The organism is Streptomyces polygonati (genome assembly GCF_042650325.1).
In the GTDB taxonomy this organism is placed as follows: Bacteria; Actinomycetota; Actinomycetes; order Streptomycetales; family Streptomycetaceae; genus Actinacidiphila; species Actinacidiphila polygonati.
Map to the genome: position 1 here is coordinate 1 of NZ_JBHSBB010000028.1, position 57,671 is coordinate 57,671.

Sequence of the window (57,671 nt, forward strand, 5' to 3'; positions counted from 1 at the left end):
GTCTACAACCACACCGCCGAGGGCAACCACATGGGGCCCACGCTGTCCTTCCGCGGGATCGACAACGCCTCGTACTACCGGCTGGTCGACGACGACCAGGCGCACTACTTCGACACCACCGGCACCGGCAACAGCCTGCTGATGCGGCACCCGCACGTCCTCCAGCTGATCATGGACAGCCTGCGCTACTGGGTCACCGAGATGCACGTGGACGGCTTCCGCTTCGACCTGGCCGCCACCCTGGCCCGCCAGTTCCACGAGGTCGACCGCCTGTCGGCGTTCTTCGATCTCGTCCAGCAGGACCCCGTCGTCTCCCGCGTCAAACTCATCGCCGAACCCTGGGACGTCGGCGACGGCGGCTACCAGGTCGGCAACTTCCCCCCGCTGTGGAGCGAATGGAACGGCAAGTACCGCGACAGCGTGCGGGACTTCTGGCGGGCCGAGGACGGCGCCCTGCCGGAATTCGCGTCCCGGCTGACCGGCTCGTCCGATCTGTACGAAGGTGATTTCCGCCGCCCCCGGGCCGGCGTCAACTTCGTGACCGCGCACGACGGTTTCACCCTGCGCGACCTGGTGTCGTACAACGACAAGCACAATGACGCCAACGGTGAGGACAACCGCGACGGGGAGAGCCACAACCGGTCGTGGAACTGCGGCGCCGAGGGCGAGAGCGACGACCCGGCCGTGCTGGCCCTGCGCGCCCGCCAGCAGCGCAACCTGCTCACCACCCTGCTCGTCTCCCAGGGCGTCCCGATGATCTCCCACGGCGACGAACTCGGCCGCACCCAGCACGGCAACAACAACGCCTACTGCCAGGACAACGAAACCTCCTGGACCGACTGGAACCTCACCCCCCAGCAGCACGAACTCATCGACTTCACCACCCGCCTCATCACCCTGCGCCGCGAACACCCCGTCTTCCGCCGCCGCCGCTTCCTGCGCGGCCACGACGGGAGCGCGGCGCCGGGCACCGCCGACCTCACCTGGCTGCGCCCGGACGGCGGCGAGATGGGCGACGACGACTGGGGGCGCCGTGACGCGCACGCGGTGGCCTTCCATCTCAACGGCGACGCGATCTCCGAGCCGGACGCGCACGGCGGCCGCATCGTGGACGACTCGTTCCTGATCCTGCTCAACGCGCACTGGGAGCCGCTGGCCTTCACCCTGCCCGCCGCGGGCTACGGGGAGAGCTGGCGGACCGTGCTGGACACGGCGGCGGAAGCCGGCACTCCGAACGGCGGCCGGGCCGGGCACACCGCCGGTGACACCGTCGAGGTGGCGGCGCGGGCGACCGTACTGCTGATCAGGGAGCCGAAGCCGGAGTCAGGGGGCCGCTGACGGCGGTCAGCGGCGGCTGTCGCGGGGCAGCGGCGCCGAGGTGTCGAGGAAGAAGGCGTCGATCCGCTGCACGGCCAGCAGGAAGTCGTCCAGGTTCACCGGCTTGGTGACATAGGCGTTGGCGTGCTTCTGATAGGCGTCGGTGATGTCGTCCGGCGCCGCGGAGGTGGTGAGCACGACCAGCGGAATGGAGCCCAGTTCCTCGTCGTCCCGCAGCACGGCGAGCAACTCCCGGCCGTTCATCCGGGGCATGTTCAGGTCCAGCACGATCAGGTCGGGGCGCTCCGCCCCGGGATCCCGCAGGTGGTCCAGCGCCGCCAGGCCGTCCTCCACATGGGTGAGCGACCGGGCCATGCCGCCCTCGCTCAGCGCGTCCTCGATGAGCAGCGCGTCGGCGGAGTCGTCCTCCACCAGCAGGACGCTGAAGGTACGGGACGGGTTGAGGGCGTTCATCGGGTGGCTCCTGGTCTCCGTGGACACGGTTCCCCGGACGCGCGTGCGGGCGCGACGCGGAGAGGGGCGTACCCCGAATCCTAGGGATTCCTCCGCCCGGTCGACAACAGCCGTTGTCAGCCGGGCGGCCGCCCGGCGGCCGGGCATGCCCGGCCGCCGGGTCGGGACAGCCGGCTAGAACGCGCCGACGGCGAGCAGGATGCCGCACACCGCCAGGGTCGCGCCGACCACCGCGTTGAACACGGTCGTCATACGGTGGGGGCCGGCGCCGCCGCCGTGCGCCTCGGTCGCGGCCAGCCGGCCCCGCGGGTACTGGCCGCGGGCCACCCGGCCGCTGAACAGCACGAAGAACGCGCCCCACAGCGCCAGCAGCACACCCAGGGTCGTCCGCATCGGGCCTCCTTCTGTCAGGGCCCGCCGGCGCCCCGAGGAAGGCGGGGCGCCGGCGGGCTGCATCGGTTCGCCTTGCCCGAGGCGGCCACGGCAAACAGGGTGTCAGGAGGCGTCGGTGCGCGGGAAGACGTACTCGTCCAGCACGATGCCCAGAGCCACGGCGAAGGGGATGGCGACCAGACCGCCGATGATGCCGAGCAGTGAGCCGCCGGCCAGCACGGCGACCACGGTCACGACCGGATGGACGTTCACCGCGAACTTCATGGCGCGCGGCATGATCAGATAGTCCTCGGCGATCCGGAAGCCGATGTAGAAGACCGCGGTGGCCACCGCCACCGGCAGCGACGCCACCAGCGCCACCAGGCTGACCACCACTCCCCCGATGGTCGAGCCGATCACCGGCACCATGTCCATCAGCGCCACGAAGAAGCCCAGCGCGGCCGGGTACGGCACCCCGATCACCTCGCACCAGATGAAGGTGGCCAGGCCGGCGATCGCCGAGGTCGCGATGTTGCCGAGCATGAAGCGCCCGACACGGCTGAGGATCTCCTCGGAGACCTGCTCCACCCGGGGCCGGCGGGTGCCGGGCACGAAGCGGTAGCCGAAGGTCTTGATCGCGGGCAGCGCGGCCATCACGTACAAGGTGACGGTGATCACGATCACGGTCGAGGTGACGGCGCTGATCACCAGCTGGCCCGCGCCGAACACCCCGCCGGCCACGGAGGCGCCGCTGGAACCGAGTTGGGCCTGCGCCTTCTCGATGACGTGGTAGTGGTCCTCGAGCCGCCCCAGCGTGGAGTGGTGGTCGTGCAGCTGCACCCGCCAGCGCGGCACCGCGTCGGTCAGCGCGGTGACGGCCGCGGTGACCGGCGGGATGACCAGCGCGAGGAATCCGGCGAGCAGCCCGGCGAAGCCGGCCACCACCACGGCCACCGACCAGCCCCGGCGCAGCCCGAGCCGGCACAGCAGGCCCACCACCGGCTCCAGGCTGACCGCGATGAAGACGGCGAGCAGCAGCAGCGTCAGCAGCGCGCTGATCTGCAGCACGGTGTGCACCAGCATCCAGGCCAGTACCGCGCCGAGCCCGAGGCCGAAGCCGACCCGGAACCAGGAGGAGCGCTGGGTCGACGGCAGCGCGAGCGGCCGCCGCACCCAGCGCCGGGCCGGCTGCGCGGCGCCGGCCGGGTCCGCGCCGGGAGCGGGCGCGGGACCCGGCGCGGGATCCGGCGCGGGGCTCACCGCGTCCGCGGTGGACGGTGGCGCTGTGTCGGCCGGTGTCTCGGACATGGCGGTTTCTCCCTCGCGACGGTGGTCCCTGCGGGCCGGTTCGCGATGCGGCGCCGATCGGGCCGCGCGCCGCCGGCACGGCGTCGCATCGCGTCTACCCGCACCAACGGTGATGATTCGGGCCACGTCACTGGGTACCGCCGGTCGGCCGATACCCTCTGGGTGTATCCCCGCGACTGCCGGTGGCAGCACGTGTTGGGCGACGGTTCATGCCCGGATCATGCCCGGATCACCCAGATTTTCCTGTCGCCGGGCACAACCTTGATGAGCGATCGGCGGTCCAACGGATGTCAGGGGGAGGGGGACCGGTGACACCCATCGCTTCGGTCGCACACAGGCCCGGGCCGGGCCGGCGCGGACCGGCTGTCGCCGTGCCCGTACTGGTCGGCTTGGTCCTGCTGCTCGGCGCGTTGCTGGCGCCCAGGGCGGCTCACGCGGCGCCGCCCGAACAGCCGAACTGGATCTATGAGTTCTCCGGCTTCACCGCCACACCCGCGGCGACCGACTACGACCACCGCTCGGTGGCGCTGACCGGTCTGCTGCTGCGCCACCGGGCCCCGGACGGCCCGAGTGTGCCCGCGCCCGGGGAGACGGTGGACCTCGCGCAGTCCGCGGCCGGCGCGCCGTCGTCGGACACCTCCCCCGATGCCGGCTCCGGTACGTCCCCCGGTCCGGGCTCCGGTGCTTCCTCCGCTCCGTCCGCGCCCGATGACACGGTGTCCGGTCCGGCGGCCGGCGGCGCCCCGCTGGCCACCGTGACCACCGACGCCGCGGGCCGCTTCTGGCTGCAGAACGCGGTGGTGGACCAGCGGGCGGACCAGGACGGCGCCGCCGTGCCCGGTCCGTACACCGTCGTGATCCGCGCGGTCCATCACACCGCCGGCGATCCGGCGGCGGACGGGACCGAACCGGCCGGCGGCGAGACCGAGGCGCGGGTGGCGGTGACCGCCACGCCGAGCGTCGCCCGGCTGACGGTGGACTACCGGCTGGGCCCGGTGTCGGCCGCCGGGCGGAGGGTGACCGCCCTCGGCTCCTACCGGCGGGACAGCGGGCAGGGACCGCGGCCGCTCGCGGGCGCGGCCGTACGGGTGGAGTACCAGTCCCTGACCAGCGGTCAGCCGCTGGTCGAGAAGGCCGTCACCGGCTCGGACGGGCGTTTCTCCGTCACCTTCACGGCGAGCGCGGCCGGCACGGTGAGCACCGCGGTGGACGCCGCGCCCGACCCGTATCTCGATCCCGCGGCGGCGGACGGACTCAGCCGGCCGGTCGACGTGCCGCGGCCGCGGACCCCCTCGGCCGCGCCGCCGAGTCCGAGCGCCACCCTCATCCGGCTCGATCCCGTCCCGCTCGCCCATGTGGCCGCCCCGACCCGTACACCGACCCTTTTCCCCGCGTCCGGTCCCGCCCGCCCGACAGCTGCCGCGAAGCCCGTACAACCGGCGGACATGCCCAATAGGCTGGCCGTGACGGGCGGCGGAGCCTCCCGCGTGGCCTTCCTGACCGGGGGCAGCACCCTGCTCGCGGCGGGCCTGGTGCTGATGGTCGCGCGGCGGCGGATGAGGCCCGCGCGATGAGATGACCGGCGGCGCGCGACCTGGCCGCCGGTGGGGCGGCGGGGAGTCGCCGCCGATCGGGGCGGTGCACGGATGGGGGACGAGATGAGACCGCTGCAGGCGGGCGATCCGACGTCGGTCGGACAGGGGCGTTACCGCCTGGTCGGGCGGCTCGGCGAGGGCGGGATGGGCGTGGTGTACTTCGGCCGCTCACTGTCCGGGCGGGCCGTCGCGGTCAAGGTGGTGCGCCCCGAGCTGAGCACCGAGCCCGGCTTCCGCCGCCGCTTCGCCGACGAGGTGGCCGCGGCCCGCAGGGTCGGCGGTTTCCATACGGCGCCGGTGGTGGACGCCGATCCGGACGGGCGGCCGGCCTGGCTGGTCACGGCGTTCGTCCCGGGACCCACCCTGCAGTCGGTGCTGGTGAACGTGGGAGCGCTGCCGGTCGGCACGCTCACCGTGCTCGCGGCCGGGCTCGCCGAGGCGCTGGAGGCGATCCACCGGGTCGGGGTGATGCACCGCGATCTGAAGCCGGCCAACATCATCGTGGCCGAGGACGGTCCGCGGGTCATCGACTTCGGTATCGCCCGGGCGCTGGACGGCACCGCGCTGACCCAGACCGGGCTGCAGATCGGCACCCCCGGCTATCTCGCGCCCGAGCAGCTCACCGGCGGCGCGGTCACGCCCGCGGTGGACATGTTCGCGCTGGGTGTGGTGCTCAGCCAGGCGGCGGGCGCGTTCCCGTTCGGCGACGGTCCTTCGGCGGCCCGGCACTACCGGGTCGTGCACCAGGAGCCCGATCTGGGCGGGGTCCCGGCCGAGCTGCGGCCCCTGATCGCCGCGTGCCTGGCCAAGGACCCGGCCGACCGGCCGACCCCGGCGGACTTCCTGTCCCGGCTGACGGTTCACCAGCTGCCGGAGGGCGCGTGGCTTCCGGCCGAGGCGACGGCGATGCTGGCGCGGACCGAGCCGCCGCCCTCGAACACCGCCGACACCTACCAGGCGGCCGCGGCCGCCGCGGGCGCCGCCGCCCCGGCGCCGGCCGGCCCCGACGACCCGGCCGCCCCGGCCGAGGACGGCCCACCGGCCGCGGCTCCCCCCACTCCCCTGGCTCCCCGGACTCCCCCGGAGCGACCGGCTCCCCCCGCCGCCCCGGACCACCCGGCCACCGTCAAGGCCGCGTCCCTGCCGGCTTCGGCGTATCAGGCCCCGCCGGAGTCACCGGCGGCGGGCGCTCCCATCGGCGCTCCCCCCGGCCCCCCGGCCGGCTCCTCCTATCCGGCCACCGCCCGGGTGACGGCGAGTCCGGACCCGGGTGGCGCGTTCGGGCCGCCGGCCGGGTCGTACGGCTCCGACGGCGCCGCGGCGGGGCGGGGCCGGCGGCGGACGCTGCTGATCGTGGCCGCCGCGCTCGTGGTCGCCGCCGCGGCCGGGCTGGTGATGGCGCGGCCCTGGTCGGGCGGACCGGGCGGCTCCGGCCAGGCCGCCGGACCGGCCTCCTCCCCGTCCGCCAAGGGCTCGGCGGCCGGCGCCCCGGCCGCGGCGGCCCTGCCGGCCCAGCCGCTGCTGATCCGTGAGGACACCGCGCCGGGCTGGCCGTCGAAATGCCACGGGGTGATCGCCGTGCGCGACCCGGGCCGGGACGATCCGCGCCGGATCATCAGCGGCGGCAGCTGCGACATCCTTCCGGTGTGGGCGCCGGACCGCGCCACCTTCGCCTTCACCCGGAGCGGGCCGTCCAGCTCCGTCTGGGTCGCCGACGCGGACGGCTCGAACGCGCACCGGGTCGCGGCGATCTCCGGTGGGAAGGTGGCCTGGTCGCCGGACGGCACCCGGCTGGCGGTGACCCGGATCAAGGACGGCGTGCTGCAGATCTACACGGTGAACGTCTCCGACGGCTCCGCCCGGCAGCTCACCACCGGCACCGGGGCGGTCCAGGACCCGGAGTGGTCGCCGGACGGGCAGCAGCTGGCGGTGTGCATCCAGGCGCAGCCGGGCCTGTGGCAGATCAATCTGCTGAAGGTCTCCGATCCCACCGCCGCGCCCCGGCAGATCACCCACGGCACGCAGCGGGCGCTGGACCCGGTGTGGTCGCCGGACGGCAGCCGGCTGGCGTACACCTACGGCAAACCACTGGTCGGCAGTCAGGGCGACATTCACCTGATCGGGGCGGACGGCACCGGAGATCACCCGCTCGCCGCCAGCGCCGAGGAGGAGATGGACCCCACCTGGTCGCCGGACGGGAAATGGGTGGCCTATGTCCGCGGCGAGATCGCGACCCCCGCGGTGTGGGCGATCCGGGCCGATGGGACGGGGGCGCGTCGGCTCACCACCGGAGCGCTGCCCGAGGGTCATCCTTCCTGGAGTTGACAGGAGAAAACAGCCGCGTAACCTTTCGCGCCCTTCCTGGCAATAAGGAATTCACACGCCGTCCGGTTTCGAAGTCCCTGATCGCGGCTAACCCGCTGCTCAAGGGGGTTCCGTAAATTTCCCGCCAGCGCGGGACGGCGATGGGTGCGCTTTATGAGCGAACTGCGTGTGCTGTCGGTCTACGAAGGCTTCTTTTCCGGTGGAGCCCGTATTCTGCACAGCGATGTGATTCTCGGTCTGCACGGCGGTGCGCAGGAACACGCGGTACTGAGCATGCGGGGAGAAGTGCACCGGGAGGCGACCCGGCAGCGGATGGAGGACGACGCCTGTTACCGGGGTCTGACCGGAGCCAGCGTCCCGGTCACGGCGCTGCGCCGCGGTCCGGGCGAGGACACCGACGCGTTCAGCGCGGACGAGCTGGCCGCCACCGCCCGGGCGACCGCCGCCGCGGACGTGGTGCTGTCGCTGAAGGAGCAGCCGCTGGCGCTGCTCAACCAGGCCGGGCTGCCGCTGCGGCCGGTGGTGGTGTGCCTGCACCGCTCCGACCCGGAGAACCAGGGCCCGGCGCTGGACTCGCTGCGGGCGGCGGTCGAGGCGGGCCGGGTGCGGGCCGGTGTGTGCTGCGCGGAGTCGACCCGGGCGGCGTACGCGGCGGCCGGGATCCCGGCCGAACTGCTGCACGTGGTCCCCAACGGGGTCGACCTGCTCCGCTTCCGCCCCGATCCGGTACGCCGGGCCCGGTGGCGGGCGTCGCTGGGCGTCATGCCGGAAGCGCCGCTGGTGGTCTTCGCGGCGCGGTACGCCGAGATGAAGAACGTGCCGCTGTTCCTGCGGGCGGCGCGGCGGTTCCTGCGGCAGGAACCGCGCGGGCACGTGCTGATGTGCGGCGCGGGCATGACCGGCGACAATCCGGAGCTGCGGGCGGACATCGACGCCGCGCTCGGCGACGAGCCGTGGCTGGCCGAGCGGATGTCGCTGCTCGGGGTGCGCTGCGACATGGAGTCGCTGTACGCCGCCGCCGACGTCGTCTCGCTCACCTCGTCGTCCGGCGAGGCGGCGCCGCTGTGCCTGATCGAGGGCATGATGTGCGGCGCCGTGCCGGTGAGCACCGACATCGGTGACACCGCGTCCCTGGTCGCCGGGCACGGACTGATCACCCCGCCGGACCCGGTGGTGATCGCGGCGGCCTGGACCGAGGCGGCGGCGCGTGCCGCCGACTTCGCCCCGGCTCTGGAGCTCAGCCGCGAGCGCTTCAGCCGCACCCGGATGATCGCCGCCTACGGCACGCTGATCGAACAGGTCCACCACGGCCTGGCACCGGTCGCCCCGGCCGCGGTGCAGGAGCCGTTCTAGCCCGGGGCTCCGCGCCCGCCGCCCGGTGACCGGTCACCGGGCGGCGACGGGGGCCGGCCGCTGCCCGCTCGTACGCCGTCAGGCGGGTCCGTACAGCTCGCGGTAGGCGGGGAAACTGCCGCCCGGGCCGCTGACGCCGTCGGCCGCCAGGACGGCGTGCACGATGGCGCGGGCCAGGGTGTCGGCGCCCGCCGCCAGGATCTCGTTCACCGCGGCGTCGTCGGTGCCCTCCGGGTCCGGCGGGCGCCGGCCGGTGGCCAGCGCGAAGACGGTGTCGCCGTCGGACAGCAGGTGGGCCGGCCGTATCGCGCGGGCCAGACCGTCGTGGGCGGCGCCCGCCAGCCGCTGCGCCCTGGCCCGGCTCAGCGTCGCGTCGGTGGCCACCACGGCAAGGGTGGTGTTGAACGGCGCCGGCTGCCGCACGGCGGCCAGCCGGTCCCGCGCCCGGGCCACCACGGCGGCCGGCCGCGCGCCGCCGGCCGGCCCGAACTCGGCGCTCCACGCGGCTCCGGCGCCCCACAGCGCGCCCGTATCGGGGTCGACGACGGAGCCGGACGCGTTGACGACCGCCAGCGCGGCCACCGCCGTTCCGGACGGCAGCAGCCAACTGGCCGTACCCACACCGCCCTTGAGGCCACCGGCCACCGCGCCCGTACCGGCGCCGACACAGCCCTGCGGCACCGGGGCCCCCTCCGGGGTCGCGTCGGCGGCGGCCACCGCCGCGCGGCCGAGGTCCGGGCCCGGGCGGGCGTCCCAGCGCCCGCCGCGGCCGAGGTCGAAGAGCGCGGCGGCGGGCACCACCGGCACCACCCGGCCGGGGCCGCCGACCGGGAAGCCGCGGCCGTGCTCCTCCAGCCAGGCCACCACCCCTGAGGCGGCGTCGAGTCCGAAGGCGCTGCCGCCGGTGAGCACGACCGCCTCGATCCGCTGCACCAGATTGCGCGGGTCGAGCGCGTCGGTCTCCCGGGTGCCGGGCCCGCCGCCGCGTACGTCCACGGCGGTGACGGCGCCGCCCTCCGGCGCCAGCACCACGGTGACCCCGGTCAGCCAGCCGTCGCCCCGGCGGCCGGCGTGGCCGACCCGCAGTCCGCCGACATCGGTGAGCGCGTTCGCCGGGCCCGGCCGTCCCGCTTCGGTCATCCGCTCCGCCTCCTCGCGCCGGCCCGCGCCTGCCGCCGCCGGCCGCCTCCAGCTTCACACCCGGGGCGGCGACCGGCACCGCGGGGGGTGTCCGGGGGGCGACGCCTCGTCAGGGCCGCAGCAGCGAGCGGGCGGCGGCGTCCTCGCCGGCCTCCAGCAGATTGGCGGCGGCGCCGACGATCAGCGGATCGGGGGTGCCGACGATCTCCGGGTCCTTGTCCGCGTAGTCGAAGCGGTCCAGCACGCTGCGCATGGCCTCCACCCGGGCGCGCTTCTTGTCGTTGCTCTTGACCACCGTCCACGGGGCGTGCTCGGTGTCGGTCTCCTGGAACATCGACACCTTGGCCTCGGTGTAGCGGTCCCACAGGTCGAGGGAGGCCAGGTCCATCGGGCTGAGCTTCCACTGCCGCACCGGGTCCACCTGGCGGATGGTGAAGCGGGTGCGCTGCTCGTTGCGGGAGACCGAGAACCAGAACTTCACCAGGTGGATGCCGTCGTCCACCAGCATCCGCTCGAAGGCGGGTGCCTGCCGCATGAAGCGGTGGTACTCGTCGTCGGAGCAGAAGCCCATCACCCGCTCCACACCGGCCCGGTTGTACCAGGACCGGTCGAAGAGCACGATCTCGCCCGCCGTCGGCAGCTGCGAGACGTACCGCTGGAAGTACCACTCGCCGCTCTCGCGCTCGCTGGGCTTCTCCAGGGCGATCACCCGGGCGCCGCGCGGGTTGAGGTGCTCTATGAAGCGCTTGATGGTGCCGCCCTTGCCGGCCGCGTCCCGTCCCTCGAAGACGATGACCAGGCGCTGGCCGGTCTCCTTGACCCAGCGCTGCAGCTTGAGCAGCTCGATCTGCTGCAGCCGCTTGTGGTGCTCGTACTCGGGCCGCTCCATCCGCTCGTCGTAGGGGTAGTTCTCCCGCCAGGTGTCGACGACGCTGCCGTCGGGACGGATCAGCACCGGGTCGTCCTGGTCGCTGTAATCCACCGTCATGCCCTCGAGGAGCCGCATTTCATTGCTGGAGACACTGGTGCTCATAGTGCTGCCGGTCCGCCTTCCGCCGTCGCGCTAGTGGAACTGGGGGATGATCAGGTACAGCCCGTACAGCACCACGCATGCGCACACCAGGAAGCATGCGCCCGCGCTGACCTGCTGGAACGTACCATTGCCGCCTTCGGCGCGTACCGACTCCCTCTCGTCCAGGGCGCGCACCCCCAGGGCGAACAGGACGACCACCCCGACAGTGGCGCCGATGCTCACCACGGCGACCTCGGCCAGGGATCCCCAGTCGATGCTCATGTCCGCTCTCCCTGTCTCTTCCGGTTGTCTTCTGCTCAGGCTTCGGCCCCGGCACGCCTGGCCGGGTCGATCGAGGCGTGCGGGACGCTGTTGACGTTCTCGGAGTGCACCGGGTTGCGGCGGGACAGGGCGACGATCACCACGGCGACGGCCAGCGCGGCCAGCGCGATCAGTACGGTGCCCAGAGTGCCGCCGTGCACCACCGCGCCGGCCGCGAGCGCGCCGACCACCGCGGCGGCGGGCAGCGTGACCAGCCAGGCCAGGGCCATCCGGCCCGCGGTGCCCCAGCGGACCTCGGCGAGCTTGCGGCCGACCCCGGCGCCGAGGATGCCGCCGGAGCAGACCTGGGTGGTGGACAGCGCGAAGCCGAGGTTGGCCGAGGTCAGGATCACCGCGGTGGCGGCGGACTCGGCGGCGAAGCCCTGCGGCGACTCGATGTCCACCAGGCCCTTGCCCATGGTGCGGATGATCCGCCAGCCGCCGATGTACGTACCGGTGGCGATGGCCAGGCCGGCGGTGAGGATCACCCACAGCGGCGGGCCCGCGTTCTTGCCCAGGGCGCCGCAGGAGATCAGCGCCAGGGTGATGACGCCCATCGTCTTCTGCGCGTCGTTGGTGCCGTGGGCCAGCGAGACCAGCGACGCCGAGGCGACCTGCCCGCTGCGGAAGCCCCTGGAGACGGTGTCCTTCTTGGCCCGCTGGGTGAGCCGGTAGGCGAGGTAGGTGGCGCCGAGCGCGGCCAGGCCGGCCACGATCGGCGAGGCGACCGCCGGGATCAGGATCTTCTCGACCACCTTGTCGAAGTGCACTCCGCTGCGCCCGGCGCCCACCCACACGGCGCCGATCAGCCCGCCGAACAGCGCGTGCGAGGAGCTGGAGGGCAGGCCCAGCAGCCAGGTCATCAGATTCCACAGGATGGCGCCGATCAGCCCGGCGAAGATCATGCCGGGGGTGACGAGCGCGTCGTTGACGATGCCGCCCGAGATCGTTTTCGCCACCTCGGTGGACAGAAAGGCGCCGACCAGGTTCAGCGCCCCGCTGATCAGTACCGCGACCTTGGGCCGCAGCGCACCGGTCGCGATGGAGGTGGCCATCGCGTTGGCCGTGTCATGGAAACCGTTCGTGAAGTCGAAGGCCAGAGCCGTGACGATGACCATTGCCACAAGGAAGGTGATGTGGTCCATGTCACCAGGTAATCAGGGGCGGGCATACGAACAGGGAAGGACACGTGAAGGGGGGGTACACGATGAACATGGGGCGCGCGAAGAACGGTGGCGGGCCCGGCGCGGCGGACCGGGGCCCCGGGACGGGGCCGGGGGCGTGCGCGGCCCACCGGGAGCGGTAGCCGGGCTCGCCGTACGGCGAAGGACCCGTCGGCGGCCGCCGGACGGGGGTGCGCCAGGCGTGCCCGGTGCGGTCGGCCGCGCACCGCGGCCTCGTGCACGGTGACGCCGGGGCCGGGCAGGCCGGTGCGGCGGGCGTGGCCGCCGGTGGACCGGAACGGCTCGGTAGCTCCGGACGCCGGGCCACCAGCGCGTCCAGCCTGTCGAGTCATCCGATGTCAGGGCCGCCCAAAGGCCCAACTGGCCGTGAACCGTGGCCGAAAGGCGGCAGTCATCCGAACTCTGTCCGTTGGCCAAAGGATTGGCCTGACGGATCGGGGGCACTACAGTCCTGGCCGTCCCCTGCCGTCACCGCACAGGGCACGCGCTTCACGCTCCTCATCCCCCACACCAGGAGTCCCCTATGCCACATCATCCGTTCTCCCCGGCCGGCCGCAGGGCGCTGGGCCTGCTCGGCGCCGCTCTCGCGGCCGGGCTCTTCGCCCCGCTGCCCGCCATGGCCGCCACCGGCGCGCCGCACGGCGCGTCCGCCGCCGCGAGCACGCCCGCCGCCGCTCCCACCGACGGCTGGAGCGGCAGCTGGTCGGTGTCCCCGCAGAGCGGCGGGCCCTCGTACAGCAACCAGACCCTGCGCCAGATCGTGCACACCAGCATCGGCGGCAGCTCGGCGCGGCTGCGGATCTCCAACGCCTTCGGCTCCGCGGCGCTGACCGTCCGGGATGTGCATGTGGCGCAGCGCACCTCCGGCTCGTCGGTGTCGACCGGCACCGACCGTGCCGTGACCTTCGGCGGGCAGTCCTCGGTGACCGTCGCCGCCGGGGCGGTCGCGGTCAGCGACAACGTGTCGTTCACGGTGGCCGCGCAGTCCGATGTCGCGGTCAGCTTCTATCTGCCGAACGCCACCGGTTCGGCGACCTACCACCAGCAGGGCACCCAGACCAACTACGTGGCCGGCGGCGATGTCAGCGCCAACGCCACTCTCAATGGGGCCTCCACCAACGGCAGTTACTCCTTCCTCACCAACCTGGACGTGCAGAATCCGGCGGCCCAGGGCTCGGTGGTCACCCTCGGCGCGTCGATCACCGACGGGGTCGCCTCCTCCCAGGACTCCAACAAGCGCTGGCCCAACGACCTGGCCCGCCGGCTGTCGGACAGCGGCCGTACGATCGGCGTGCTCAACCAGGGCATCAGCGGCAACAAGCTGCTCAGCGACGGCGCCGGCCAGAGCGCCCTCAACCGCTTCGACCGCGATGTGGTCGGTCAGCCCGGAGTGCGCTGGGTGATCTTCTCCGACGACCCGATCAACGACCTCGGCGCGGGCAGCGGTGCGCCGACCGGCGCCCAACTGATCAGCGGGCTCCAGCAGTTGATCTCCCGGGCACACCAGGCGGGGCTGTCCTTCCTGTGCTCGACGCTCACCCCCTTCCAGGGCTCCGGCGGCTGGACACAGGCCGGCGAGACGGCCAGGGCCTCGATCAACTCCTTCATCCGCGGCTCGGGCAGCGGCTGCGACGGTGTGGTGGACCAGGACACCGCGACCCACGACCCGGCCAACCCGACCCGCTATCTGCCGGCGTACGACGCCGGTGACCACCTGCACCCGAACGAGGCGGGTCTGCAGGCCATCGCCAACGCGGTCGACCTCAATCTGTTCGGCGCCTCCACCCAGCCGTCCGGGGGCTTCGTCGCGCTGCGCGCGCACGCCAACGGCAAGTGGGTCACCGCGCCCAACGGCGGCTCGTCCGCGCTGATCGCCAGCGGGGACGCGATCGGCACGGCTCAGCAGTTCGACGAGATCAACCAGGGCAACGGCCTGATCGCACTGCGCTCGCACGCCAACAGCCTGATCGTCACCGCCGAGAACGCCGGCGCCGCGCCGCTGATCGCCAACCGGACCGCGGCCGGCTCCTGGGAGACCTTCCAGCTCCTCCAGAACCCCGACGGGAGCTTCAGTCTCAAGGCGCAGATCAACGGCAAGTATGTGACGGCGGAGAACGCGGGCGCCGCCTCCCTGATCGCCAACCGCGACGCGGTCGGCCCGTGGGAGGAGTTCGACATCGCTACGTCCTAGGCGGTGTGACCTCCCCGGGCGCCGCTGCCGGTCCCGCCCCGCCGACGACCGGCAGCACGATCCGGGAGGGGCGGTCCGGGTCGTGGAAGACGGTACGGACCGCCCGCGGCGAGGCGTTCTCCCACCGGGGGTGACCGGCCGCCGCCACCTGGAGCCGCAGCCGGTGCCCCGGGCCGAAGACATGGGCGGTCGACCACAGGTCGATCACCATCTCGGCCGGGCCCGGCCCGGCGGTGCGGACGATGCCGTCGGTGAGGTTGACGGAGGTGCCGTCCGGCGCCACATCGCACAACCGGGCCACCCAGTCGGCCGGACCGGCGCTGGCGGCCGCGACGAGGGCGACGCGGACCCGGCCGACGACCTCCAGAGGCTCGGCCAGCGGGGGGCCGGTCCAGACCAGCACGTCCGGACGGGCCTCGACCGCCCGCTGGTCGAAGGGGCCGGCCGGGTACGCGGCGGTGAGCAGCAGCGCGCCGCCGCGTACCGGCGCGGGGTCCGCCGGGTCGTGGCGGAAGGCGTCGGGGGCCTCGTCCGCTTCCGGCGGCCAGAGCGACAAAGCGCCGTCGCGGCGCAGGAACCACGGCGTCGGGACCGCCTCGGGCGGCCAACTGTCGAGCCGTCGCCATGTATTGGCACCCGTGACGAACACCAGCGCCGACGACCCGGCGACCGCCTCCGCCGCCGGTCCGCTCCCCAACACGGCGTCCAGCCAGTCCAGTCGCAGGTCCAGCAGCGAGCGGCCGCCGTCGATCGCGGCCTGGCCGGCGCCCGGGCCGAAGTCGCGGGCGCCGACACGGGCGGTCTGCTCCTCGTGCGACCAGGGACCGACCACGAGGGCGGCCGGATGCCCGCTCGCCCGGGCCCGTATGTGCTGGTCGAGGCTGCCCTGCAGGAAGGCGTCGTACCAGCCCGCCACGGTGAAGGTGGGCAACCCGGGCTGTCGTGAGCCGTCGAAGGCGGGGCGGACTGCGGGTCCACCGGAGCGTCCGGGCAGGGGGAGTTCGCGCAGCATCGGCGGGTCCCAGGCGGCGAGCGGCGCCTGCACCGCATGGAGGGCGGCGACGGCGTCCGCCCACTCCCCCAGCGCCCGGCGGCGTTCGCGCGGCGCCGCGGCGTGGCGCCGGCGGAGGACCTCGTAGCCGAGGCCGAGGGTCCACTGGGCGAGCAGGCCGCGTTCGGGTACGCCGCCGCGGGCCAGCAGACCGTCCTCGGGCTCCGACCAGGTGAACTCCGGCATCAGCGCCACGAGTTCGGGCGGTCTCGCGGCGGCGGCCGCCCACTGGGCATGCCCCAGGTAGCTGGGGCCGTACATCGCGACCCGGCCGTCCGCGCCAGGCAGGGCGGCGGCCCAGCGGACCGTGTCGTAGCCGTCGTCGTACTCGTTGACCAGCGGTTCCCAGTCGCCGTCCGAGGCGAAGCGGCCCCGGGTGTCCTGGATGACGACGAGGTAGCCGCGGCGGGCGGCGGCCGAGGGGGCGAGCCGGGCGAGGATGCCGGGGTCCTGCTTGCCGTACGGGCCGCGGGCGAGCAGCACCGGCCAGGGACCGCTGCCGGTGGGCGGGCGGTGGATGTCGGCGCGCAGTACCGTCCCGTCGCGCATGACGGCCTCGCCGTCGAGCCGTACGTCCATGGGAGCTTCCTCGCCGGTCCGGGAAAGCCCCCGCCGCGGACAAGACGGCGGGGGCAGTCGATATGACGGTACGTCAGTTCGCTCGGGCGGGCCGGTCAGCTGACGCTGAGGTCGTCCACGTAACCCCGGTAACCGCCGGTTCCACCCGGGTGGTCGTAGCCGACGAGGATGCGGGCGATCTGCTTGTTGGCGCTCTTCGTGGCCAGGTTGACGGTGACGTGGTTCCAGGTGTCGAGCGTCAAGTGGCCGCACTGGTGGGCCGGATGGACCTGGTTGCCGTTCTGGTCCACGGCCCCGGAGTCCCGCAGCGTGCTGTTGTCGGTGAAGACCATGTCCACCGCCGCGCAGCTGCTCTCGGTCGAACCGGCCGGCACCCAGGGGGTGGTGGCGTTGGACTGCGGGTAGATCCAGTAACTCAGGGTCTTGGCGGTGCCGATGTTCAGCGGTGATGCGCTGAGGTCGAAGACCTTCAGATAGGCGTGGGCGCCGGTGCCCGAGGCCGAGCCGGAGTACATCAGCGCGCTGCTGCCGGTGTGCGAGGTCTCGCCGGTCCGCGGGCCCGCCTGCGGACCGGTCGAGTCGGAGTTGATACCGGTGACACCCACGCTGTTGCCGCCCGCGGTGTCCACGGTGTCGGTCCAGCTCGGCGCCGGGTCGCCCGACTCGAAGCCGGAACTGAAACTGGTGCTGGTTCCGCCGGTGCCGCCGGTGCCGGTACCGAGCGGCTGCGCCAGCTGGGTCTGCACGGTGGCGTAGGACGTCCCGGGCTGGGCCAGGGTGATCGTCTCGCCGACCGACGTGGCCAGGGTGATCTTCGCGCCGGAGACGGTGCCGGCGTCGGCGCCGTTGCGGTACACCTGCACGCTCTTGCCCGGCCAGGGGTTGGTGACCACCAGGTTGCCCCCGCTCTGGCTGACCGCCCGTACGTACTGCACCGTGTTGCCGGCGATGCTGCTGGAGACGAGGAAGTCGCCCGCCGCCATCAGGTCGCCGAACTTCGCGTCGGAGTTGGCCGGCCAGTCGGCGAAGACCTTGACGTCCTTCTGGAAGGACTGGAGCAGCATCTCGTCGAGACCGGAGGTGATGACGTTGAGGTTCTCGATGCCGCCGCCGTTGTGGTGGATGCCGAGGTTGTTGAAGCTGTCGCTGACCGCCTCGGTGTGCATGTTGCTGAGGATGGTGGCGGGGTTGTAGCCGACCCGGGCCGCCGCCGGGTAGAAGGTGGCCGGCGCGTTGTCGGTGTGCCAGCGGGCGAGTTGGTCGATGGTGTTGCGGGCGGTCTGCAGCGTGGTGGCGTCGCTGTCGAGGCCCACCTGGTTGCCGGGGTAGACCGCCTGGATGGCGATGTCGTTGCTGTCGTTGACCCAGTCGGCGCCGACCGAGGTCTCCCGGAAGACGGTCTGGTTGTTGCGGCTCATGGTGGGCAGCGGCGCCAGATGCGCGTCGATGTCCTGCCAGGTCGCGCGGCTGCCGGAGTCCTGGTTGAGCGCGGTGCTCATGTCGGTCAGGCCCTGGAAGAGCAGATGCACCAGGCCGAGCGAGAGGATGCTGTTGGTCTGCGGGTAGGCGTTGTCCTCCTGCGGCGCGTCATTGGTGATGTTGTACGTGCCGGAGGAGTCCTTGGTCAGGTAGTTCTGCCAGAACAGCCCGACCTGCTTCAGATACGGGTACACGGTGGCCGCGTACGTCGTGTCCCGGGTCTGCTGGAACCGCATGATCATGTCGCTGGCCAGATTGACCGCGTTGGACTTCTGGTTGTGCAGATTGGTGTCGGCGCTGGTCGCCTTGGGCGAGATGCCGACCGGGTAGAGCACGCCCTGGAGGCCGTTGGACTGGGCGAGTTGCTGGCCGCGGGTCATCCAGTCCAGCACCGGCTGGTCGTAGGCGGCCATCTGGTCGATGTGGTTGGTGGTCAGCGCGGCGTAGAACGGCGCCTCGTAGTTGTAGTTGGTGTGGTAGTCGCCGTTCCAGTTCATGTTGCCGGTGATCCAGTTGCCCCACAGCCCCGGCGCGTACTCACCGCCGCGCGAGATGCAGGCCAGCAGATAGAGGGAGCCGTACCAGCTCTTCTCCACCGACTTGTCGGCGATCTGCACATACGACCGGGACCAGTAGCCGGCCCACCAGTTCTGGTGCGTGGTGCTCAGCGCGTCGACATCGGCCTGCGCGAGGCCGCTCACCATCGAGGTGGCGCTCGCCTGGTAGCCGCTGCTGTCGATGTTGCTGAGCGTCGAGGCCACGAAGGTGTACGTGGTGCCCGGTTGCAGGGTGACGCTGATCTTGTTGCCGGAGACACTCGGGCTGCCGCCGATGACCCGGGAGGCGACCCGCGCCAGCGGGTTCCCGGTGGTGCCGTCGGCGGCCACATCGGCGTTGAGCACGCTGCCGCTGGTGGAGACGGTGGGCGCGGCGCCACTGCCGTTCTGCACCGTGAAGGACGCGTTCTGACTGCCGCCACCGCTCAGCGTCATCGAGGTGACCAGCAGATTCTCGGTCGCCGACACCCAACTCGTGGTGTTCAGCGTGGAGCCGCCGAGCACATAGGTGCCCTTGACCTGGGCGTGCGCGATGTCCTGGACGACGTGGTAACTCGCGCCGCTCAGACCGGGAACGGCCAGCACGATCCGGCCCAGCGGCCGGATGGCATGGCTGGACGCCGAGAAGAAGTCGTTCTTGCCGAGATAGAAGGTCTGGTTGTCGATCGACCCGCCGACGGCGACACCGACATCGCCATTGCCCATCTCGGGGGCGTCGACGGTCTCGCCGCTCGTGAGGTTGGTCGGCGGGGAATTCCACACGCCCTGGTACTGGGCGACGGTGTTCTTCCCCTGATTCGCCGTGATGGTGTCGGCCATCGCCGGCTGGGCCAGCACGGTGGTCAGCGCGGTGCCGATCAGGGCCGCCGCGGTGGCGGCGGCGCCCGTCGCTCTGACCAGGGGACTCCTGGCCGGCGATCTGCGGGCAAGCGACGTGAGCCTCATAGGGGCTGCTGCCTCTCTTCGGACAGGGTGACTGCCGCCGAACCCGCACGGTGCTCACCGGCCGCCGCGCCATCCATCCGATGTTTCCGGATGACAGCGTTGTCAGCCGCCGCCCCCGGGCAGGGGTCGCGGCGACAGGTCCGCCGGATCGGCACGGACAGTGAATGACCAGGTGAAACCGTTTGGTCCAGCGGTGCACTTGATGGGGGGAACGGTCTGAAGGACCGGCGTCTCACCGGACCCTCCGCGTTCTCCCGGGGGGCGGCTCGCGGCCCGAGAGAACGTTATCTTCGGATGTCTGCGTCGTTTATAGAGGCGCCCGCCCGCAGTTGTAAAGGGGCCGGGGCCGCGTCCGCGGCGTCAGGACGCGCCCGCGGCAGCCACGGCGGCCGTAAAAACGGAGCCGGCGGCCGACCCGCCCCGCAGGCCCCGGCACCCGGCGGGCCCGCCGGCCCGCATCTGGCCGGCAACCTTCACCCCGGGGCCCCTCAGGGCCCGATCTCCCCCGTCCCCCGCACGATCAACCGCGTCGGCACCGTCACCGTCCGCACCGGCCCCCCCGGTTCCGCCAAGCGCGAGCGAAACAGCTCGATGGCGGTCCGCCCGATCTCCACATCCCCCTGCGCCACCACCGTCAGCCCGGGCCGCAGCAGATCCGCCAGCCCGAAGTCGTCGAACCCGACCAGCGCCGTACTCCCGAAGTCCGGGCCGAGCGCGCGGATCAGCGCCACCGTCGTGTTGAAGTTGCCCGTGACGATCGCGGTGACCGGCTCGGCCCGGCGCCGCAGGCTCTCCAGCGCCGCCGCGATCCGCTCCTGCTCGATCGGGCCGGGATGCACCATGCCGTCGAGCGGCTCGCCGATGCCGCTCAGCGCCTCGCGGAAGGCCGCCGCCCGCTCCCGCCCGGTGTAGATCCGCTCGTCGTCGCCGATGTAGCCGATCCGCCGGTGCCCCTGGGCGGCGAGGTGCGCGAACGCCTGCTGGATACCGCCGCGGTTGTCGGACAGCACCGTGTCCACGGCCACGCCGGTGGCCGGCCGGTCGAAGGCCACCACCGCGAGCCCCGAGTCGATCTCGGCCTGGAGATACTGATGCCCGTCGGCGATCGGCTCGATGATGATGCCGTCCATCCGCCGCCGGCACATCGACATCACCGCGTCGCGCTCGCGCTCCTCGTCGTCCTCGGTGGACATCGCCACCACGGTCAGCCCGACACCGCGGGCCGACTCGTCGATCGCCCGCAGCACCGGGTGCGCGTCGGCTATGTGCCGGACGGCCGCGCCGATGGTGCCGGTCCGTCCGCTGCGCAACTGCCGGGCGCGCTCGTCGGGTTGATAGCCGAGATGGTCGATGGCCCGCCTGATCCGCTCGGCGAGCTGGTCACCGACGGTGGCATCGCCGTTGACCACCCGGGAGACGGTCCGCAGCGCGACACCGGCCTCGCGGGCCACATCGACCATCGTCGGCCTGCGCGGACGCGACAGCCCACGCTTACCGACAGCACCAGGACCAGGCACGTGGCTTCCCTTCGCTCGATCCCAACACACCGCGCATCACACCGCGTACACGACGCGCTCATGACTCTCCCCCGCCGTCCCGAGACCGGTCCGTGATCGCCGGGGGACTTGACTTGCTGTCGCGGAACCATACTGTACTCGGCGAGACAACGTTATCTCGCCGACGAGATGCGGTCGCGTCCACGACGTCCCCAGGGCGTCCCACGTGGCATGCCCCGCGTCCGGGCCCAGGTATCCGTCTTCCTGACACTCCACCCCGGAAAGGGACGGCCATGCTCAGACGAAGTGCCGCCGTAATAGCCGCCGCAGGTCTCGCCCTGCTCGCCGCGTGCTCCAACTCGGCCTCGGACGGCGGCTCGGCCAGCGGCGGCAAGACGCTGACCTATCTCACCTTCAACAGCCCCTCACTGACCCCGGCGTTCTGGAAGGCCTCCATCGCCAGGGCGGAGAAGGCGGTACCGGGCACGTCCATCAAGCAGGTGGTGGCTCCCAGCACCGACCGCGACTCGTACGCCAAGCAGTTGCAGGCCTCGGGCCAGTTCCCCGACCTGCTGCAGTCGATCACGCCCTCGCAGTACACCGCGGCCGGGCTGCTGCAGCCGTACGACCAGGCGTGGATCGACCAGAACTTCCTGCTGCCGCAGGGCAACGCGATCAAGGGCAAGGTCTACATCCCGCCGACCAACTCGCAGATCATCCCGCTGGTCTTCTACAACAAGAAGCTGTTCACCCAGGCCGGGGTGCAGCCGCCGACCACCTGGCAGCAGTTCCTGGACGTCTCCGCCAAGCTCAAGTCGGCCGGTGTCACACCGATCGAGCTGGGCGGCAACGACCCGTTCGCCGCGGCCATGCCGCTGACCGGGGCGATCAGCGCGGATGTGCTCGGCAAGAACCCGCAGTGGATCCAGCAGCGTTACGCCGGCACGGTGAAGTTCTCCGACGCCGACGTGGTCACCGCCGCGTCGAAGATGCGCACGCTGGTCGAGAAGGACTACTTCGAGCAGGGCGCGCTCAACGTCAGCTACGCCGACTCGATCAAGAACTTCAACGCGGGCAAGGCCGCGATGTATCCGATGGGCAGCTGGTACCTCGGCTCGATCCCGAAGGACCAGTGGAGCAACATCGGCGTCTTCCCGTGGCCGACCGACGACGGTTCCGTGGTGGTGCCGTTCGCGGTGGGCGGCTCGATGGCGATCAGCACCAAGGCCAAGGACGTGGCGGTGGCGACCACCTTCGCCAAGACCTGGTCGCTCGACCCGGACAACCTGAAGGCGCTGATCGAGGGCGACGGCGCCTACCCGATGCTGAAGGGCAAGACCCTGGCGGACTACGGCGTCACGGTCTCTCCGGCGTTCAGCGCCTCCTACGCCTATGTCACCAAGACCAACACCAAGGTCAGCGCGATCGGTTGGGCGACCAATGACGACGCGCTGCCGGGCTCGCTGAACAACGACTTCTACGCGGCGGCGCAGGCGCTGTTCAACAGCAAGGACGTCAAGGGCGAGATGTCCAAGCTCGACCAGTCCTGGGACACCGCGACCAAGTGACCGCCGCGAGCCATGACTACCGGCATGAAAGGAGGGGGACGGTGAAACCGGTCTCACAGTGGTTTCGCGACACCTCACAGGACCTGGGGCTGCGGCTGATCGCCGCGCTCGGTCTGCTGCTCTATGTGGTCTTCATCGTTGTGCCGGTCTTCATGAGCCTGCGCAGCAGCTTCACCGACGAGAACCCGCTGAAGTCCGGCAGCGACTGGGTCGGCTTCGCCAACTACTCGGAGATGCTGCACGACAGCCAGTTGCGCGACAGCGTGGTCTACACGCTGGCACTGGCGATCGGGGTGACGGTGGTGGCCAACATCATCGGCCTCGCCTTCGCGATGCTGCTGGACCGCACCCAGTTGACCTACCGGGTGCTGCGGACGATCGCGTTCCTGCCGCAGGTGATCTCCGGCGTGATCGTCGGCTTCGTCTGGAAGACGATCTTCACCGAGAACGGCCTGCTCAACAACCTGCTGACCAAGACGCATCTGGCCGGCCAGCCGGTGGACTGGCTGGGCAAACCGCATCTGGCCCAGCTCTCGGTGGGCATCGTGGTCGCCTGGGTGCTGTCCGGCTTCACCACCGTCGTCTATCTCGCGGCGCTGCAGAACATCCCCCGTGAGCTGTACGACGCGGGGTCCATCGACGGGGCCAACTCCCGTCAGCAGTTCCGGATGATCACCCTGCGGATGGTCGCCCCGGCGACCACCATCAGCGTGACCATCTCGCTGATCACCGTTCTGAAGCTGTACGACATCATCACCGTGCTCACCTCCGGCGGACCGGCCAACGCCACGCAGTCCACCGCGCAGTACATCGTGAAGATGGCGTTCACCAACGACCGGTTCGGCTACGCCTCGTCCGTCGCGATGTTCCTGCTCGCGCTGTCGGCGGTCATCGCCCTGTCCGTCACCAGCATCCTGCGCCGCAGGGAGGTAGACCTGTGACCGTCCAGCACGCCTCCTCCTCGCGGCCGGCTATCCGCCCCACCGCGCCCCGGCGCCGACCGGACAACCCGGCACCGCGCAAGGCCCGCCGCGGGCTGCTCAGCCCGGCCCGGCTGACGCTGGCGGTCGTCGTGGTGCTGATCTTCGTCAGCCCGATCTATCTGACCATCGTCAACGCGTTCAAGAAGGAGTCCGACATCGTCGCCGACCCGGCGGCGCCCCCCATCCATCCGACGCTGGGCAATCTGTCCACCGCGCTGAAGCGGCCCGACCACCTGCTGCAACTGGGCCTGCGCAACTCGCTGATCGTGGTGATCTGCTCGGTGGTGCTGCTGATCCCGCTGGGGTCGGCGTTCAGCTTCTACATCTCGCGCCGCCGCACCCGGACCCGGTCCGCGATCCTCGCGGTGCTGGCCGCCGGGCTGATGATCCCGCCGCAGGTGGTCCTGCTGCCGACCATCCGCATCCTGACCTTCCTCGGCCTGGACCACACCTATCCGGGCCTGATCCTGTCCAATCTGGGCGGCGGCTACTTCTCCTTCGCGGTCTTCGTCTATGTCGGTTTCATGCGGGCGGTCCCGGACGAGATCGTCGAGGCGGCCCGGCTGGACGGCGCCGGCGGTCTGCGGATCTGGTGGACGATCATCATGCCGCTGGTCCGGCCGGCCTCCGCGACCGTGGCGATCTTCCTGTCGCTGTGGATCTGGAACGACTTCCTCAACCCGCAGTTCATCCTCGGCCCCTTGCAGGGCCAGACCATCACCACCGGTCTCTATCTCTCCGTGGGGCAGTTCCAGATGGATTACGGACAGCTGTTCGGCATCATGTTCCTCGCCGGGATCATCCCGGTCGTGGGATATCTCGCGATGCAGAGGCACTTCATCGCCGGTCTCACCTCGGGATCGACCAAGTGACGGCGACGGCGCGGACCCAGCCGGCCGGGGCAGGCGCAGCGGCGGAGGCGGAGGCGGCAGGGACCCGCGCGGCGGGGACCGGGCCGGCCGCCGAGGGCGTGCCCGAACTCGACGAACTCGCGGGCGACTGGCTGCCGGCCGCCCGGCTCGCGCATCTGCCCTCACTGCGCAACCAGTGGGGCCAGGGGCACGTCAACCAGGATCTGACATCGTTGTCCTGGCTGGCTTTCCCGCCCTACAGCGGCGGTTACCACACCGGGGTCCTGCGCATCGACGGCGTCCCGCCGGCCGCCGAGCGGCTGCGCTGGTCGCCGTGGGGCGTCGAGCGCGCCGCCGCGCTCGGGGCGCTGTCGGTGCGCACCGAGGTGCGGATGGGCTACGAGCGGAGCCGGGTGCTGTGGCGGATCACACTGCGCAACGACTCGGCCGACCCGGTGGGCGCCACCGTCGAGCAGGAACTGCTGGCGATGTTCGCGCACCGTGAGGCGGACTGGGGCTGGCTGTACGGCACTCCGTGGAACTCCGGCCACCACCACGACTTCTACGCCACCGAACGGCTGCGCGCCGAGGTGTCGGCGCCGCGTCCCCGGCAGGTGCAGGTGCTGCCGCACGGCGAGCGCTGGATACGGCTGGGCTCGCCGCGCATCCCGGGCATCCAGCGCGACGAGGACTCCGCGCCGATGCTGCTGGAGTCCGAACTGCCCGACCACTCCGCGCCGGACTCCGGCCGGGTCCGGGCGCCGGGCGCGCCCTGCCTGGTCCGGCGGCTGGCGGTGATCCGGGCCGGCGGCGAGGCCGTACCGGTCGGCGATCCGTCCGCCGCGTACACGGTCCGGCCCGGCACGGATCTGCGGGTCGGCACGGTGGCCCTCGGCGCCGGCGACGCGATCGGCTTCGAGGTCCGGGTGGACCGGACCGGCGCGGACGGTGTGATCGCCACCCACGGCAACCATCCGGACTCGGCGCAGATCGGTCTGGCCGGCGGCCGGCTGTCGCTGCGGATCGGCGGCGAGTACGCAGTCGCGGCCGATCCGCTGCCGCCGGGCGGCTGGCACCGGGTGGCGGTACGGGTCACCGGGGACGGCGCCGCACTGCTGGTGGAGGACGCGGTCGTGGCCGCCACCGAACCGTGGTGGGGCGGGCAGCGCTGGACGGCGGGCCTGCCGGGCGACGACATCCTGCTGGTCGAGGACACCCTGAGCCGGGCCCGTTCGGCCTACGCCTTCACCGGCGCGCCGGACGAGCTGACCGCCGAGGGCGCCCGGGGCACGGCCCGCTGGGAGGTGCTGCTCGGTCCCGGCGAGTCGCGGGAGCTGGGCTTCGTACTGGAGATCGGCGAGTCGGCGACCGGGGTGGCCGCTGCCGCCGCTTCGGCGGCGGCCTCCTTCGACGACGGCTTCGCCGAGGTGGCGGAGCGCTGGCGGACCACCTGGCGGGACGCCTTCACACCGGACAACCCGCAGTTCTCCGGCTATCTGCCGACGCTCCACACGAAGGACCGCGACCTGGCCCGTACGTACTATCTGGGCGCCCTGCTCGCGGTCTACATGCGCAACACCCAGGTGTCGCGGACCGGTCCGGTGTTCCTGACCGGTGGGCCGCGGCTCGGGCCGACCACGACCTTCTTCTGGGACCAGTCGGAGTTCGCCCGGTCGGCGGCCATGCTGGAGCCGCGCGGCATGCGCGCCTGGATCGTGGCCGCGCTCGCCCAGCCGTACGATCACTGCCACTCCTTCGACACCTACAACCAGCTGCCGGTCGGCAATCACTACGCGGCCAACGACCACGCGCTGTTCCGTACGGCGACCGCCTATCTCGCGGTCACCGGTGACACCTCGCTGCTGGCGGAGGTCGCGGGCGGGCGGTCCGTGCTGGACCATCTGCGGGCGATCGCCTACCGACCGCGGTCCCGGCGGGCCGCCTTCGGCGAGGGGGTGCTGGTCGATCTCGGCCGGGACGCCTGGGAGTTGCTGGAGTGCGTGCCCAACTACCGCGACGCGGTGGTGTCCTTCAACGCGGGTTACGCGGGCATGCTGCGGTCGCTGGCGGTGCTGCTGCGCTTCCTCGGTGAGGACGCCGAGGCGGCCGCCGCCGAGGCGGACGGCGACCGGCTGGCACAGGCGGTGCTCGGGCAGTACGCCGGCGACGGCCGCTGGCGTGTCGCGCACCCCGAGGGGACCGACGCCATCGGCCACTGCCTGGACTTCGCCCTGGTGGCGGCCGACATGACGGAGGATCTGCCGGCCGGACTGCGCGACGAGATGGTCGCCTTCGTCACCGGGCACCTGCTCGACGGCGACTGGATGCGGGCGCTGGACCCGCAGGACCCGGTCGCGCCGTTCTCCGACCGGCCCGACCACGGCGCGGCGGGCGCGTTCGCCGCCTGGCCGGGCGCGACGGCCTACGGCCTGTGCCGGCTGGGACGCTCCGACCTCGCGGCGGGTGTGCTGCGGCGGGCGCACCGGACGACCTCCGGGGCACTGTGGGGGCAGGCGATGGAGGTCACCGAGGACGGCTCCTACCGGGTGGCCGAGCGCGGTGTCTCCAACCGCGAGAGCGTGGCGGCGGTCGCGGTGACTGAGGCGGTGATCGCCGGACTCTTCGGCGTCGAGGCGGGCCTTTCGTCCCTGGGCGGCGGCGCGGTCGAGGGCACGCTCGACACGGAGTACGGACGGCTCACCGGTGTCCGGTCGGCCGGTTTCGACCTGCCGGCCTCGTCGTAGGCGGACCGGACCCCGTCCGCGCGCCGCTCGTACCCCGGGCGCGCGGGCGGGGCGGGGCGGACCGAAGCGACTCCGGCGGACGCGGCACCGTACCGTGGAGTGCGGTGCCGTGCCGTGCAGTGCCGGTCGCCGCGAAGCGGGCGGCCCCTTTCGGAAACACCGTGAAACCTTTTCAGGAGTCCCGCCGCCGGATGCCGGCCGGACCGGCGCCTCGCGGCGGCCCGACATCCTTGCTCCGCACGCCTGTTGGCGGCGCCACCCGGCCCTTAAACTGTGCGGATGAAACGTCAGCGTGTAACACGTGGCTAGGCGGCAGGGCTCGCGCGCCACGGTTCGCGCCATCGCCGCGGAGGCCGGCGTCTCGATCGCCACCGTGTCGCGGGTGATGAACGGCTATGTCCATGTCTCCCCCGACACGCAGGAGTTGGTGCGCAAGGCGGTGGCCAGGCTGGGTGCGCCGGCCCCGGCCAGGCGCGGCGCGGCCAACGGCGCCATCTATGTGCGCTGCCCGTATGTGCTCACCGACTACTTCGGGGTGATCGTCTCGTCCATCGCCGAGACGCTGGATCTGCACGGCCGCCGGGTGGTGCTCAGCGCGGGTGACGCGGCGCGGGAGACGCAGGTGCTGCCCGGCCTGCCGAGCGATCCGGGCATCGCCGGCGCGGTGCTGGTCGTGCCGCCCGAGCCGGAGAAGGAGCTGGAGGCGCTGCGGGCGCAGGACTTCCCGTTCGTGGTGGTCGACCCGCGTACTCCGCTGCCCCCCGACATCGCCTCGGTCTCGGCGGCGCACCTGATCGCGGCGCGCAGCGTCAGCGCCCATCTCGTGGCGCTGGGGCACCGGAGGATCGGGGTGATCGGCGGCCCGGGTGACTGGCTGGCCGGACAGTCCCGGCTGGCCGGCCACACCTCCGCGCTCGCGGACGCGGGCGTGCTGCCGTCGCCGGAACTGCTGCGCAGCATCGAGCCCACGTCCGAGTGGGGGTATGTCGCGGCGTGCGAACTCCTCGATCTGCCCGACCGGCCCACCGCGCTGGTCGCCTTCAACGACAAGGCCGCGGTGGGCGCCCTGCGTTCGGCCTACGAGCGCGGGCTGCGCATACCGGAGGACCTGTCGATCACCGGCTTCGACGACACCTATCTCAGCCGCAGTACGGTGCCGCGGCTGACCACCGTGCGGCAGCCGCTGGAGGAGATGGGGCGGATGGCGGTGTCCTTGCTGATGCGCCTGCTGGACCGGCACACCGTGGACACGCTGCATGTGGAGCTGGCCACCCAGCTGGTCCTGCGGGAGTCGACCGGCCCGGCGCCGCTCGGCTGAACCGGCGCCGGGGGCGGCCCCGATGCGGCGTCAGGCGTCCGCCGTCTCGTCCAGCGTCCTGATCACCCGGGCCGGGTTGCCGACCGCGAGCACCCCGGCCGGCAGGTCCTTGGTGACGACCGATCCGGCCCCGACCACGGTATCGGCGCCGATCGTCACCCCCGGGCAGACGATGACCCCGCCGCCGAGCCACACATTGTCGCCGATGGTGACCGGGAGAGCCCTCTCCCAGCCGGCCCGGCGCCGCTCGGTGTCCAGCTCGTGCGCCGGGGTCAGCAGTTGTACGTTGGGGCCGATCTGCACATCGGCGCCGATGGTGATCGCGGCGGCGTCCAGGAAGATCGCGCCGAAGTTCACGAACGTACGGGCGCCGACGCGGATGTGCTGGCCGTAGTCGCACTGGAACGGCGGCCGTATCCGCGCCCCCTCGCCGACCGCGCCGAGCAACTCCTCCAGCAGCCGCCGCCGTTCATCGTGATCGAGGCTCGCGTTGTAGGCCTGGCACAGCCGCGCGCGCCGGATGCTGTCGGCGCCCAGTTCCTCGTCGTCGGGGAGGTACCAGTCGCCGGCCAGCATCCGCCTCTTGTTCTCACCCATACGGCGCGCGTGCCTCTCGGGCGATCGTCAGGCGTCGCTCCCGACCGCGAATTCGACGTGCTCCGGGTAGAAGGCGACATGCCCGGCGATCACGGAGACCGCGTCGTAGGGCTTGTCGTAGGTCCACACCGCGTCGGTGATCTCGCGCCCCTCGCTGGTCAGCGAGTAGTAGGAGGCGTCGCCCTTGTAGGGGCAGTAGGTCTGGCTGTCGGTGCGGTGCAGCACCCCCTCGGCGATGTCCTCCAGCGGGATGTACTGCACGGGCGGGTACGTGGACTCGCGCAGGGTGAGCGCCCTGGTGGTCTCGGCGATCACCTGTCCGCCGGCGCGGACGACGACGCGGTCCCCCGTCGGCTCGACGGTGATCGGGTGGTCGGGGCCGGGTGTCTTGACGGTGCGTTCCATGACACTCTCCGCTTGGGTAGACCGGTCTGTTTGTGCGTTGCTCCGACCGTAGGCAGATCGGCGCCGCCGGGTCAAGCGGCGCCGGTCCGGCCGGCCCTGCGGCAGCTTGGGGAGAGCGCTCCCCAGCCATCCACCCAGCCGCCCCTCCGGCCACCCGCCCGGCCACCCGTCCGGTCAGCCGCCCTGCCCCAGTCCGGTGAGCCGGCGCTGCACCGCCAGCAGGTATTCCTTGCGGTGCAGCGGGTTGTGATCGGTGCGAGCCCGTTCCGGGACCGGCCCGGTCACCGGCTGGTAGTGGTGGAATGCGCTCTCCAGCACTCCCTCGCCACGGGTCAGCGTGGGCAGCCGCTGCTCCAGGTCGTGCACCCGGGCCGCCGGGATGTCGCCCGCCAGCAGATAGCGGTCGCCGCTCACCGCCGGGGTGTGCGGCACCGCCCGCAGCCGGGTCAGCGCGGGCAGCAGCGTGCCGAGCAGCTCCGCCGGGATCTCCAGCCGGAAGCGGTGCATCGGCTCGTACACTCCGGTGCCCGCCTTCCGCAGCGCGTCCATCAGCACCAGGGGCGTCAGCTGGCGGAAGTCGCCGGAGGTGCTGGACATGCTCTTGTCGAATACCGCGTGGGCGTGGCTCTGCCGCGCATTGTACCCGGCGTGCGTCATGGTGACCAGGCAGTCGGTGACCTGCCAGCCGTGCAGGCCCTGGCGCAGTGTCTCGGTGACGGTCTCCTCGACGGCGGTGAGGAAGGAGTAGGGCAGCGAGCCGAGTTCCACCTCGCGCCGGAACTCCACGCCGCTGCCGACCGCCGCCGGTTCGATCCGCAGGCCCACGGTGGCGAGGAAGGGATTGCCGTCCTTCTCCTTGACCTCGAAGGCGGCGCCGGTGCCGGCGGGCCGTTCGATGTGGATCGTGGTGGTCTCGCGGAAGTCCACCTCCACGCCGTATTCGTCGGCCAAGGTGGCCTGGATGACCTCCTTTTGCACTTCGCCGTAGAGCGACACGGCGATCTCCTGGCGGGTTTCGTCCCGGCGCAGGCCGATCAGCGGGTCCTGCTCAGCCAGTTGGGTGAGCGCGGTGTGCAGTGCGCCGCGATCGGCCGGCCGGCGCGCGGTGACGACGGTCTCCAGGGTGGGCGGCGCGAAGTGCCGTTCGGCGCGCCTCTTCCCGGGCTTCCCGGGCACCTCGCCGCTGATGTCGCCGATGACCTCGCCGATGACGTCGCCGATCCGGACGCCGGTCAGACCGCGCAGCTTGCCGATCCGGCCGGCTTCGACGGCGGCGCGCGGCAGGTCGCCGCCGTGCTCGAACACGCTGATCGCGGTGACCGTTCCGGTGTCCTGCCCGCCGGGCGCCCGCGCGCCGTCCGGCGGCCGGTCGCCGCCGCCGCTGTGGACGGTGACGCGGTCCCGGGTGCGGAGGGTGCCGGAGGCGATCCGGACATAGGCGATCTTCTCGCCGGCCGGGCCCCGCTCGATCTTGAACACCTCGCCGGACAGCGGCCCGCCCGGGTCGCCCTCGGTCGCGGGCAGCAGTTCCCTGATGCCGGCCATCAGCGCGTCCACCCCGGCGCCGGTGACCGCCGAACCCGCGAACACCGGGTGCACCAGCGACCGCCCGGTCTGCGCCGCCAGTTCGGCCCGCAGCCTGGCGTACGGCACCGCCGTCTCGTCGGCCACGTAGTCGGCCAGCAGCCGGTCGTCGTGACCGCTCAGCAGGTCCACCAGCCGGTCGGCGAAGCCGGGCCGGTCCCCGGCGTACGGCTCGGCGCGGGCCTCGCGGCCGCCGAGCCGGTCGGCGCCGGTCATCCGCACCACGTCCGGGGTGAGCCGGGCCGCGATGTCCCGCAGCGTGCGGTCCGGATCGGCGCCGCGCCGGTCGAGTTTGTTGACGAAGATCAGGGTGGGGATCCGCAGCCGGCGCAGCGTCCGCATCAGCACCCGGGTCTGCGGCTGCACGCCTTCGACGGCGGAGACGACGAGGACGGCTCCGTCGAGCACGCCGAGCACGCGTTCCACCTCGGCGATGAAGTCCGGGTGGCCGGGGGTGTCGATCAGATTGACGGTCACGCCGTCGAGCGGGAAGGAGACGACGGCCGCCTTGATGGTGATGCCGCGTCGCCTTTCCAGCGCGAGCGAGTCGGTCCGGGTGCTTCCGTCGTCGACGCTGCCGATCTCGTCGATCACGCCGGCGGTGTGCAGCAGCCGTTCGGTCAGGCTGGTCTTACCCGCGTCGACGTGCGCCAGGATGCCGAGGTTCAGTGATGGCACGAAGGGTCATGTCCTTGAGAGAGGGAGTGATTCCTGTCTGGATGGGCATGACAGATCCGCGCATGATCAGTGCTCCTCGGTGGACGACTCGTGCGCTTCGCACTAGACCAGAGCGTTCCGCCCGGCGGCAACCGGATATCCCGGGAGCGGCGGGCGGCCGCGGGCGGGGGCGGCCGCCCGGCACGTCACGGGGCCGGCGGGCGGGGCGCCTCCCGGGGCGGGCGGGAAGGCGTCAGACGGCGGCGGGGAACGGCGTGCCGGTCAGCTGGTCGCTGAGGCTCCGCAACCGCGCCCGCGCCTGCGTGTCGTACGCCTGGGCGTCCGCGGTCGTCACGGTGGCCCGGTTCAGGTAGAGGCCGGTCTGTTCGGCGTAGGCCGGCTCCACCACCAGCCGCAGGACGTTGGCCACCCCCTCGGCGAGGGTGCTCTGGGGGGTGAACAGGTGCGTCACGATCTTGGTGGGCATGTACGACGCCGGGTGCAGCGCGTTGACGGTGACCCCGGTGCCGGCCAGCGCCTCGGCCAGGTCGAAGGTCAGCATGATCTGGGCGAGCTTCGCCTGGCAGTAGGCCTGTCCACCGCTCCAGCCGTGCTCCAGCTGCACATCGCGGAAGTCGATCGGCGCCTGGCCGGCCGAGGAGACGTTGACGATCCGGGACGGCGCGCTGCGGGTCAGCAGCGGGGCCAGCCGGCAGCTGAGGATGTAGGTGGACAGGTAGTCGACCTGGAAGGTCAGCTCCAGTCCCTCCTCGCTCTCCCGGCGGGTCAGTTCGACCCCCATGCCGGCGTTGTTGACCAGCACGTCGAGCCGGTCCAGCTCACCGACCCGGTCGGCCAGCGCGTGGATCTCCTTCAGCGAGGAGAAGTCGGCCCGCTCGTAGCTGAGCCGGTCGTTGCCGGTGGCGGCGCGGAGTTCGGCCAGCAGTTGGCGCCCCTTCTCCGCGCTGCGTCCGTGCAGGACGAGGGCCGCTCCCGTCGAGGCCAGTTCGTGGGCCAGCGCCCGGCCGACCCCGTCGGTCGCGCCCGTGATGAGGATGGTTCGGTCTTCGGGGGAGGTCATGTGCGGTCTCCAGAAGGAAAAGAGGCGTGTCGGTGATGTTCGGCCGGACCGCGCCCGGGCGGGTCCGGCCGGCTCCCGTGGTCGCCCACGGGAGCCGGCCGCGGTCGGCGTCGGCTGCGGTCCGGGGAGTCAGCCGGCGGTTGTCACTCGGTGTTGACGACGATCGTCTTGACCTGCAGATACTCCTCGATGCCCTCCGGCCCGAGCTCGCGCCCGTAGCCGGACTCCTTGTATCCGCCGAAGGAGGTGGTGTTCTCGAACATCGCCCAGGAGTTGATCCAGACGATGCCCGCCTCCAGCCGCGCGGCGACCTGGTGCGCGCGGCGGAGGCTGCTGGTGTGCAGACCGGCCGCCAGGCCGAACGGCGAGCTGTTGGCGATGGCCACCGCCTCGTCGTCGGTGTCGAAGGGGGTGATGGTCAGCACCGGCCCGAAGACCTCCTCACGGGCTATCCGCATCTGCGGGGTGACGTCGGAGAAGACCGTCGGCTGGAAGTAGAAGCCGCGCGCGTCGGGCTGCCCGGCGATGCCGGCCGAGCCGCCCGCCCGCAGTTTCGCGCCTTCCGCCCTGGCGATCGAGACGTACTCCGCCACCCGGTCCAGCTGGGCGCGGTGGGCGAGCGGGCCGAGGATCGTCTGCGGGTCGAGTGGGTCGCCGACCGGCACGGCGTCGGCCTGGGCCGCCATGCGTTCGACCATCTCGTCGTACACCGGACGCTGCACCAGCAGGCGCGGTCCGCTCATGCAGAACTGGCCGGTGTTGAAGAAGGCGGCCTGGAAGGCCCATTGGGTGGCGGCGTCCAGGTCGGCGTCGGCGAAGACGATGTTGGCGCCCTTGCCACCGAGTTCCAGGGTGACCCGCTTGAGGGTGTCGGCGGCGGTGGCCGCCAGCCGCTTGCCGACCGCGGTGGAACCGGTGAAGGCCAGCTTGCGGATGCCGGGGTGCTCCGCCAACCGGGCGCCGACGGTCGAGCCGTCACCGGTGACGACGTTGAAGACGCCGGCCGGCAGTCCGGCCTCGAACATGATCTCGGCGAGCCGGAGGGTGGACAGCGGGGTCTGCTCGGCCGGCTTGTGGACGACGGTGTTGCCCGCGGCCAGGGCCGGCGCGATCTTGTTGACCGCGAGGTTCAGCGGGAAGTTGAAGGGCGTGATGAGGCCGACCACACCGAGCGGCTCGCGGCGGGTGTAGGACATGGACCGGTGCCCGGCCGGGCGGGCGGCGCCCTCCAGCGTCTCCACCATGCCGCCGTAGTAGCGGAACAGGTCGGCGGCGGCGGGGACGTCGAAGCCGCGGGTGAAGGTGATGGGCTTGCCGACGTCGAGGGACTCCAGCAGCGCGAGCTCCTCGGCGTGCTCCTCGATCGCGTCGGCGATACGGAGCAGCAGCTTGCCCCGCTCCTTGAAGGTCAGTCCCGGCCACGCGCCGCTGTCGAACGCGCCCTGGGCGGCGGAGACGGCCTGGTCGAGATCGGCGACGGTGCCCCACGCGACCCGGCAGATCACCTCCTCGGTCGCGGGATTCATTACGGCGCGGGTTTCCCCGGTCGCCGCGGGAAGCGATTTCCCGTGAATGAACAACTGACCGTCGGTGACGGTTTCGGATGCCTGAATGGTCATGACTCCACTCCCTGGAGAGTTCGAGAGAATCCCGTGTCGCCCTGCCGGGCAGCGCGCCGGTCGGGGTTCATTTCCGGCGCGCTCGCGCAGCGGTCCAGGAGAATTCCTGTGCTGTGAAGGCTAGTCGGACGACGCTTTCCGAATCGAGTGGTGCCGCGATCGCGGTGAGGCTGCGTTAAGTCAGGCGGTCTGCAATTGCTTGGGCTTGCCGATGAGCAGATGCACCAGCAGGGCCAGCACGCCCAGGCCCGCGCCGGTGAGACAGAGTTTTCCGCCCGACAGCCCGCCGCCGATCAGAACGCCGCCCAGGGCGGCGCCCAGGGCCTGTCCGAAATAGATGCCGGAGGCGTTGAACGAGATCACCACGCTGGGCAGATGGGGCATCAGCGCGGTGAGGCGGTGGTTGTTGGGGGTGGCCGCCGCCCAGGCCGCGGCGCCGTTGACGATCATGATGATCATCACCAGCGGGGTGGTGGAGGCGATGGACAGCAGCACCGTGGTGACGATCAGTACGACTCCGGCCAGGATCAGCGTCCGCTCCGGGCCGAAGCGGTCGCTGAGCCAGCCGCTGCCGAAGGCGCCGACGGTGCCGCCGGCGCCCCACAGCAGCAGGGTGACGGCCAGGGTGGTCCCGGTGATGCCCGCGGTCTGGCGGAGCACCGTGGCGATGTAGGTGTAGACGACGATGCTCGACGCGCTGGCCAGCAGCATGAAGCTCACGATCGCCACCACCCGGCCGTGGGTGAGCACCCGCAGCCGCTCGCCCAGGGCCACCGCCGGCGGCAGCGGCAGCGTGGGCAGCGTCACCAGCAGTCCGAGCAGCGCCACCGCGCCGACCGCCGCGACGAACAGCAGGCTCGCCTGCCAGGACACGTGCTGGCCGATGGCGGTGCCGATCGGCACGCCGAAGACGGTGCCCACGGTGAGCCCGCCCAGGATCACCGCGAGCGCCTGGCCGCGGCGGGCCGGGCCGGCCAGCGCGGCGGCGGCGGCCGAGGCGTTGGGCGTGTAGAGGGCGGCGCCGAGACCGGCCACCACCCGGGCGATCAGCAGCAGGGTCAAGGTGGGCGCCGCCGCCGAGGCCACGTTCGCCAGTACGAACAGCGCCAGCGCGAAGGCCATCAGCGGCTTTCGGGGCAGCTTGCTGGTGAAGGACGCGAGGAAGGGGGCGCTGACCGCGTAGGTCAGCGAGAAGGCGGTGATCACCTGTCCGGCGGCGCCGGTCGATTCGTTGAGTCCGTGCGCGATCTGCGGAAGGATGCCGCCGAGCACGAACGAGTCGGTGCCCATGGCGAAGGATCCGAGCGCGAGGACGGCCACGGGCCGAACCCAGTTCGCCGACGGGGCGGTCGGCCCGGCGGCCGTCGGCCGGGTGTCATTCCCGGCGGTCTGTCCAGTGGTCATGATGACAGCGTGGTGCACACCCCGGCCCTGGTACAGAGAGACTTTTATGCTGGTATCACGAGCACCAGGACCGGGACAGGACAGCTCACAGCGGAGGCGTTTTTATGAAGGACATGACCCAACGTGAGTTACTGGCCGGCTTCCTGCGGTCGCGCCGCGAGATGCTGCGTCCCGAGGAGGCGGGGATCACCCCCGGACCGCGGCGCAGGACCCCCGGGCTGCGGCGCGAGGAGGTCGCGCAGATGGCCGGGATGAGTGTGACCTGGTACACCTGGCTGGAGCAGGGCCGCAAGATCACCGTCAGCGGCCAGTTGCTGGAGGGCCTGGTGCGCGCGCTGCGGCTGTCGGCGGCCGAACGCCGCCATCTGTACATGCTGGCCGGAGTGGCCCCGGCGCACGACGCGCCGCAGCCGCCGGGCGTCAGCCCCACCATGCGGATGCTGGTGGAGACCCTCGACCCCAATCCGGCCCATGTGATCAACATGTGCTGGGACCTGCTCGCGTACAACCGGGGCTACGAGCGGCTGGTCGGCGGCCTGGACGGGCTGCCGGACGAGGAACGCAACAGCATCTGGCTGCTGTTCACCCGCCCGGCGATGCGAACACTGCTGGTGGACTGGCGGCGGGAGGCCCGCGACATCCTCGGCCAGTTCCGCGCCTCGGTGGGGCGCTATCCGAACGACCCCCGGGTGCGGGCGCTGGTGGAGGCGCTCACCGCGGTCAGCCCGGACTTCGTGCAGATGTGGTCCGAGCACCCCATCCAGGCGTTCACCCCGGCGATGAAGCGGTTCCAGCACCCGAGGGCCGGCCGGGTCGCCTTCAACTACGCCAAGCTGGCGGTGGCGGAGAACCACAACCAGCACCTGGTGGTCTTCCTGCCCGACTCCCCGACCGACGCGCAGGCCATGCGGGATCTGACCGCCCCGGAAAGCGCCCTGGAAAGCGCGCCGGAGAGCGCCCCGGGGGGCGTCCCGAGCAGCGCGGTCACCGCGAGCGCCGTAAGCACCGCGGGCACCCTGACCGCCGCGCCGTGACACGACGGCGCCCCGCCGGCCGGGTCCTGGGCGGGACCCGCCCGGCGGGGCGGAATGCGGCATGCCGCCGCTCGGATCAGCCGGCGGCGGGCGGCCAGCTGCTGTCGACCAGGCTCATCGACTCCTCCAGCCCGCCGAAGCGCAGCGCCCGGCGCACCGGGAAGCTGGCGCCGTCCACGATCACCTCGGCGCCGGGCGGCAGTTGCTGCTGACCGAGGGCCAGGGCGCGCACCGCGCCGCCGGTCACCGAGGTGAGCTCCTGCAGCCGCAGCACCACCCGGCCGACCGTCCGCGCCGCGAGCTGGTCCAGCAGGGCGCGCAGCCGGGTCACGTCGTCCGCCATCAGGTCGCCGCCGAGGTGCAGGGTGGCGGTCGTACCGGAGAAGCTGAGGTACGCCTCGAAGGCCATGTCCGTTCTCCTCGCGTCTGTCGTCGTATCAGTCGTCATACCGGTTGTCGTACTGGTCGTCCCGCTCATCCCGGTCATCCCGGCCACCTCGGTCATCGCGCCGTCAGCAGCACCACGCTGTGGCCGGTGAGCTGGAGCGAGGAACGGTCGAGCGCGGGCTCCTCGCCGGGGGCGTGGCTGTCCAGCGGGGCGGGCGCGCCGGTGTCCGCGCACAGGTGCCAGCGGGTGCCCGGGGGCGGGGCCGGCAGGTGGACGACGCGGCGGACGCCGCCGGTGTTGGCGGCGAGATAGACCGTGTCGGCGGGCCCGGCCGGCTGCTGCTGGTGCAGCAGCACGGCGAGCAGCGTGGCGGAGGGATGCCAGTCGGGCTGCCCCGGGTTCTCGCCGTGCCAGCTGACCGGCGGGAAGCTCCAGCCGTCGGGCAGTTCACCGTCCGGATGGGTGGTGCGCCGCAGCACCGGATGTGCCCGCCGCAGGGCGACGCAGTGCCGGACGAAGCGCAGCAGCCCGGCGTTTTCCCGGGTCTGCGACCAGTCCAGCCAGCTCACCGCGGAGTCCTGGCTGTAGGCGTTGTTGTTGCCCCGCTGGGTGCGGCCGAACTCGTCGCCGGCCAGCAGCATCGGAATGCCCGCGCTGGTCAGCAGGAGCAGCAGCGCGTTGCGCCGCTGGCGCGCCCGCAGCCGCAGTACGGCGGGGTCGTCGGTCGGCCCCTCGAAGCCGCAGTTCCAGCTCTCCTCGTCCGGGATGCCGTCGCCGCCGCCCTCGCCGTTGGCCTCGTTGTGGCGCCGGTCGTACGCGGTCCAGTCGGCCAGGGTGAGGCCGTCGTGGCAGGTGATGTAGTTGACCGACGCCCAGGTGGGGCGGCCCGCGTAGAGGTCGGGCGAGCCGACGAAGCGGGTGGCGAAGTCGCCGGCGCCGCCGCGCCGGCCGAGCAGGAAGCGCCGCACCGAGTCCCGGTAGCGGCCGTTCCACTCGCTCCAGCGGCCGTGCCCGGGGAAGGACCCCACCTGGTCGACGCCGGTGGCGTCGGTGGCCTCGGCGATCAGCAGCCGGTCGGCCAGCACCGGGTCGTGGGCGATCGCGGCCGGCAGCGGCGGATCGTCCAGGATCCGGCCGTCCGGGCCGCCCCGGGTGAGGATGGACGCCATGTCGAAGCGGAAACCGTCGACGTCGTAGCGGGTGACCCAGCCGCGCAGGCAGTCCAGCACGAGGCGCTCGGTGACCGGGTGGTTGGCGTTGACGGTGTTGCCGGTGGCGGTGAGGTTCAGCGGTTCACCGTCCGGCGACAGCAGGTAGTACGCGGACTCGTCGAGCGCGCGCAGGGACAGCTCCGGCCCGCCGCGCCCGCCTTCGCCGGTGTGGTTGAAGACCACGTCCAGCACCACCTGGATGCCCGCCCGGTGCAGCTCGGCGACCAGCTCGCGGAACTCCGCGTCCGCGCCGTCCGCGGTGGCATCGGCGGCGTAGCCGGACTTCGGCGCGAAGAGCCCGACGGGGTTGTAGCCCCAGAAGTTGGGCAGCGGCGCCCCGGTGCCGGGCGCGGTGTACGTGTTGTCGGTCTCGTCGAACTCCGCCACCGGCAGCAGTTCGACGCAGTTGACCCCCAGCTGGACCAGATACGGGATCTTCTCGCGCAGCCCGGCGAAGGTGCCGGGCCGGCCGACCCCGGAGCTGGGATCGCGGGTGAAGCCGCGGACATGGACCTCGTAGACGACCAGGTCGGCCGGGTTCGTCCGGGGCCGGGGCACCGCCGGCGGGCCGGGGTCGGCGAGCAGCCGCGAGCGGTAGCGCGGGCGCTCGCCCCAGGCGCCGGCGCCGGCCAGGCCGCGGGCGTAGGGGTCCAGCAGGACCGGCGAGCGGGCGCCCGACGGCCGCTCCACCCGGAAGCCGTAGTCGAAGCGGTCCGGGCTGACGCCGTCCAGCCGGGCGGTGAAGACCGTGCCGACCCTGCCCTCCTCGGGGAAGGGGTATTCGGCCAGCACCGTGCCCTGTCCGGGGTCCATCAGCACCAGCCACATCCGCCGCGCGTCGCGGGCGTGCACCGCGAAGTTGCACCCGCCGGGCACTTGGGTGGCACCGAGCGGTTCGGGGCGGCCGGGTCCGACGCGCAGCGCGTTGAGCAGCGGCGCCCGCCCCGGTGTCGTGGTGGTCACCGGGGCCTACTTCCGGACCGGGCGCAGCCGGGCCCGGACCAGGTGCCGGGCGCCGTCCCGCGGCAGCGCCACGGTCATGGCCGGGCCGTCGAAGTCGTCGTACCGGGCTCCGTCGAGGTGCACCGACTCCAGCTCCACCCGGCCGGGCGGCAGTACGTCGGGGGCGACGCGCAGCAGGTTCCCGGGGTAGTCGGCGTCGGCGCGCGGCCTGAACCACAGGTCCAGCGGCTGGCCGTGCACCAGCAGGCGGCCGTACACCTCGGCCAGATAGGCCAGTTCGGCCTTGTGGTACATGCTCATCGCGTGGCTGCCCTTGAGCCGCTCGTCGCCGACGTGGAAGGGGATGCCCTCGGCGAGCACGGTGAAGTGGACGCCGCCCTCGTCGTGGTCGAGGAAGAAGGCGTTGTAGAAGGCGGAGGCCTCCTCGGCGTGCCGCAGGTACGCCTCGTCCCCGGTGTTCCCGGCCAGCACCAGATAGGCCAGGATCGCCTGCTCCTGCTGCCACCAGGTCTTGTGGTCGTGCCAGACGAAGGCGTGCCGGCCGCGCTCCGGGCGCCGTTCCACCATGTCGTACCAGCCGCCGCGCCGGGGGTCGCGGGCTATGCCGGGCATGGTGTGCCCGATCCGCTCGGCCAGTTCCCGGTAGGCGGGCTTGGGCAGGGCGGCGTTCATCCGCATCAGGTTCCAGGCGATCTTCAGGTTGTGGCCGACCACCGCCCGGTCCTGCTGCCAGCCCCAGGTGTGGTCCGGCGTCCAGTCCGCGTGGAAGCGCTCGTTGACGAACGGGCTGCCGTCCGCCGACCGGTCCGGCAGATGGGTGACGATCATGTCGAAGGTGTGCTCCAGCATCCGCCGGTACCGCTCGTCGCCGGTCGCGCAGTACAGGTTGAACAGGTAGGCGGGGGCGTGGTCGCCCACCGAGTTCCAGTTCTTGCGGGAGCGGTTGCGGCCCAGCGACTCGTGGTGCGGGCTGAAGGTCACCGGGTCGATGTGCGAGTAGTAGCCGCCCTGTCCCGGGTCGGCGAAGAAGCGGTCGAACAGCCGGACCGTCCCCTCCGCGTCGGCGAGCAGCTGCGGCGCGCCGGTCAGCCGGTAGGTCTGGACGATCCCCACCAGGGCGTAGATCTGCTCGTACGCCGCGATGGCGTGGTAGTCGTCGCCGAACTCGGAGGCGAAGAAGGCCCGCGGCCGGGGTCCGCCGACGTCCAGGCCGTGGTACCAGGAGACGACGTCCTGGTCGGTGTCGACCGAGCGCAGGTGGTCGTGCAGATACTGCGACCCGGCCTCGGCCACGTCGAGGAAGTCCTCCTCGCCGGTCAGGGTGAAGGCCGACGCCATCCCGTAGACCATCCGCGAGATGGTGTCGGTCTCCTGTACGTGGGCGGCCGTCTTGCCGCCGCTGCCGCCGATCCTGGTGCGGTACGCGGCGAAGTCGACCGGTCCGGCACCGAATTGGGCGCGCCGGTAGAAGCGGGCCAGTTGCCGCAACTGCTCGGTCCACCAGCCCGGGGCGTCGAAGGGCGGTCCGCCGTCGGGCCCGCTGACCACGGTGATCGCGGTGGCCTGGTGGTGCAGACCGTCCTCGCCCGGGTAGACCGGGCCGTGGCAGAACAGCGTCGTGCCCGGGGTCAGCAGGTCGTCCAGCCTTCCGGTGACGTCCTCGTAGGGGTCGCCGAGATTGCGCAGCCGCTGGGCGTAGGTCACATCGGTCAGGTGGACGGTGACATCGCCGCCGCCCGGGGTGCGCAGGTCCACCTGCCGCCCGCGGCGGGCGACGACCTGCCCGGCCACCGTGTCGGAGAAGGTGAAATCGAGGTCAGCGGCCATCGTCGGCCCCCCGTCGGCCCGGCCGGGCGCGGGTCATGCCGCCACCGCCGGCGCGTCGAGCAGGTCGATGACGGCGCGGGCCAGCAGATGGCATTCCTCGACGGTGCGGCCGGTGACCAGATCGCCGTCGACCACCACGTCCTGGTCGGTGTAGTCGGCGCCCATGTTGCGCACGTCGCCGACCAGGTTGTTGTGGCAGGTGACGGACCGGCCGCGGAGCAGGTCGGACGCGGCCGACAGCAGCAGCAGTCCGTGGCAGGAGAAGGCCTTCACCAGGTTCGGCATCCGGAACGCGCGGCGCAGCAGGTCCACCGCGGGCGCGGGCACCGCCAGGTCGTCGGTGTAGCGGAGGCGGTCGGACACCATGCCGGACGGCACCACGAGGGCCGACAGCCGGGTGAGTTCACCGTAGTCGAGCGACTCCAGGTCCCCGGACACCGTGATCGGGGCGCGCGTCTCGTGGCCGGTGAAGGTGAGGGACTGCTGGCCCCACAGCCGGGTCAGCAGGACGACCTCGGCTCCTTCCTCGGCGAAGCGGCGCCGGTAGTAGGAGATCTCGTCCTCGACGAAGTCGCTCTCCATGAGCAGCCCGACACGTCTCCCGACGAGACGCCCGGAGCGGGTCGGTATGGCCTCGGCCATGGTTTGTCCTTCAATCGTGTCGGTCGGGGCGCCGCGGGGCCGGCGCGGACCGGGGAGCGGTCCGCGGTCGCTGGCCCCGCGGCGGGTGGTCACACGCGGCTGAGCGCGCCGACCGGGGTCGGCTGTACGAAGGTGATGCTGCGGATCCGGGGCACGCCGTCCTGGAGCACCACCCACCAGACCTGCCGGACCGCTTCGGGCCCGGGCCCCGCGGTGTTCCCCGGGCCGCCGGCCGAGGTGATGGTGACCTGGGCGTGGACCGGGGAGACCAGGTGGACGCGGACGTCCTCGGCGGGCCGGCCGCCCAGCGGATCGGCGCCGCCGATCCGTTCGCGGTACCAGGAGCGGAACTCCTCGGAGTGGTCGAGGAACTGCTGGACGCCGCGCACCGTGCGTCCCGGCAGTTCGAGCAGCAGGCCGTTGGCCAGATGGGGCAGCAGGTCGGCCGCGGGAGCCCGGCGGGCCAGCGCGGCCCGCCACTGGTCGACGAGTCTGCGCACGTGGGGCGCCGACAGCGCGCTCCTGCGGGCCGGCACGGGTGATTGCATGGTGGGGTCCTCCTTCGGTGTCCGGGCCGTGCTCAGTCGGTGGCGAGGTCGATGAGGTACGGGCCGTCGTGCGCGAACATCGCCTCGACCGCGTCGGCGACCTGTTCGGGCCGCTCCACCCGGCGGCCGGGCACCCCCAGGGCGCCGGCCAGTTCGGTGAAGCGGATCTCCGGACGCGACAGGTCGAAGGCGTCCGGCGCCGCGTGCGGCGCGATGCCGAGGCTGCTCCAGTACTGCTCGATGTTCAGGTCGAGCAGCCGGTAGCGGTGGTTGTTGCAGATGACGAACTTGGCGCCGATGCCGTAGCGGGCCGCGGTCCACAGCGCCTGGAAGGTGTACATGCTGCCGCCGTCACCGGTGAAGCCGACGACCGGCAGCTCGGGGCGGGCCAGCTTGACGCCCAGGGCGCCCGGGATGCCGACGCCCAGCGAACCGCCCCGGGTCTGGAAGAACCGGCCGGGCGCGCGGGGCGGCAGATACCGGGCCAGCGGACCGGACGCGGTCAGTGCCTCGTCGAAGACGGCCAGGTCCGCCGGGGCGCGCTCGGCCAGGGTGCGGACGAACAGGTCCAGGACCGAGCCGTGCCCGCCGTCGTCCCCACGGTCGTCCCCGCCGCCGGCCGCGCGGGACCCGTCGCCCGCGAGCGGTGGTGAGTAGCCCGGCCGCTGCCGGCCCAGGGCGTCGGCCAGTGCGCCCAGGGCCAGCTTCGGATCGGCCACCAGGCCGAGGTCCACCGGGAAGTTCTTCGCGATCTCGTAAGCGTCCAGGTCGATGTGCACGATCCTGGCGTCCGCCCTGAAGGGGCTGTCCAGCGAGGGGAACACCTCGGGGAAGACATAGGTGCCCACGATCAGGACCGCGTCCGCCTCCGCCACCACCCGCGCGCTGTCGGCGCCGAACATATGGCCGAGCTGGCCGCCGTACAGCGGGTGGGTGGTGTCGAAGTTGACCTCCGAGGAGTTGACGCCCCACACCGGCGCCCGCAACCGCTCGGCCACGGCGGTCAGTTCCCGCTGCGCGCCGCTGACGGCCACCCCGTCCCCGATGAGGACGAGGGGCCGCCGCCCGGCCAGCAGGGTGCGCGCGGCGCTTTCCACCGCGTCGGGCGCCGGTGCCACCCGGGTGTCGGGCAGCGAGGTCGGTACGGCCGGCTCGGTGGTGATCTGGTCCAGCACATCGGCGGGCAGGACGACCAGCACCGGGCCGCGCGGCGGGGTCATGGCGATCTTGACGGCCCGCCGCAGCACCCGCAGCGTGGAGGCCGGGTCCAGCACGCGGGTGGCGTACTTCGTCACCGGCTCGGCCATGGCCACGAGATCGGCGGCCATCTGGCCGTCCATCGCGTCGTAGCGGATCCCGGCCTCACCGGCCAGCACCACCAGCGGGGATCCGCCGCGCTTGGCCTGGTAGAGCATGCCGATGCCGTTGCCCAGGCCGACTCCGGTGTGGAGCTGGACCAGGCCGGGGCGCTGGGTGGCACGCGCGTACCCGTCGGCCATGCCCACCGCGACCCCTTCGTGCAGGGTCAGCAGATAGGACAGCGGGGAGCGGCCGGCCTCGTCGATGAAGCCCTGCTCCACGGTGCCCGGGTTGCCGAACATGTAGGTGATGCCGTCGGCCGCGAACTGTTCGTAGATCGCGGTCTTCCCTGGTCTCGCTCTCATGATGTCGCTTCCTGCTCGGGTGTGGGCGGGCTACCAGCCGTGGCGCCGCAGGCCGTTCTCCAGGACCTGGACGAGGATCTCGCCGCTTGGGCCGGAGTCCGGGGTGGAGCGGGCGGTGACGAACGGGTAGTCGGCGATGACCGAGATCTCCTTGCCGACGTTGCCGTGGAAGGCGCCGTCGGGGCCGGTCGCGTCGCGCAGGATGTACTCCAGCGGATACGGCGGCGGGCCCATGTTGAAGTCGACGCCCAGGAACCCGGTGCCGTCCTTGTAGTCGTATTCCTTGGGGTGGCCGGTGACGTGCTTGCCCCACAGCAGGCTCTGCCGGCTCTCCAGGTCACGGGCGAAGGCCAGCACCGCGACGCCGTAGCACTCGGCCAGGATCGGCTTGTCGGCGGCGGTGAAGGCCAGCACCACCTCGTGCAGGCGCTCGTTGTTGGCCAGGTCGACGATCGGACCGCTGCCGCCGACGAGGACCAGCGCGTCGAAGCCGGCCACCAGGTCGCCGACGGCGGTGTCGGCGCCGCGGTGGTACTCCTCCAGCTCGCGCAGATGGTTCAGCGCGCTGTAGTAGGGGCGTTCGGGAATGAGCTGCTGGAGGCTGAGCGGGTTGTCCAGCCGGGTGGAGTCGTCCATCTCCCGTACCTTGCGGGCCATGTCACGGGTGGTGACGGAACGGCCCAGCGGGGGATCGACGTAGTCGGGGTCGTAACTCGGCGGCAGCGCGTGGGCGCGCTCGCCGGTGGGAGTGGCGAAGGTGACGCGGTAGCCCCGGGCGTCGAACGCCTCGACCGGGCCGACGAGCTCTTCTCCCCAATAGCCGTATTCGGAGAGAACCACCAGGATACGTTTTGGCACGAATATCTCCTCGATTTCGCGAAGCGGACGGATCCGCGCTTTCCTGTGCGGCTCGACTCGTAAAGGCGGGCCGGACGACTCCGATTCAACTCCCGGCGTCCCGGTGCGGCAAGCGCCGGATGCCGGGCAGTGACAACTTGCCGGAGTTGACCCAATGGCACATATGGCGTCGGCAAGGTCCGTGCGACTGTGTTAAGTCCGTACAGTGCGCCACCATTTGATCCCGGCGCCTTGTTATCCGCCGGATACCTACAGATCATGACGGCATCGCAGAAGAAGAGGTGACCGACCATGATTGGGCGTTTGGGGATTGACGAAGTCACCCCTGTCATCGACGACGGCCGCTATCCGTCCAAAGCGGTTGCGGGCGAACACATACCGATTGGGGCCACCATTTGGCGCGAAGGCCACGAGGCATTGGCCGCCGCGATCGTCTGGCGCGGTCCGGGACCCGACGGCAGCCGTGATCTGCTGCCCATGTCACCGTCCGACCCGGGCGCCGACCGCTGGACCGCGACGGCGGTGCCCACCCGTCCCGGCATGTGGACCTACCGGATCGAGGCGTGGGGCGACCCGTGGGCGACCTGGCGGCGTGGGCTGACCGCCAAGCTGGACGACGGCCGGCCGGCCGAGGCGCTGGCCAACGAACTGGAGTCCGGCGCCCGCCTGCTGGAGCGCCACGCGCCGGGCGACGAGGACGATCGGGCCTGGCTGCTTGCCGCCGCCGGCGCCCTGCGCGACGAGGGCGCGAAGCTGGCCGACCGTGTCGGCCCGGCGCTGGACGACCGCACCACCCGGGCGGTGTCCGCCGCCCCGCTGCGCGAACTGCTCACCCGGGGCAAGGAGCACGAGATCTGGGTGGACCGGCCGCTGGCCCTGGCCGGCGCCTGGTACGAGATGTTCCCCCGCTCGACCGGCGGCCGGGACCAGTCGGGGCAGCCGCTGCACGGCAGTTTCGCGACCGCGGCGGCGCAGCTGCCGCGCCTGGCCCGGATGGGCTTCGACGTGGTCTACCTGCCGCCGATCCACCCCATCGGTGAGACCCACCGCAAGGGCCGGGACAACGCGCTGAGCGCGGCGCCCGGGGATGTGGGATCGCCCTGGGCGATCGGGTCCGCGGCCGGCGGGCATGACGCGGTGCACCCCGGGCTGGGCACCCTGGCGGACTTCGAGTCCTTCGTCGGCGTGGCCCGCCGGCTGGGTCTGGAGGTCGCGCTGGACCTGGCCCTCCAGTGCTCGCCGGACCATCCGTGGGTGACCTCCCATCCGCAGTGGTTCACCCGGCGGCCCGACGGCACGGTCGCCTTCGCGGAGAACCCGCCCAAGGCCTACCAGGACATCTACCCGCTCGACTTCGACAACGACCCGGTGGGCCTGTACGAGGAGTTGCTGCGCGTGGTGCTGTTCTGGGTGGAGCGCGGGGTGCGGATCTTCCGGGTGGACAATCCGCACACCAAGCCCAGGGACTTCTGGCACTGGCTGATCCGCACGGTGAAGAACAGCCAGCCGGACGTTCTGTTCCTGGCCGAGGCGTTCACCCGCCCCGCCGTCCTGAAGGGGCTGGCCAAAGCCGGGTTCACCCAGTCGTACACGTATTTCACCTGGCGGACCGGCAAGGAGGAACTCACCGAGTATCTGACCGAGCTGGCCGGTTCGGTGGACTTCCTGCGGCCGAATTTCTTCGTCAACACCCCCGACATCCTGCCCGCCCACCTCCAGCAGGGCTCACCTGCCGTCTTCGCCTCCCGGGCGGCGCTGGCCGCGACCCTGTCGCCGACCTGGGGCGTCTACTCCGGCTTCGAGCTCTACGAGGGCGAGGCGCTGGAGGTGGGCGGCGAGGAGTACGCGCACTCGGAGAAGTACGAGCTGCGTCCGCGTGACTTCGCCGCCGCGGCGGCCGGGGGCGACAGCCTGGAGGCGTGGATCACCACGCTCAACCGGTTGCGCCGGGCCTTCCCCGCGCTGCGGGGGCTGCGCACGCTGCGGTTCCACCCCATCGCCCATGACGCGCTGCTGGCGTTCTCCAAGACCGACCCGGCCGGCGACGACGCCGTGCTGTGCGTGGTCTGCCTCGACCCGGACCGGGAGGCGGCCGGCCGGCTGGTGCTGAACGGGCCGCTGCCCGGCGCGCATCCGGACGGCACGGTGGACGCGGTGGACGCGGTGACCGGCGAACGGGTCCGACTGGGCGGCACCACCGTCCGCTTCGCACCGGGCGGTCCGGTCGCCCGCATCTTCACCTGGAGCAACCGTGGCTGACAGAGCCGTCGACAAAGCCATCGCCGCAGCCGCCGAAAGAGCAGCCGAGAGGGCTGCCCGCCCAGGCGCCGGCCCGGCCGAGGTCCCGGCCGCGACCGGGGAACACGGCAGCGCGCGGGCCATGCCGGTCGAACCGGACTGGTTCAAGCGGGCGGTCTTCTACGAGGTGCTGATCCGTTCGTTCTACGACAGCGACGGGGACGGCACCGGTGATATGAAGGGCCTGACCGAGAAGCTGGACTACCTCAAGTGGCTGGGCGTCGACTGCCTGTGGCTGCCCCCCTTCTACGCCTCGCCGCTGCGCGACGGCGGCTACGACATCAGCGACTACCGCAGGGTGCGCCCCGAGCACGGCGACATCGAGGACTTCGTGGCGCTGCTCGACGCCGCGCACGCCCGCGGTCTGCGGGTCATCACCGACCTGGTGATGAACCACACCTCCGACCAGCACCAGTGGTTCCAGGAGTCCCGGCAGCACCCGCAGGGCCCGTACGGCGACTTCTACGTATGGGCCGACGACGACCGGGGCTATCCGGACGCCCGGGTCATCTTCGTGGACACCGAGAACTCCAACTGGGCCTTCGACCCGGTGCGCAAGCAGTACTTCTTCCACCGGTTCTTCAGCCACCAGCCCGACCTCAACTACGACAACCCGCGGGTGCAGGACGCCATGCTGGACGTGCTGCGCTTCTGGCTGGACCTGGGGATCGACGGCTTCCGGATGGACGCCGTGCCCTACCTGTTCGTCGAGGAGGGCACCAACGGGGAGAACCTGCCGCGCACCCACGCCTTCCTGAAACTGGTACGCAAGGTGGTGGACGACGAATACCCCGGCCGGGTCCTGCTGGCCGAGGCGAACCAGTGGCCGAAGGACGCGGTGCAGTACTTCGGCGACCCGGCCACCGGGGGCGACGAGGCCCATATGGCCTTCCACTTCCCGCTGATGCCGCGGATCTTCATGGCGCTGCGCATGGAGGACAGCGGGCCGATCTCCGAGATCCTCGCCCGGACACCGGCCATCCCGGCCGGCAGCCAGTGGGGCATCTTCCTGCGCAACCACGACGAGCTCACCCTGGAGATGGTCACCGAGCTGGACCGCAGCTATATGTACTCGCAGTACGCCAGGGAGCCCAGGATGCGGGCCAACATCGGCATCCGGCGCCGGCTGGCGCCGCTGCTGGACAACGACCGCAACCAGATCGAACTGCTCACCGCCCTCCTGCTGTCCCTGCCCGGCTCGCCGGTCCTCTACTACGGGGACGAGATCGGCATGGGGGACAACATCTGGCTCAACGACCGGGACGGCGTGCGCACCCCGATGCAGTGGACGCCCGACCGCAACGCCGGCTTCTCCGCCGCCGACCCCGGGCGGCTGGTCCTCCCGGTCATCGCGGGGCTCACCTACGGCTACGCCTCGGTCAACGTCGAGGCCCAACTGGCCGCCTCCTCCTCGCTGCTGCACTGGACCCGGACGATGCTCACCGTCCGCCGCCGCCATCCGGCCTTCGGGATGGGCACCTTCGAACCCCTGGTGACCGGCAACCGCAGTGTGCTGGCGTACGCGCGGCGGCTGAAGCGCGAGGACGGCCCGGACGACCTGATGGTGTGCGTCAACAACCTGTCCCGGCATCCGCAACCGGTGGCCCTGGACCTGAGCGAGGCGGCCGGCGCGGTCCCGAGCGAGATCACTGGCGCGGTCGCCTTCCCGGTCATCACCGAGGCCCCTTACCAACTGGCCCTCGGCGGGCACGGCTTCCTGTGGCTGAGCGTGCAGACCGGCCGGGACGCCGCCGGGCGGCCGGACGGCGGCGGGACCGCGGTCCCGCCGGCCGGACAAGCCGCCTGACCGCTCATCGCCTGACCGTCTGAGCCGGATCGCTCGACCGCTCGACCGCCTGACCATCCGCGCCACCCGCTGTCCCCGGGGCGGACGCCCGCCCCGGGGGCCGCGCCCCGGTCCCCCGCCCTCCCCTTCCGCCACCCCCATCGCCGTCGTCACGAACGGATGCCCCAGCCATGATGCGCACAGCCGATCTGACCTCCGCCCTCACCGACTGGCTGCCGGCCCAGCGCTGGTTCCCCGCCAAGGGGCGCCCGCTGGTCCGTACCGAGCTGCTGCACTGCCACCCCTTCGCGGAGACCGCGACCGGGGAGGTCAGCGGCGTCATCGCGGTGGTGCGCGGCCACTTCGCCGACGGCGGTCCGGCCGGGACATACCAGCTACCGCTCGGTGTCGGCCCCGAGGTACCGGCGGCCCCGCGGCCGCCGGTGGTGACCGAACGCCCCGGCCTGGCCGTCTACGACGCGCTCGCCGACCCGGACCTGGTGGACCGGCTGGTGCGCCGGATCGCCTCCGGCCGGGGCGGCGCGGGCCTGTACCCGGAGGGGGCGCCACCGGACCTGCTGCTGCCGGAGCGGCGGTTGCGCTCCCGTCCGCTCACCGTCGAGCAGAGCAACACCTCGGTACTGGTCGAGGACCGCTATCTGCTGAAGGTCTTCCGCGGACTGGCGCCCGGTACCAACCCGGATCTGGAGGTGCAGCGGCTGCTGCGCAACGCCGGTTCGCGCAGCGTGCCGCGGCTGCTGGGCGCGCTGGACGGGCGGCTCGGCGACACCCGGGCCACCTTCGCCGTCCTGCAGGAGTACGTCGCCGACGCCGAGGAGGGCTGGCAGTCGGCGCTGGCCGACGTCCGGGACCTGCTCGGACCCACCGCGCGGGCGGGCGGCCGGGTCGGCGGCGACTTCTCGGCCGCGGCGCTCTCCCTGGGCGTGGCGGTGGCCCGGATGCACCGGGAACTCGCCCGGGCCGGCGGCACGGCCCGGATGACGCGGTCCGCGCTGGTCAGGACGGCCCGGCAGATGACCGCGCGGTTCGAGGCCGCGCTCGCCGAGGCGCCCCGGCTGGCGCCGTACGCCGAGCCGGTGCGGACCGCCTACGCCCGGGTCGCCGGACTGCAGACCCGGGGTCTGTGGCCGGCTCAGCGCGTGCACGGCGATCTGCACCTCGGCCAGGTGCTGCGGGTCGGACGGCGCTGGCGGATCGTGGACTTCGAGGGCGAGCCGAACATGCCGCTGGACGAGCGGCGTGCCCGCTGGTCCCCGCTGAAGGACGTGGCCGGCCTGCTGCGGTCCTTCGACTACGCCGCCCACCACGACCTGGCCGTCGGCGCGCGGCCGGGAGACGGGCGGCCCTGTGACGGGCGGCAGAAGGACGAGCGGCAGGGGTCGCTGCTGCGGGACTGGACGGCGCACCATCAGGATGCCTTCTGCACCGGGTACGCGGCCGTCGCCGGCCGCGACCCCCGCGAATTCGGCGTGCTGCTGTCCGCCCACCTGCTCGACAAGGCCGTATATGAAACCGCCTACGAAACTCGGCGGCGGCCGGGCTGGGTGGATATCCCGCTTGCGGCCGTCGCCCGGTTGGTGGCGAACATCCCGGTGGGACCCGTTGTGCCGTAGCCAGGAAAGCACCAGGCAACGGTCCGTACGACCGGCCGCATTGCTCACTCTTTACCCGCCGCCGAGCTGCGACTACGTTAACTCCGCATTGCAGGTCACGCGGGACCGTAGGAAGCTGCGAGGGAACATCGGAGCGAAGATTGTTGAGGACGGAAGAGAGAGGATTTATCATGCAGCCTGATATGCCGGCACCCGCGCAAATGCGCGACAAGAGTAGCCTGTTCGCTGCGGACGCATTCAGTTCGATGTCACGGTCCGATCAACGCAGGTGGGCCGAGGTCTATTTACGGGGACTGCTGCTCGCGGACGGCAGAAAGTCTGTGCGCCGAATAGCGGACAGCATGCCGATCGACCGCGCCAACCAGTCGCTCCAGCAGTTCATCAACCAGAGCCCCTGGGACTGGGAACCGGTACGGGCCCGGATCGCCCGCCGGGTCGAGGACGCGATCCGGCCGGATGCCTGGGTCGTCAACCGGGTGATCATCCCCAAGCGCGGAGACCGCTCGGTCGGCGTGCAGCGGCGCTTCGTCCCCGAGGTCGGCCGCACCGTCAACAGCCAGCTGGCGCTCAGCGTCTCACTGGCCTCGCAGACCGCGAACGTGCCGGTGAACTGGCGTATCGCGCTGGTCGGCGGCTGGTCCAAGGACCTGAACCTGCGCCGCGCCGCCTACATCCCGGACTCGGTGACCGGCAAGCCGGAATGGGCGGAGACCATGGACATGCTGGAGGAGATGGTCTCGCGCTGGGACCGGGCGCGGGCGCCTGTCGTCGGCGAGGTCCAGCATCTGCCGGACCCGGGCCGGCTGCTGTCCGGCATGGCAGACCGGGATATGGAGTTCGTGTTCCAGGTGGACGGGTCGTTCCCCGTCATGCCGAACGCGCCGGCCGCCTGGTCCGCGGGATTACGACCCGGCCGGCCCTGGAACCGGCAGGAAGCAGTGAGTGTCAGAGAACGGGTCGAGACCGTGTCGACGCACCCGCCGCGCTCCCCGTCCCCGGCGCCGCCCCGGGCCGTCGAGGGCCGCAACCGGCTGCTGTCGTCCCTCGCCCGGCTGGTCGGACCGCGCGGACCGGCCGACCCGCCGTCCGAACTGGTGCGGATCGTCGCCGAAGTGGACTGCCGGGACAACCTCGGCCGGTTCTGGGTGACCAATATGACCTCCCGTGGCCTGGACGAGGTGATGGCGCTGATCCACCGGATCGCGCTGAGCCGGCAGGACATGGAGCAACGCCAGTGCGAACTGGGGCTGTACGACTTCGAGGGACGCTCCTACCGCGGACTGCACCACCACCTCACCATGGTCTCCGCCGCGTTCGCTTACAGCGTGATCGGCGACGCGATAGCGGTGACGATGGGCTGAACCAGCAGGTCGGCGGACGGCCGCGAACACCCCGCCGAGCGCCCCGCTCCCCGACGTTCGCGGCCACGACCGCGCGACCGGCGCCCGGCGGCTCCCGCGCGGCGAGGCCCTCTCGACGCGGCGACGCGTGGCACCGATGATCGATCACCGACCGACGGTGAAAGGGCACGGGGGAACGGACGCCCGGCACAGGGTCCTGATGTCCCGCCGCCTTTCGCGCAGCAGTTCCCCCGCCCGTCACTGCCTGTCACCCGTGCTCGCCGCGGGTGACAGAGCCTCGGCCGCCGACCGCGCAGCCACTCCATGGGGGAGCCGATGAGCCCAACCGTCAGCGACGTGTCCCAGCCGCAGGCCCCGGGGCGGGACGCCTTCGAGGAATTCAGCAGCGCCGTCTTCGCCGCCCTCCCCCGCGCCGACCAGCGCCGATGGGCGGAGGTCTATCTCCAGGGCCTGCTGACCCTCGACGGACGCAAGAGCATCCGCCGGATGGCGGAGCGGCAGCCCGGCTGGGGCGCCGACGCGACCCAGTCGCTCCAGCACTTCGTCAACCAGAGCCCCTGGGACTGGTCGCGCGTCAGCGAGGCGGTGGGCAGCTGGGTGACGTCGGTCAGCGCACCGAGGGCGTGGGTGGTGGAGACCGCCGTCATCCCCAAGCGGGGGACCCACTCGGTGGGAGTGTGCCGACGCTACTCCGCCGACCAGGGGCGGGCGGTGAACGGGCAGTTCGGCATGGGCGGTTTCATCGCCACCGACCTGGAGGCGCTGCCGGTCGAGTGGCGGCTGGTCCTGGAACGCGGCTGGACGAGCGACGCCCCCCGCAAGTCCCGGGCCCGGATACCGGCCGGCGACCGGGCCAGGCCGCTGTGGGAGTACGTGCTGGAGGTGGCCGGGGCCGACTGCCGGCCCGGTCCCCCGGCCACCGTTCCGGTGGTGACCGACCTGCGCGACGAACTGGGCGTCGACCAGCTCATCATGGCGCTGCGCGAGCGGCGGGACCAGTTCGTGGTCGGGGTCGGGATGTCGCGCTGGAACCTCGCCCGCGTCCACCCGGCCGATCCGCGCCACGGGGCACCGGGCCAGCAGCGCGGCACGCCGCCGGCCGGGGGGAGCGAGCAGGGATCGTGCCCGGTGGGCCCGGCGGACGGGGACGGCGGCGAAGTGCGCCGGACCCAGTTCGCCTCCCAGCCGGTCCGGTTGCCCGGCGGCAGCGTCGACTCGGTGGGCCGGGTCTACTGGATGACACCCGAGGACGCCGCGGACGACCCGCTGCCGCACCGCTACTGGATCACCAACATCACCCACCTGGGCACGCACGGCATCGTCGAGCTGGTCAGCCATCTGCAACGGGCGAAGCGCTGCGTGCGGGCGCTGGCCGAGGAGTTCGGCATGTGCGACTTCGAGGGCCGCTCCTTCCCCGGCTGGCACCACCACATGACCCTGGTCTCGGCCGCCTGCGTGTGCCGCCGCACGACCGGCGGGCCGGGCCCGGCCACCCGGGACTGACCACCGGAAAGCGGCGGCCGGTTCCGGGAAAGGACATCCGAAAGTCGTCACCGGATCGGACACCGCCGGAGCCGCCGGAGCCGGCCGGGTCCGACCGCCCGCATTCGCACCGGCGCCGCGAATGACTCCCGAAAGTCGGGGGAAGCCGCACGTCACGGCGGGCCGGGATTTCGTATACCGGTCGGCTGTTTCCCGCCCGGTCCGGCCGGCCTCCGTCGCGAACCTCTCCGGGGGGCCCGCCGGAGAAAATCAAAGCGTTGACAGGAACTTCTCGCCGATCGTACGTTTTCCGCACTGCCGGATCTCGGCGAAATCGCGCAGCGCAATACAGGGAAGCTGTCGCACCGTCGAATGAGAAGCCGGTCACCGTTGACGCCCGGAAAGGGAAACAATCCCATGGAAGTGAATCAGTCCATAACGAAGTTCGTCTATGAGTGGTTCGACGACCTCAGCGCCCACGAGCCCGTGGACCGGCTTTTACCGCGGATTTACGAGTCCGGCCTGGAGATGGTTTTCCCGGAGCGCACGCTGCGCAGCCGCGCGGATTTCATCGACTGGTACGAGGCGGTGGGCAGGGCGTTCGCCGACCAGACCCACACCGTCGAGGAACTGCGCGCGCAGGAGCGCGGCGACCTGATCGAACTGTCCGTCACCGTGGTGTGGACCGCGACCCGGACCGCCGACCGCAGCCGGTCGAGCTTCCGGGCGCACCAGACCTGGCGGCTGCGCCGCGACGCCGACGGCGACCTGCGCATCGTCACCTACCGGGTGGACGACATCGCCCCGCTGTCCGACGCCCGCGCCGCCGACTCCTCGGGGACGCGGTAGTGGTCGGCGAGCGGAGCTTCGACTACGTCGTGGTGGGCGCCGGCTCCTCCGGCGCGGTGATCGCCGCCCGGCTCAGCGCCGACCCGTCCCACCGCGTCCTGCTGCTGGAGGCCGGCGACCGGGACGTACGGCCGGAGCTGCGCCGGACCGACGCCGCCTCGGTGATCGGCCTGCTGGTCTCCGAGTGGAGCCCGCAGATCGACTGGGGATACGTCACGGAGGCCGAGCCGGCGCTGGGCGGCCGTACCGTTCCCGTCGCCCGGGGCAAGGTGCTCGGCGGCAGCAGTTCGGTCAACGCCCTGATGTGGGTGCGCGGCCACCAGGACGACTACGACCGCTGGAGCCGCGAGGGCAACCCGGGCTGGTCCTTCCAGGAGGTGCTGCCCTACTTCCGGCGCGCCGAGAACTACGCCTCGGCGCCCGCCGGATCGCCGCTGCGCGGTACGGACGGCCCGATCCAGGTGCGCGACCTGGACGACCCGAGCCCGGTGGCCCGCGCGTTCGTGGCGGCCACCCGGGAACTCGGCTTCGGCTCCGGCGCCGCGGGCGACTTCGACTACAACGGCGCCGAGCAGGAGGGCGGCGGCTTCTTCTACCAGACCACGCGCACCGCGGACAACGAGCGCAGCAGTACCGCCACCGCCTATCTCGCCCCGGCCGCGGACCGCCCGAACCTGCGCGTCGAGGTAGGGGCCCGGGCCACCCGCCTGGTGCTGTCAGGCCGCCGGGTGACCGGGGTCGAGTACGTCCAGGACGGGGTCGTCCACTCGGTGTCCGCCGACCGGGAGGTGATCGTCAGCGCGGGCGCCTTCGAGAGCCCGAAGCTGCTGATGCTCTCCGGTATCGGTCCGGCCGCCCATCTGCGGGAGCACTCCCTTCCGGTACTGCGCGACCTGCCGGGCGTGGGCGAGAACCTCCAGGACCACCCATTCGTCCCGCTGTGCTACGAGGCCACCGGCGAGCACCCGGCCGGGGCGCTGCTGTCCGAGGCGGGCATGTTCACCCGTACCCGAGCCGGCGCGGCCGGGCCCGGTCAGCCGCCGTCCCCCGATCTGCAGTTCACCTTCGGTCCGATCAAGTTCCTGCCGTCCACCGCGCCGGCCGAACTCTGGGAGGGCCCCGGCTTCACCTTCGCGCCGATCCTGCTGCACCCCGCCAGTCGCGGCCGGGTCCGCCTGCGCGGCACCGACCCGTCGGCGACAGCGGTGGTGCACGCCAACTACCTCCAGCACCCGGCCGACCTCGACGTCCTCGTCGAAGGGGTGACGCTGGCCAGGGAACTGGCCGGAACCGCCGCCTTCGACAAGGTGCGCGGCGCGGAGCTGGCGCCCGGTCCGGAACTGACCGGACCCGCCGAGCTGCGCGACTTCGTCCGCGCCAACGCCTCGACCCTGTGGCACCCGGTCGGCACCTGCCGGATGGGCGACGACCCGATGGCGGTGGTGGACCACGAGCTGCGGGTGCACGGGCTCGACGGCCTGCGGGTCGCCGACGCCTCGGTCATGCCGCACATCGTGTCGGGCAACACCAACGCGGCCTGCGTGATGATCGGCGAGAAGGCGGCCGAACTGATCCTGGGCGACTCATCCCCCACCACGACAGGACGGACCCGATGACAACCGACGAGCGGACCGGCAGCGCGCTGTACCGGAGGTTCCTGGGCGCCTTCAACGACGCCGACTACGAGCGGGTGGCCGAGCTGATCAGCCCGGACTTCGTGGACCACCACCCCGGCTTCGACATCAACGGCCTCGACTCCTACCTCGGCGCGCTGCGCAACGCCCACGGCACCCTGGAGATCCACGGCGAGCCGGAGGAGATCCTGGAGAGCGGCGACCGGGTCGTCACCCGGGTGCGGCTGACCGGCCGGCACATCGGCGTGGTGCTGGGTGTGCCGGCCACCGGGCGCGAGGTGGTGTGGGAGACCACCGAGATCTGGCGGGTGGCGGACGGCAGGCTGACCGAACGGTGGGCCGTGGACGACCTGCTCGGCCTGCGGGAGCAGATCTCGGTGCAGGAGGACAACGTCGCGCTGGTCCAGCGGGTCAGCGACGTGGTCAACGAGCGCCGGTACGACGCGCTGGACGAGCTGTTCTCCGACGACTTCGTCGACCACAACCCGGCCTGGAGCGTGGACAGCCTGGAGGAGCTGAAGGGCATCATCAAGGCCGTCCACGGGACGCTGGACTTCACCGCCAACCTCGACGGCCTCTATCCGGCCGGTGACGACAAGGTCATCATGCAGATCACCTTCACCGGGCGGCACGTCGGCCCGATGTTCGGTGTCGAGCCCACCGGCAAGGCGGTGACCTGGACCAGCATCGAGGTCTACCGGGTGGCGGACAACAAGGTCGTGGAGCGCTGGGTGCAGGCGGACACCACCGGTCTGATGGCGCAGCTGGGTGTCCCGCTGCCGGAGTGAGCGGCGGTCCCGTCCCCAGGACTGGCCCCAGGGACGGCACGAGGAACGGACCCCCGGGAGCGACCCGGGCGGACAGGAAGCAGGAAGAGGGAGACCATGAACACCGCAGAAGTGGTTGACCGGTACTACGAGCTGGCCAACGCCGGCGAATGGGACGCCTGGTGCGACCTGTTCACCGCCGACCAGACGATGGACGAGCAGCTGGCCGGCCATGTCGAGGGCCGCGAGACACTGCGCGAGATGATGCGCGGCTTCCCGCAGACCTGGGCGGTCTTCGCCAACGTGCCCCGGCACATCGTGATCGACGGCAACCAGGCCGCCGTCGTCTCGCACATCTCGGGGCGCACCCACGCCGGTGCCTCGGTCGAGGCGGACGTGTGCAATTACTTCCGGATCACCGACGGGCTGATCAGCTATATGCAGAACGTGCACGACAGCGTCCCCTTCGCCCCCGTGCTCGGCAAGTGAGGTGGCACCCATGACCGCCCCGATCGAGGCCCGCTGGTCGCACGTCGGCCTCAACTGCACCGACCAGCGCCGTACCGAGGAGTTCTACACCCGCTGGTTCGGCTTCCGCCGGGCCCGGGTGGTCGAGGCCGACGGCGTCCGGGTCGTCTTCCTGCGCCGCGGCGATGTCTACCTGGAGCTGTTCGCCACCGACGCCGCCGCGTTACTGCCGCCGGCGAACGACGGCCCGGCCAATCCCGGGGCCGCCCGCCATCTCGCCTTCCAAGTGGCCGACGTCGACGCGTTCCTGGCCCAGGCCGACGGTCAACTGCCGGTCTCGCTGGGCCCGCTGTCCTTCGACGCGTTCATCCCGGGCTGGAAGACCGTCTGGGTGACCGACCCCGACGGCATGGTGGTCGAGGTCAGCCAGGGCTACACCGACCAGTCGGAGGAGGAACTCGCGCGCTACGCGTAGCACCCCGGCGCGGGCAGGGCGGGTGGCCGGTCGGGCTCCGCGGGCCACCGGCCCTGCCACCGACGCCGAGAGACGCCGGACGCGTCGGACAGGTGGGAACGTGGGACGCTCCCGGCCAACGGCGGGCGCTAGTCCCGGCTGACCTTGCGGTTGGCCCGGAGCCATTCCTTGTTCATGGCGGTGATCGAGGTCAGCGGGATGCCCTTCGGGCAGACGGTGGCGCATTCACCGGCCAGCGTGCAGCCGCCGAAGCCCTCGGCGTCCATCTGGGC

45 protein-coding genes (1 of these 45 running past the window's edge) are annotated in these 57,671 nt (G+C 71.9%); 21 read left to right on the top strand and 24 right to left on the bottom strand.

Annotated elements, in window-relative coordinates; all coding sequences use genetic code 11:
* Nucleotides 1-1,338 (top strand): glycogen debranching protein (locus tag ACFO3J_RS29600; RefSeq protein WP_386435822.1); only part of this gene is annotated, 1,338 nt, incomplete at its 5' end.
* A 6-nt stretch (nucleotides 1,339-1,344) separates the two neighbouring features.
* On the opposite strand, the gene ACFO3J_RS29605 is transcribed toward ACFO3J_RS29600, so the two are convergent.
* The 3 genes from ACFO3J_RS29605 to ACFO3J_RS29615 all read right to left on the bottom strand — a co-directional run bounded on the left by ACFO3J_RS29605 (nucleotide 1,345) and on the right by ACFO3J_RS29615 (nucleotide 3,471).
* A complete protein-coding gene (locus tag ACFO3J_RS29605) occupies nucleotides 1,345-1,791 on the bottom strand; it encodes a response regulator (protein WP_386435824.1) in 447 nt (148 codons plus the stop codon).
* Nucleotides 1,792-1,965: 174 nt separating this feature from the next.
* On the bottom strand, nucleotides 1,966-2,184 hold the full coding sequence (locus ACFO3J_RS29610; protein WP_386435827.1) for a hypothetical protein: 219 nt from the start codon (nucleotides 2,182-2,184) through the stop codon (nucleotides 1,966-1,968).
* Nucleotides 2,185-2,286: 102 nt separating this feature from the next.
* Nucleotides 2,287-3,471, bottom strand: coding sequence for an AI-2E family transporter (locus ACFO3J_RS29615; RefSeq protein ID WP_386435830.1), 1,185 nt, complete (start codon nucleotides 3,469-3,471; stop codon nucleotides 2,287-2,289).
* 371 nt (nucleotides 3,472-3,842) lie between these two features.
* On the opposite strand from ACFO3J_RS29615, the gene ACFO3J_RS29620 reads away from it, so the two are divergent.
* The 3 genes from ACFO3J_RS29620 (at nucleotide 3,843) to ACFO3J_RS29630 (ending at nucleotide 8,744) form a co-directional block, all read left to right on the top strand.
* Nucleotides 3,843-5,045 carry a hypothetical protein gene (locus tag ACFO3J_RS29620; protein WP_386435833.1) on the top strand — a complete coding sequence of 401 codons (1,203 nt, stop codon included), beginning with the start codon at nucleotides 3,843-3,845 and terminating at the stop codon, nucleotides 5,043-5,045.
* 84 nt (nucleotides 5,046-5,129) lie between these two features.
* Complete coding sequence (locus ACFO3J_RS29625) at nucleotides 5,130-7,391, top strand: protein kinase domain-containing protein (protein WP_386435835.1); 2,262 nt, start codon at nucleotides 5,130-5,132, stop codon at nucleotides 7,389-7,391.
* Between the two features lie 153 nt (nucleotides 7,392-7,544).
* The gene (locus tag ACFO3J_RS29630) at nucleotides 7,545-8,744 is read left to right on the top strand and encodes a glycosyltransferase (RefSeq protein WP_386435838.1); all 1,200 of its coding nucleotides are present in this window, start codon (nucleotides 7,545-7,547) and stop codon (nucleotides 8,742-8,744) included.
* A 78-nt stretch (nucleotides 8,745-8,822) separates the two neighbouring features.
* Here ACFO3J_RS29630 and ACFO3J_RS29635 read toward each other — a convergent pair whose 3' ends face one another.
* The 4 genes from ACFO3J_RS29635 to ACFO3J_RS29650 all read right to left on the bottom strand — a co-directional run bounded on the left by ACFO3J_RS29635 (nucleotide 8,823) and on the right by ACFO3J_RS29650 (nucleotide 12,362).
* On the bottom strand, nucleotides 8,823-9,884 hold the full coding sequence (locus ACFO3J_RS29635) for a P1 family peptidase (RefSeq protein WP_386435841.1): 1,062 nt from the start codon (nucleotides 9,882-9,884) through the stop codon (nucleotides 8,823-8,825).
* A 109-nt stretch (nucleotides 9,885-9,993) separates the two neighbouring features.
* Complete coding sequence (gene ppk2 / locus ACFO3J_RS29640) at nucleotides 9,994-10,917, bottom strand: polyphosphate kinase 2 (protein WP_386435843.1); 924 nt, start codon at nucleotides 10,915-10,917, stop codon at nucleotides 9,994-9,996.
* A 30-nt stretch (nucleotides 10,918-10,947) separates the two neighbouring features.
* The gene (locus ACFO3J_RS29645; RefSeq protein ID WP_386435845.1) at nucleotides 10,948-11,178 is read right to left on the bottom strand and encodes a hypothetical protein; all 231 of its coding nucleotides are present in this window, start codon (nucleotides 11,176-11,178) and stop codon (nucleotides 10,948-10,950) included.
* Nucleotides 11,179-11,213: 35 nt separating this feature from the next.
* Nucleotides 11,214-12,362: an inorganic phosphate transporter gene (locus ACFO3J_RS29650; protein WP_386435848.1), complete on the bottom strand. Its 1,149-nt coding sequence runs from the start codon at nucleotides 12,360-12,362 to the stop codon at nucleotides 11,214-11,216.
* A 562-nt stretch (nucleotides 12,363-12,924) separates the two neighbouring features.
* Here ACFO3J_RS29650 and ACFO3J_RS29655 point away from each other — a divergent pair.
* Nucleotides 12,925-14,592, top strand: coding sequence for a GDSL-type esterase/lipase family protein (locus tag ACFO3J_RS29655; RefSeq protein WP_386435850.1), 1,668 nt, complete (start codon nucleotides 12,925-12,927; stop codon nucleotides 14,590-14,592).
* Here the strand turns inward: ACFO3J_RS29655 and ACFO3J_RS29660 are convergent.
* The 3 genes from ACFO3J_RS29660 to ACFO3J_RS29670 form a co-directional block, all read right to left on the bottom strand.
* Nucleotides 14,582-16,222, bottom strand: coding sequence for a CocE/NonD family hydrolase (locus tag ACFO3J_RS29660; protein WP_386435853.1), 1,641 nt, complete (start codon nucleotides 16,220-16,222; stop codon nucleotides 14,582-14,584). The two genes, ACFO3J_RS29655 and ACFO3J_RS29660, sit on opposite strands and share 11 nt — an antisense overlap.
* 95 nt (nucleotides 16,223-16,317) lie before the next feature.
* Complete coding sequence (locus ACFO3J_RS29665; RefSeq protein WP_386435856.1) at nucleotides 16,318-19,203, bottom strand: glycosyl hydrolase family 95 catalytic domain-containing protein; 2,886 nt, start codon at nucleotides 19,201-19,203, stop codon at nucleotides 16,318-16,320.
* 488 nt (nucleotides 19,204-19,691) lie between these two features.
* Entirely contained in the window at nucleotides 19,692-20,663 is a 972-nt protein-coding gene (locus tag ACFO3J_RS29670; RefSeq protein WP_386435859.1) for a LacI family DNA-binding transcriptional regulator, read from the bottom strand.
* A 329-nt stretch (nucleotides 20,664-20,992) separates the two neighbouring features.
* Here ACFO3J_RS29670 and ACFO3J_RS29675 point away from each other — a divergent pair, with 329 nt between their 5' ends.
* The 5 genes from ACFO3J_RS29675 to ACFO3J_RS29695 all read left to right on the top strand — a co-directional run bounded on the left by ACFO3J_RS29675 (nucleotide 20,993) and on the right by ACFO3J_RS29695 (nucleotide 28,163).
* The gene (locus tag ACFO3J_RS29675; protein ID WP_386435861.1) at nucleotides 20,993-22,267 is read left to right on the top strand and encodes an ABC transporter substrate-binding protein; all 1,275 of its coding nucleotides are present in this window, start codon (nucleotides 20,993-20,995) and stop codon (nucleotides 22,265-22,267) included.
* A gap of 41 nt (nucleotides 22,268-22,308) precedes the next feature.
* Entirely contained in the window at nucleotides 22,309-23,208 is a 900-nt protein-coding gene (locus tag ACFO3J_RS29680) for a carbohydrate ABC transporter permease (protein WP_386435864.1), read from the top strand.
* Nucleotides 23,205-24,122 (top strand): carbohydrate ABC transporter permease, encoded by a 918-nt coding sequence (locus tag ACFO3J_RS29685; RefSeq protein ID WP_386435867.1) that lies wholly within the window; start codon nucleotides 23,205-23,207, stop codon nucleotides 24,120-24,122. Before ACFO3J_RS29680 ends, ACFO3J_RS29685 begins: the two co-directional genes overlap by 4 nt.
* Entirely contained in the window at nucleotides 24,119-26,845 is a 2,727-nt protein-coding gene (locus tag ACFO3J_RS29690) for a hypothetical protein (protein ID WP_386435869.1), read from the top strand. Before ACFO3J_RS29685 ends, ACFO3J_RS29690 begins: the two co-directional genes overlap by 4 nt.
* Nucleotides 26,846-27,146: 301 nt before the next feature.
* Nucleotides 27,147-28,163: a LacI family DNA-binding transcriptional regulator gene (locus ACFO3J_RS29695; protein WP_386435872.1), complete on the top strand. Its 1,017-nt coding sequence runs from the start codon at nucleotides 27,147-27,149 to the stop codon at nucleotides 28,161-28,163.
* A gap of 30 nt (nucleotides 28,164-28,193) precedes the next feature.
* Here the strand turns inward: ACFO3J_RS29695 and ACFO3J_RS29700 are convergent, their stop codons facing one another.
* The 6 genes from ACFO3J_RS29700 to ACFO3J_RS29725 all read right to left on the bottom strand — a co-directional run bounded on the left by ACFO3J_RS29700 (nucleotide 28,194) and on the right by ACFO3J_RS29725 (nucleotide 35,510).
* Nucleotides 28,194-28,760, bottom strand: coding sequence for a sugar O-acetyltransferase (locus tag ACFO3J_RS29700; protein WP_386435875.1), 567 nt, complete (start codon nucleotides 28,758-28,760; stop codon nucleotides 28,194-28,196).
* Nucleotides 28,761-28,787: 27 nt separating this feature from the next.
* Nucleotides 28,788-29,165, bottom strand: coding sequence for a DUF427 domain-containing protein (locus tag ACFO3J_RS29705; protein WP_386435878.1), 378 nt, complete (start codon nucleotides 29,163-29,165; stop codon nucleotides 28,788-28,790).
* Between the two features lie 174 nt (nucleotides 29,166-29,339).
* A complete protein-coding gene (locus tag ACFO3J_RS29710; protein WP_386435881.1) occupies nucleotides 29,340-31,427 on the bottom strand; it encodes a GTP-binding protein in 2,088 nt (695 codons plus the stop codon).
* Between the two features lie 232 nt (nucleotides 31,428-31,659).
* Complete coding sequence (locus tag ACFO3J_RS29715) at nucleotides 31,660-32,487, bottom strand: SDR family NAD(P)-dependent oxidoreductase (protein WP_386435884.1); 828 nt, start codon at nucleotides 32,485-32,487, stop codon at nucleotides 31,660-31,662.
* A 143-nt stretch (nucleotides 32,488-32,630) separates the two neighbouring features.
* A complete protein-coding gene (locus ACFO3J_RS29720; protein WP_386435887.1) occupies nucleotides 32,631-34,106 on the bottom strand; it encodes an aldehyde dehydrogenase family protein in 1,476 nt (491 codons plus the stop codon).
* A 180-nt stretch (nucleotides 34,107-34,286) separates the two neighbouring features.
* Entirely contained in the window at nucleotides 34,287-35,510 is a 1,224-nt protein-coding gene (locus ACFO3J_RS29725) for an MFS transporter (RefSeq protein WP_386435889.1), read from the bottom strand.
* Between the two features lie 113 nt (nucleotides 35,511-35,623).
* On the opposite strand from ACFO3J_RS29725, the gene ACFO3J_RS29730 reads away from it, so the two are divergent.
* Nucleotides 35,624-36,544: a helix-turn-helix transcriptional regulator gene (locus ACFO3J_RS29730; protein ID WP_386435891.1), complete on the top strand. Its 921-nt coding sequence runs from the start codon at nucleotides 35,624-35,626 to the stop codon at nucleotides 36,542-36,544.
* A 76-nt stretch (nucleotides 36,545-36,620) separates the two neighbouring features.
* On the opposite strand, the gene ACFO3J_RS29735 is transcribed toward ACFO3J_RS29730, so the two are convergent.
* From ACFO3J_RS29735 to ACFO3J_RS29765, 7 genes are all read right to left on the bottom strand, one after another.
* On the bottom strand, nucleotides 36,621-36,953 hold the full coding sequence (locus ACFO3J_RS29735; protein WP_386435894.1) for an anti-sigma factor antagonist: 333 nt from the start codon (nucleotides 36,951-36,953) through the stop codon (nucleotides 36,621-36,623).
* 92 nt (nucleotides 36,954-37,045) lie between these two features.
* Nucleotides 37,046-39,106, bottom strand: coding sequence for a glycogen debranching protein (locus tag ACFO3J_RS29740; RefSeq protein ID WP_386435896.1), 2,061 nt, complete (start codon nucleotides 39,104-39,106; stop codon nucleotides 37,046-37,048).
* A 6-nt stretch (nucleotides 39,107-39,112) separates the two neighbouring features.
* The gene (locus ACFO3J_RS29745; protein ID WP_386435899.1) at nucleotides 39,113-40,933 is read right to left on the bottom strand and encodes an AGE family epimerase/isomerase; all 1,821 of its coding nucleotides are present in this window, start codon (nucleotides 40,931-40,933) and stop codon (nucleotides 39,113-39,115) included.
* Between the two features lie 33 nt (nucleotides 40,934-40,966).
* Nucleotides 40,967-41,575, bottom strand: coding sequence for a DJ-1/PfpI family protein (locus tag ACFO3J_RS29750; protein ID WP_386435902.1), 609 nt, complete (start codon nucleotides 41,573-41,575; stop codon nucleotides 40,967-40,969).
* Between the two features lie 89 nt (nucleotides 41,576-41,664).
* Nucleotides 41,665-42,123: a hypothetical protein gene (locus ACFO3J_RS29755; protein ID WP_386435905.1), complete on the bottom strand. Its 459-nt coding sequence runs from the start codon at nucleotides 42,121-42,123 to the stop codon at nucleotides 41,665-41,667.
* Nucleotides 42,124-42,155: 32 nt separating this feature from the next.
* A complete protein-coding gene (locus ACFO3J_RS29760; protein ID WP_386435908.1) occupies nucleotides 42,156-43,787 on the bottom strand; it encodes a thiamine pyrophosphate-binding protein in 1,632 nt (543 codons plus the stop codon).
* A gap of 30 nt (nucleotides 43,788-43,817) precedes the next feature.
* A complete protein-coding gene (locus ACFO3J_RS29765; protein ID WP_386435911.1) occupies nucleotides 43,818-44,645 on the bottom strand; it encodes a type 1 glutamine amidotransferase domain-containing protein in 828 nt (275 codons plus the stop codon).
* Nucleotides 44,646-44,948: 303 nt separating this feature from the next.
* Between ACFO3J_RS29765 and ACFO3J_RS29770 the strand changes: the two genes are divergently transcribed.
* The 10 genes from ACFO3J_RS29770 to ACFO3J_RS29815 all read left to right on the top strand — a co-directional run bounded on the left by ACFO3J_RS29770 (nucleotide 44,949) and on the right by ACFO3J_RS29815 (nucleotide 57,399).
* On the top strand, nucleotides 44,949-46,904 hold the full coding sequence (locus tag ACFO3J_RS29770) for an alpha-1,4-glucan--maltose-1-phosphate maltosyltransferase (protein WP_449343660.1): 1,956 nt from the start codon (nucleotides 44,949-44,951) through the stop codon (nucleotides 46,902-46,904).
* Between the two features lie 121 nt (nucleotides 46,905-47,025).
* Nucleotides 47,026-48,750: a maltose alpha-D-glucosyltransferase gene (gene treS / locus ACFO3J_RS29775; protein ID WP_386436012.1), complete on the top strand. Its 1,725-nt coding sequence runs from the start codon at nucleotides 47,026-47,028 to the stop codon at nucleotides 48,748-48,750.
* A 170-nt stretch (nucleotides 48,751-48,920) separates the two neighbouring features.
* Nucleotides 48,921-50,363: a maltokinase N-terminal cap-like domain-containing protein gene (locus ACFO3J_RS29780; protein WP_386435915.1), complete on the top strand. Its 1,443-nt coding sequence runs from the start codon at nucleotides 48,921-48,923 to the stop codon at nucleotides 50,361-50,363.
* A 200-nt stretch (nucleotides 50,364-50,563) separates the two neighbouring features.
* Complete coding sequence (locus ACFO3J_RS29785) at nucleotides 50,564-51,724, top strand: IS701 family transposase (RefSeq protein WP_449343661.1); 1,161 nt, start codon at nucleotides 50,564-50,566, stop codon at nucleotides 51,722-51,724.
* A 315-nt stretch (nucleotides 51,725-52,039) separates the two neighbouring features.
* Nucleotides 52,040-53,227 (top strand): IS701 family transposase, encoded by a 1,188-nt coding sequence (locus ACFO3J_RS29790; RefSeq protein ID WP_386435917.1) that lies wholly within the window; start codon nucleotides 52,040-52,042, stop codon nucleotides 53,225-53,227.
* A gap of 396 nt (nucleotides 53,228-53,623) precedes the next feature.
* Nucleotides 53,624-54,055: a hypothetical protein gene (locus ACFO3J_RS29795; RefSeq protein ID WP_386435919.1), complete on the top strand. Its 432-nt coding sequence runs from the start codon at nucleotides 53,624-53,626 to the stop codon at nucleotides 54,053-54,055.
* On the top strand, nucleotides 54,055-55,671 hold the full coding sequence (locus ACFO3J_RS29800) for a GMC family oxidoreductase (RefSeq protein ID WP_386435921.1): 1,617 nt from the start codon (nucleotides 54,055-54,057) through the stop codon (nucleotides 55,669-55,671). Before ACFO3J_RS29795 ends, ACFO3J_RS29800 begins: the two co-directional genes overlap by 1 nt.
* Nucleotides 55,668-56,477, top strand: a complete 810-nt coding sequence (locus tag ACFO3J_RS29805; RefSeq protein WP_386435922.1) for an ester cyclase — start codon at nucleotides 55,668-55,670, stop codon at nucleotides 56,475-56,477. The genes ACFO3J_RS29800 and ACFO3J_RS29805 overlap by 4 nt, the downstream gene beginning before the upstream one ends.
* A 96-nt stretch (nucleotides 56,478-56,573) precedes the next feature.
* Nucleotides 56,574-56,945 carry a nuclear transport factor 2 family protein gene (locus ACFO3J_RS29810; RefSeq protein WP_386435924.1) on the top strand — a complete coding sequence of 124 codons (372 nt, stop codon included), beginning with the start codon at nucleotides 56,574-56,576 and terminating at the stop codon, nucleotides 56,943-56,945.
* Between the two features lie 10 nt (nucleotides 56,946-56,955).
* On the top strand, nucleotides 56,956-57,399 hold the full coding sequence (locus ACFO3J_RS29815; RefSeq protein ID WP_386435926.1) for a VOC family protein: 444 nt from the start codon (nucleotides 56,956-56,958) through the stop codon (nucleotides 57,397-57,399).
* 128 nt (nucleotides 57,400-57,527) lie between these two features.
* Here the strand turns inward: ACFO3J_RS29815 and ACFO3J_RS29820 are convergent, their stop codons facing one another.
* On the bottom strand, nucleotides 57,528-57,671 hold the end of the coding sequence (locus ACFO3J_RS29820; protein ID WP_386435928.1) for a succinate dehydrogenase/fumarate reductase iron-sulfur subunit. 606 nt of this gene lie beyond the right edge of the window; the window shows 144 of its 750 coding nt (coding positions 607-750); the start codon falls outside the window, past its right edge; its stop codon occupies nucleotides 57,528-57,530.

What these genes read in the sequence shown, in the direction of transcription:
- ACFO3J_RS29735 (WP_386435894.1), bottom strand. Translation starts at nt 36,953, where the DNA reads ATGGCCTTCGAGGCGTACCTCAGCTTCTCCGGTACGACCGCCACCCTG.
- ACFO3J_RS29610 (WP_386435827.1), bottom strand. Translation starts at nt 2,184, where the DNA reads ATGCGGACGACCCTGGGTGTGCTGCTGGCGCTGTGGGGCGCGTTCTTC.
- ACFO3J_RS29815 (WP_386435926.1), top strand. Translation starts at nt 56,956, where the DNA reads ATGACCGCCCCGATCGAGGCCCGCTGGTCGCACGTCGGCCTCAACTGC.
- ACFO3J_RS29750 (WP_386435902.1), bottom strand. Translation starts at nt 41,575, where the DNA reads ATGGCCGAGGCCATACCGACCCGCTCCGGGCGTCTCGTCGGGAGACGT.
- ACFO3J_RS29705 (WP_386435878.1), bottom strand. Translation starts at nt 29,165, where the DNA reads ATGGAACGCACCGTCAAGACACCCGGCCCCGACCACCCGATCACCGTC.
- ACFO3J_RS29635 (WP_386435841.1), bottom strand. Translation starts at nt 9,884, where the DNA reads ATGACCGAAGCGGGACGGCCGGGCCCGGCGAACGCGCTCACCGATGTC.
- ACFO3J_RS29650 (WP_386435848.1), bottom strand. Translation starts at nt 12,362, where the DNA reads ATGGACCACATCACCTTCCTTGTGGCAATGGTCATCGTCACGGCTCTG.
- ACFO3J_RS29605 (WP_386435824.1), bottom strand. Translation starts at nt 1,791, where the DNA reads ATGAACGCCCTCAACCCGTCCCGTACCTTCAGCGTCCTGCTGGTGGAG.
- ACFO3J_RS29665 (WP_386435856.1), bottom strand. Translation starts at nt 19,203, where the DNA reads ATGAGGCTCACGTCGCTTGCCCGCAGATCGCCGGCCAGGAGTCCCCTG.
- ACFO3J_RS29715 (WP_386435884.1), bottom strand. Translation starts at nt 32,487, where the DNA reads ATGACCTCCCCCGAAGACCGAACCATCCTCATCACGGGCGCGACCGAC.
- ACFO3J_RS29670 (WP_386435859.1), bottom strand. Translation starts at nt 20,663, where the DNA reads ATGGTCGATGTGGCCCGCGAGGCCGGTGTCGCGCTGCGGACCGTCTCC.
- ACFO3J_RS29785 (WP_449343661.1), top strand. Translation starts at nt 50,564, where the DNA reads ATGCGCGACAAGAGTAGCCTGTTCGCTGCGGACGCATTCAGTTCGATG.
- ACFO3J_RS29700 (WP_386435875.1), bottom strand. Translation starts at nt 28,760, where the DNA reads ATGGGTGAGAACAAGAGGCGGATGCTGGCCGGCGACTGGTACCTCCCC.
- ACFO3J_RS29615 (WP_386435830.1), bottom strand. Translation starts at nt 3,471, where the DNA reads ATGTCCGAGACACCGGCCGACACAGCGCCACCGTCCACCGCGGACGCG.
- ACFO3J_RS29675 (WP_386435861.1), top strand. Translation starts at nt 20,993, where the DNA reads ATGCTCAGACGAAGTGCCGCCGTAATAGCCGCCGCAGGTCTCGCCCTG.
- ACFO3J_RS29655 (WP_386435850.1), top strand. Translation starts at nt 12,925, where the DNA reads ATGCCACATCATCCGTTCTCCCCGGCCGGCCGCAGGGCGCTGGGCCTG.
- ACFO3J_RS29760 (WP_386435908.1), bottom strand. Translation starts at nt 43,787, where the DNA reads ATGAGAGCGAGACCAGGGAAGACCGCGATCTACGAACAGTTCGCGGCC.
- ACFO3J_RS29720 (WP_386435887.1), bottom strand. Translation starts at nt 34,106, where the DNA reads ATGACCATTCAGGCATCCGAAACCGTCACCGACGGTCAGTTGTTCATT.
- ACFO3J_RS29795 (WP_386435919.1), top strand. Translation starts at nt 53,624, where the DNA reads ATGGAAGTGAATCAGTCCATAACGAAGTTCGTCTATGAGTGGTTCGAC.
- ACFO3J_RS29810 (WP_386435924.1), top strand. Translation starts at nt 56,574, where the DNA reads ATGAACACCGCAGAAGTGGTTGACCGGTACTACGAGCTGGCCAACGCC.
- ACFO3J_RS29790 (WP_386435917.1), top strand. Translation starts at nt 52,040, where the DNA reads ATGAGCCCAACCGTCAGCGACGTGTCCCAGCCGCAGGCCCCGGGGCGG.
- treS (WP_386436012.1), top strand. Translation starts at nt 47,026, where the DNA reads ATGCCGGTCGAACCGGACTGGTTCAAGCGGGCGGTCTTCTACGAGGTG.
- ACFO3J_RS29625 (WP_386435835.1), top strand. Translation starts at nt 5,130, where the DNA reads ATGAGACCGCTGCAGGCGGGCGATCCGACGTCGGTCGGACAGGGGCGT.
- ACFO3J_RS29730 (WP_386435891.1), top strand. Translation starts at nt 35,624, where the DNA reads ATGACCCAACGTGAGTTACTGGCCGGCTTCCTGCGGTCGCGCCGCGAG.
- ACFO3J_RS29745 (WP_386435899.1), bottom strand. Translation starts at nt 40,933, where the DNA reads ATGGCCGCTGACCTCGATTTCACCTTCTCCGACACGGTGGCCGGGCAG.
- ACFO3J_RS29780 (WP_386435915.1), top strand. Translation starts at nt 48,921, where the DNA reads ATGATGCGCACAGCCGATCTGACCTCCGCCCTCACCGACTGGCTGCCG.
- ACFO3J_RS29630 (WP_386435838.1), top strand. Translation starts at nt 7,545, where the DNA reads ATGAGCGAACTGCGTGTGCTGTCGGTCTACGAAGGCTTCTTTTCCGGT.
- ACFO3J_RS29755 (WP_386435905.1), bottom strand. Translation starts at nt 42,123, where the DNA reads ATGCAATCACCCGTGCCGGCCCGCAGGAGCGCGCTGTCGGCGCCCCAC.
- ACFO3J_RS29805 (WP_386435922.1), top strand. Translation starts at nt 55,668, where the DNA reads ATGACAACCGACGAGCGGACCGGCAGCGCGCTGTACCGGAGGTTCCTG.
- ACFO3J_RS29725 (WP_386435889.1), bottom strand. Translation starts at nt 35,510, where the DNA reads ATGACCACTGGACAGACCGCCGGGAATGACACCCGGCCGACGGCCGCC.
- ppk2 (WP_386435843.1), bottom strand. Translation starts at nt 10,917, where the DNA reads ATGAGCACCAGTGTCTCCAGCAATGAAATGCGGCTCCTCGAGGGCATG.
- ACFO3J_RS29660 (WP_386435853.1), bottom strand. Translation starts at nt 16,222, where the DNA reads ATGGACGTACGGCTCGACGGCGAGGCCGTCATGCGCGACGGGACGGTA.
- ACFO3J_RS29645 (WP_386435845.1), bottom strand. Translation starts at nt 11,178, where the DNA reads ATGAGCATCGACTGGGGATCCCTGGCCGAGGTCGCCGTGGTGAGCATC.